This window comes from Streptomyces sp. NPDC002845 (assembly GCF_053591955.1).
This window is the reverse complement of record NZ_JBSFUU010000012.1, coordinates 96,995-154,665: the sequence shown is the minus strand read 5'-3', so window position 1 is coordinate 154,665 and position 57,671 is coordinate 96,995. Positions and strand designations below refer to the sequence as shown.

Genomic DNA, 57,671 nt, shown 5'->3' with positions numbered 1-57,671 from the left:
CATCGTCCACTTCCAATCCATCGTCCAGAACCGTCCAGGACTGTACAGAACTACAGGACTGGTGTCCGGGACTGGGTGGCCGGTGTCCGAGTGTTCGCAGCGACCAAGCAGCGCCGACTCGGAGCCCCAAGGTCGGGTGGAGGGTCGTCCCGAAGCACCCGCCGGGTGCCCAAGAGGGGAGGACCGCGTGTACGACCTGCTGGTTGTCGCTGCCCACGGACTTGTGACGGAGCTGCCCGCGAACCTTGTCGCGGCCGCCGTGATCGGGGCTTCCGAGGCCGCTGTACGGGCATGGCGCCGGCGCACGTCCAAGCCGAAGTGACCGTGATGTGCTGCCGGGCTCGGGCGTGAGTAGGTGCGTTACAGAAAGTGCCGCTGAGATTGATCATGCTCCGGTCGGAGCCGGGATGGCGTTGACGCGGTTCTCGTACTCGCGGCGTGCTTTGCGCTGGGCCGGGACCGCCGGGGCGCCCTGGCCGCCGTCGAGGGGGTGGCAGTGGGCGAGGAGCTGGCGGTGGATCGCCAGGGTGGTGCTGACGCGCAGGGTGTAGCCCTGGCCGCGCCGCACGGTGACGCCCTGGTCAAGCGCATCGCGCTCGGCAGGCTCCAACTCGGCGGTGCGGAGGAAGTCGGCGACCTTGCCGGGCATGTCGAGGGTGACCGGCAGCTCCAGGACCGGGACGCCCTCCTGCTCGATGCCGGTGCGGTCAGGCAGGAGGGTGGCGACGGCGCCGCGGCTGACGCCGTGGTCGCGGGCGAGGGCGGCGATGGATCGGCCCTCCAGGGTGAAGTCGGCGAACCGCAGGTCCGGTGTGGCGGACGTCACGGCCTAGCGCGGAGACCTGACAAACGAGTCGACTTCTGCGCCGGACCGGGAGGCGCGAACTGGGGTTGCATGCGTACTTTCTGCATCCCCGTGGCTGTCTATCCATGTCGCCGTGCAGTGGAGCTTCGTCGCAGGTAGAGCCCGCTTTTGACCCACGCTCAGCGACCAGTGACGACCCATAAGTTGTGGTCCTCCGGGTCTTCGCGTGCCACCCCCGCCTCTATGCTTGGGGACGTTCCTTTGTGGCGTCTGCCTCGTACTTCACCGCCTGGTGAAGGCCCGGCAGCCCAGCCGGGCTATCTCGGACGCCACGGAGGCACACATGGAAGGCAAGACGCCCGTCAACGACGGTGACGAGGAGGAAGCCGCCAAGCAGCGCCGGGAACGGCGCCGGCTTACCCGGCAGCTTCTGATCGACTGGTCACCGGTGCTCGCGGGCATCGCCAACCTCGTGGTGCAGCACTTCTCCTGACGGAGAACGTGTGAGCGGGTCGTACGGGCGCAGCAGTAAGCCCGGCCGATGAATGGACGACCGGGCTCACTGGCTGTGTCGCGGATGGAGGGCCCTGGACCTGGGGTGGAGCCCGGGAAAGGGGCCCTCTGCGTCAAGCTTTACGCGTCATTCCGCGTATCAATCGTACGGGAAATAGCGTCCCGGTCTACAACTTGGGCTCTCGACTCCGCTCTCCTGAAGTCGTCTTTCTTCATCGGCGGCCCCTGTCGGCCCCTGCCTGACAGAACACGACACCCAGCGAAACGACCCGAACCGGGAACCGTCACACCTGGTTCGTGACGTCCGGTCGTCGGCCTTGCTCACGGTTCAGGCTGGCAGACCTCGCACGGGGTGGCCCAACCATGCTTGAGGAAGAACGCCACCTGCTCGGGGAGCGCGGGGGTGAGGCGCCCCTGGGCTGCCCAGCAGCCCTCGCCCGTGTGCAGTACCGGAGCGTGCTTCTCGGGTCGGTCGTGCCGCAGGGCCTCAAGGGCCCACTGCTCGGCGACGATCCGTTCGGTGGGGACATCGGCGTAGTCCTGGCCCGCGACGGGCGCGACCGCCCCGGCGGGGACATCGAGGACGACCCGGTAGACCCGCCGGCCGTCCGCTTCCTGGCGACGGGCCTGGAGACGCCCCTCCACCGTGTGTCCGCCGGGCAGAGTCACCATCACAAGCGAGTCCGCCTTATCGTTCACATGCTCGAAAATATCGGTCGGACATCGACCTGTGGGGACCTGGTCGACGTCGACGATCAGGGGCAGGTCCTCATCGACCCGGCCCCGTTCGACGAGCAGCGGACGAGCCGCCCGGCTCAGGTCATCGGCCTCCGGACCGGCGAGAGAGCGCCGTCATCCGTCGTGATGGTCCGCAGTGAACTTCACGTCGCAGACGAGAGCCGTAGGGTGTCCGACGCCGAGGACCGCCAGGGGCTCGCCGCTTTGCGCGACGCTCGCCACACTTGCGGCCGCAGGCCCGCCTGACCGGGCTACGCCCCTGTTTGTTGTTTCGGCACAACAAAGCAGCTGTGGCGGCTGAACTGGTCAGCTCTCCTTGCCCGGACCGGCCGGTCGCCGTCCAGGTCGGCCTCAAGTGGCCCCCGACCACAGCCGCCGACACTAGCTGGGCGACTCAGAGGTGGTCACGCTGGCCGACGGCATGGGCTTGTCGATCTCGATCTTCTCGACGCCGCCCGAAAGGTAGCTGCCGATCGTGATGACCGCCACGGCCGCAGTGAGCGAAAAGACCAGCCGCTCACCCGTGGCCATACCCGCGGGATGAGCCGTCGGCGTAGGGGGAGCGGTCGGCTGGGACCAGTGGTAGACGCCGAACCCGGTGAGACCCCCCACGACCGTCCACACGACGGTGCCAAAGTCGAACGTGATGTGCACTGGCACTGACCCCTTAGTCGGGAGGCGCCCGATACCCGAGCGACCCCTCTACCTGGGCCCACCGCGAGCCCAGTTTCACCCCTTCCGTGGAGCGACCGGGCCCTGGACAGCAAAGAGGCCCACGTCTCCTTTGAAGGAGGCATGAGCCAAAACCGCCACCAAGAACATCCTCTTGATCAACTTGTTTGCCAAAAGGTCCTGCCCGATTTCGGGCAGAGCCATCGGAGGCGACATGGGACTTTCCATTCGCTGACATGACGCGCTTGGGCCCCTTGTCGGGGGTGAAGATCGTGAACTCCATCCAGTCCTTGCGCACCACCCCCTCCAGCGGGATCGTCTCGCCGAGCGGCAGCAGCCAGGCCGCTCAGGCTGCTGCGGACCGGCACCGAAAAAACTCTCGTCCAGGCGCTTTGTAGGAACCCGACAGCATCTCAGCCCGCTCCACATGCACCCCGGCCACCGCCACTGCACGCCCGCTGCACAAATGGCCACCGCTCGGCCACCGGAGGCCCCTGAATGCTGCCCCGCGAGGGGGCCAAGGACAGCCCAGAGGCCGCAGAAAAGGAAAAACCCCAGGTCACGGCGAGTGAGTCCTGGGGTTTCTCTGAGCCGCCTTCGGGATTCGAACCCGAGACCTACGCATTACGAGTGCGTTGCTCTGGCCATCTGAGCTAAGGCGGCGCGCTGTCCGCACTATGGTGCGATCAGCAACGTCGGTAAGTCTACACAGTTTCCGAAGTGCTCCGTACCAACCCCAGGGGCACCCCGGAGGCACGCGTGCCCTCCCCCGTGATCAAGGCTATGAGCAGCGCTTTCCGTCGGTCGGTGGGGTGCCTCGGAGGAGGTAGGTGTTGATCGTGGAGTCGATGCAGGCGCTGCCGCGGCCGTACGCGGTGTGGCCGTCGCCGTCGTAGGTGAGGAGGCGGGCGGAGGAGAGCTGGGTGGCCAGGGAGCGGGCCCAGCGGTAAGGGGTGGCGGGGTCTCGGGTGGTGCCGACGACGACGATGGGGGCGGCGCCCTTGGCCTCGATGCGGTGAGGTTCGCCGGTGGGGGCCACCGGCCAGTACGCGCAGTTGAGGGAGGCCCAGGCGAGGGCGCGGCCGAAGACGGGGGACGCCTCCTCGAAGGTGGGGACGGCCTTCTCGACCTGCTCGGGGGTGGAGAAGGCGGCGGGGAGGTCGAGGCAGTTCACGGCCGCGTTGGCGGACATCAGGCTCGAGTACGTGCCGTCGGGGTCGCGTTCGTAGTAGCTGTCGGAGAGGGCGAGGAGGCCCGCGCCGTCCTTGTCCTCGATCGCCTCGGTGAGGGCCAGGCGCAGCTGGGGCCAGGCGCCCTCGTCGTACATCGCCGCGATCACGCCGGTGGTGGCCAGGGTCTCGCCGAGCCGTCGGCCGTCGGGGTCGCCCGTGGGGATGGGGCGGGCGTCCAGGTCGGTGAAGAATGTCTTGAGGTTCTTGCCGATCCGGGTGGGGGTTGTGCCGGGGCCTCCGAGCGGGCAGTCGGACCGGGTCGCACAGTCCTTCGCGAAGGACTGGAACGCCGTCTCGAAGCCCGCCGTCTGTTCCTCGTTCAGCCTGCGGGCGGGCAGCGACGGGTCCATCGCGCCGTCCAGGACCAGCCGGCCGACGCGGTCGGGGAAGAGTCCGGCGTACGTCGCACCCAGGAATGTGCCGTAGGACGCTCCGACATACGTCAGCTTCCGGTCACCCAGCACCGCGCGCAGGATGTCCATGTCCCGGGCCGCCTCGACCGTGGAGACATGGCGCAGCACCTGCGCCGAGCGCTCGCCGCAGGCCTCGGCGAACTCCTTGTAGACGTCGACGAGTTCGGTGGTCTCGCGCGGCTCGTCGGGGGTGATGTCCGTCTGCGTGTACGCGTCCATGCGGGGGCCGGTGAGGCATTCCACCGGCTCGCTGCGGGCCACGCCGCGCGGGTCGACGGCGACCATGTCGTAGCGGGCGCGGACCGCCGCCGGGTAGCCGATGCCCGCGTACGCCTGGAGGTAGCCGATCGCCGAGCCGCCCGGGCCGCCCGGGTTGACCAGCAGCGAACCGAGGCGTTCGCCCGGGCCCGTGGCCTTCTTGCGTGCGACCGCCAGCCTGATGTCGCCCGACGCCGGCTTGGCGTAGTCGAGCGGCGCCGTCATCGTGGCGCACTGGAAGCCGGGGACGCCGCAGTCGCGCCAGCCCAGCTTCTGCTCGTAGTACGGCGACAAGGCGGAGGGTGTCGCCCGGGGCAGCGCGCCCAGCGCCTCCTGTGACGCCGTCGTGGCCGTGTCCGAGGCCGAATTGCCGGAGGAGCAGGCCGAGACGAGGAGCGCGGCGGCGGCGAGCAGCGCACCTCCGCGACGGAGGGACCTGTTCGGCCGCGTCGGCCCTGGAGTGCGCCTGGTGTCCATCTCGCGAGCGTAACCCTGCGCATTCAGTCGATCACCATAAGCGACACGTGCGACTCGTACGAGTGACATAGTCAACCTCCCGCCCGGCATGGTCAGCCCGCCCGCAGCGCCATGGTCATCGCCTCCACCGCGAGCAGCGGGGCCACGTTGCGGTCGAGCACCTCGCGGCACGCGGCGATCGCGTCGATGCGGCGCAGGGTCGACTCCGGCGTGGTGTCGCGCGCGAGGCGCTCCACGGTGTCCTGGACGTCGGTGTTGGCTAGGGGGATACGGGAGCCGAGCTGGAGGGCGAGGACGTCGCGGTAGAAGCCGGTGAGGTCGGTCAGGGCGAGGTCCAGACTGTCGCGCTGCGCGCGCGTTCTGCGGCGCTTCTGCTTATCCTCCAGGTCCTTCATCACGCCCGCGGTGCCGCGCGGCATCCGGCCGCCCTGGACCCCGCCGAGCGCCGCCCTCAGCTCCTCGGTCTCCTTGGTGTCGACCTCCTCGGCGAGCTGCTTGGACTCCTCCGTCGCCGCGTCGACCAGCTCCTGGGCCCCCTTGAGGCAGCCGCCGATGTCCTCCACCCGCAGCGGCAGCTTGAGCACGGCGGCCCGCCGCTCCCGCGCGCGCGGGTCGGTGGCCAGCCGGCGGGCGCGCTCGATGTGCCCCTGGGTGGCGCGGGCCGCGGCGGCCGCCATGTCCGGCTCGATGCCCTCGCGCCGGACGAGCATGTCGGCCACGGCGTCCACGGCCGGCGTGAGCAGACTCACGTGGCGGCAACGGGAACGGATGGTGGGCAGAACGTCCTCCAGCGAGGGGGCGCAGAGCAGCCAGACCGTGCGGGGGGCGGGCTCCTCGACGGCCTTCAGGACCGCGTTGGCCGACTTCTCGTTCAGCCGCTCGGCGTCCTCCACGAGGATCACCTGCCAGCGGCCGTTCGCGGGAGAGGTGAACGACTTGCGGACGGTGTCCCGCATGTCCTCGGCGAGGATCTGCGTGCCCACGGCGGCGACCGTGCTGACGTCGGCGTGGGTGCCCACCAGCGCCGTATGGCAGCCGTCGCAGAACCCGCAGCCGGGGCTGCCGCCGAGCGCGCGGTCCGGGCTGACGCACTGCAGGGCCGCCGCGAAGGCCCTGGCCGCCGTGGTCCGTCCGGAGCCGGGCGGGCCCGTGAACAGCCAGGCGTGCGTCATCTTCGACCCCTCGGGCGGCGGGGCGTCGGCGGCGGCCGCGGTGACGAGGGCGTCGGCGTCCCGGGCGGCCGCGTCGAGCTGCGCGCTCAGCTTCTCCTGGCCCACCAGGTCGTCCCACACGGGCATGGGTACCGCCCCCTTCGTCACACTCCGTCTTGCCGTGACCCATTGTGCGGGAGGGCACTGACAACGCCCCAACGCCGACCCGACGCCCGCCCCAGCGCCGTACGACGCAGGCGCCGCGCAGGGCGTCAGAGTTGCCGTCAGCGGCGCCGGCCGTCAGCGGCGCCGCCCGCCCCGGCCTCCGCCGCGGCCACCCCGGCCGCCCGGGTCGTGGTCGTCGTCCCGGTCGTCGTCCTCGCGCGGGCCGAGCAGCTCGTCCGCGAGGGTCGGAAGATCGTCGAGCGGGGTCTCCTCCGCCCAGTCGGAGCGGGCCCGACGCCGCGGGGTTCCCTCGGCGTCCACCTGGGGCAGCTCACGCGTACGGTCGTGTCCCGCGCCCTCGGACGCGCGCCGCTCGTCGCGGAAGAACCCGGGCGGCACCCGGTCCGCGGGATCACCGGAACCCGCGCCCGCGCCCCCTTCCTCCCGTACGGGAGGAAGTACGGCCGTCTCGTCGGCCGCCCCCGGAGGCACCGGCGGCAGCACCGCCGTCTCGTCAGAGGCACCCGGCGGCACGGGCGGCAACACCGCCGTCTCGTCGGCGGCACCCTCCGGCACCTGCGGCTTGGGCAGCTTGGCCGTCGTCTCGGAGTCCGACTCCGACTCCGCGCGACCGGGCCGCACCGGCGGCAGTACGGCGGTCTCGTCCACGGGCCCGCCCGACTCGTTGGTCGGCGTCACCAGAGGCGTGGGCACGGTCAGCTCGTTGTCCGGCGTCGACGACGGCGAGGACGGGGAGGACGGGGAGGCAGCCTCCGGGCGCCCCGCACCCTCGGCGGACCCTGCACCCTTGGCAGCCCCCGACCCGGCCGCTCCCCGAGACGCAGCCGCACCCCCAGCAAACACCGAACCCGAACCCGAACCGGCGGCCCCCTCGGCAGCCGCCCGCGCCGCCGCGTCCGCGGAGGCGGCCGCGGCCTCCGCCGCGAGCCTGCGTGCCTCCTCGGCCCGCAACAGCGCCTCCTCGGCCTTCCGCTGCTTCTCCAGTCGGCGCGCCTCCGCCTCGACACGCAGCCGCTCTTCCTCCTCGGCCTGCTTGCGCCGCCGGTCCTCCTCGGCCTTCCGGCGCGCTTCCTCCTCGGCCCGCGCCTTCTCCTCGGCGAGGAGCCGGACCCGCTCCTCCTCGGCGCGGCGCCGGGCTTCCTCGGCCCGCTGCCGGGCCTCCTCGGCCTGCCGCTCGGCCTCGCGCCGCTGCGCCTCCTCCAGCTCGCGCCGCTTGCGCTCCTCCTCCTCGGCGCGCAGCCGTTCGAGCTGCTCCAGCCGCTCGCGTTCGAGGCGCTCCTCCTCTGCCTTGCGCGCGGCCTCCTCCTCGGCCTTCCGCCGTGCCTCTTCCTCGGCCTTGCGCCGGGCCTCCTCCTGGGCCCGCACCTCGGCCTCGGAAAGCGGCAGCATCATGTCGAGCCGGTGCCGGACGACCGTGGTGACGGCCTCGGGGTCCTGTCCGGCGTCGACGACCAGGTAGCGACCCGGGTCGGCGGCGGCCAGCGTCAGGAAACCGGACCGCACGCGCGCGTGGAACTCGGCCGGCTCCGACTCCAGCCGGTCGGGCGCCTCGGTGAACCGCTCACGGGCCGCCTCCGGCGAGACGTCCAGCAGCACGGTCAGATGCGGTACGAGTCCGTTGGTCGCCCACCGCGAGGTCCGCGCGATCTCGGTCGGCGACAGGTCGCGGCCCGCCCCCTGGTAGGCCACGGACGAATCGATGTAGCGGTCGGTGATCACCACCGCGCCCCGCTCCAGCGCGGGCCGCACCACCGTGTCCACGTGCTCGGCGCGGTCGGCCGCGTACAGCAGCGCCTCGGCCCGATGCGACAGCCCGGCACTCGACACATCCAGCAGAATCGACCGCAGCCGCTTGCCCACAGGCGTGGCCCCGGGCTCGCGCGTCAGCACGACCTCGTGCCCCTTGGCCCGGATCCACTCGGCGAGGGCCTCGGCCTGGGTGGACTTCCCGGCGCCGTCGCCGCCCTCCAGGGCGATGAAGAAGCCGGAAGCCGTCGGCGCCTGCACCGGATCGTCGCCGCCGAGCAGCGCGTCCCGCAGGTCCTGCCGCAGCGGTACGCCGGAACGGTCGTCGACCTTGGCGAGCACCAGCGCGGCCACGGGCAGCAGCAGCGCGCCCACCAGCATCAACGTGAACGCGGCACCGCTGTGCGCGAACACGAACTTGCCGCCTTCCAGCCGGTACCGCCCGATCACCGCCGCGACCACGGGCGCGATCAGCACCCCCAGCGCCACGAACACCCGTACGACCGCGTGGAGGTGCTCCGTCGTCCGCGGTCGCCGGAAGTCCTCCGCCTCCTGGTCGAGCAGCGTGTGCCCGGTGTTCGCGGCGATGCCCGCCCCGAAGCCCGCGAGTCCGACGATCAGCACCACGCTGGTCACGTCCGGCACCAGCCCGGCGGCCAGCAGCGCGACCCCGGTGAAGGCGATGGCGAGCGCGAGCAGGCGGCGCCGCGACAGCGCGGGCAGCGCCCTGGGCGCCGTGCGGATGCCGACGACCACGCCGCCGGTCAGGGTCGCGACCAGCAGCCCGTACAGCACCGGGCCGCCGCCCAGGTCCTTGGCGTGCAGCACGGCGACGGCCACCGCGGCGGCCACGGCGCCCGCCACGGCAGCGCAGGCCGGCACCAGGAGCGGGATCGCGCCCGTGCGGCCCTTGTCGGTGCCGGTGCCCGTCTTGGGGCGGCGCAGGCCTTCGAGCGGGGACCGCGCGCGTGGGGTGCGGGTGTCGGGCACTTCGAGGACGGTCAGCACGGACAGCGAGGCGGCGAACAGCCCGGCCGCCACGTACGAGCCGAGCGCCACCTGGTGCTGGCCGAACCAGTCGATCCCGGCGCCCAGCAGGTTGTTGAACAGCGACGCGACGACGAGCACGACGCCCGCGAGGGGCACGGCCACGAATCCGGTACGCAGGGACAGGCGTCGCAGCGCGTCCATGTGGTCCGGCAGCGGGCGCACGGTCGCGCCTTCCAGCGGCGGCGCGGGCAGCAGCGCGGGCGCGGCGCTCTCCCGGCACACCGACCAGAACCGCTCGGCGACTCCGGTCACGAAGACGGTCACCAGGAGCGCGGCGAACGCGTTCTGTGGGGTCCAGTCGATCCACAGGGGGGCGATGATCAGCAGAATCGTCCGCAGTCCGTCCGCGCCGACCATGGTCCAGCGGCGGTCGAGCGGGCCCTCCTGGGACGTCAGCGACGTGAGCGGCCCCAGCAGAACGGCCCCGAAGAGCAACGTGGCCAGAATCCGCGTGGCGAACACGGCCGCCACGGCCAGGGCGACCCCTCGGTACCCACCCCCGAACGATCCCTCCGCGATCGCCGTCTGGAAGACCAGCACGACCAGGACCAGCAGCGCGAGAACGTCCGCCACGCCGCCCACGAGCTGCGCACCCCACAGCCGCTTCAACTGCGGCTGGCGCAACAGGGCACGGACGGCACGCTCCCGTGAATCCACGACCAGGGCGTCGTCGGGGGCCGGGTGGTGGGCCGTTGGCTGCTCGGCTCGCGTCATCTCTCTCTTCCGTCCGGAGAACCGTCGGATCCCTCTACTGGGTGATGGTACGCGGGCCTTCCACCACGCTAGCCTGGCCGAGTCCGGCAATCGGGCCTACCGCCGGGTCGGCGGGAAGTGACGCCTGTGGAGTCGGTGTAAGTCCGTTGGGCGGGTCCCCGTCCAGCGGCGGTCGACGGTGAAGCAGAAAACGCCCTTGCGGGCAGGGCCAAGCTTTCAGCCTATCGGGGAGCGAGAACCAAGCTTCACAAGGTTTCTACAGGTGGGCCCCGGCATCTGCCAGGGCCCACCTGCGGTGTCTACTCGGAGTCGGCCGCCTTGGCAGCCGTCTTCTTCGCCGGAGCCTTCTTCGCGGCAGCGGTCTTGGCCGTCGCCGTCTTCTTGACGGCAGCCTTCTTCGCCGGTGCCTTCTTGGTCGCCGTCTTGGCAACCGTCTTCTTCGCGGCGGTCTTCTTCGCGGGCGTCTTCTTCGCCGTCTTCTTCGCGGGCCCCTTCGCCCGCTTCTCCGCGAGGAGCTCGAAGCCCCGCTCCGGGGTGATCGTCTCCACACTGTCACCGGACCGCAGCGTCGCGTTGGTCTCGCCGTCGGTGACGTACGGACCGAAGCGGCCGTCCTTCACCACGACCGGCTTGCCGCTGACCGGGTCCTCGCCGAGCTCCTTCAGCGGCGGCTTGGCGGCGGCCCGCCCGCGCTGCTTGGGCTGGGCGTAGATCGCCAGCGCCTCTTCCAGTGTGATCGTGAAGAGCTGCTCCTCGGACTGCAGCGAACGCGAGTCCGTGCCCTTCTTCAGGTACGGCCCGTAGCGCCCGTTCTGCGCGGTGATCTCCACGCCCTCGGCGTCCGTGCCGACGACACGCGGCAGGGACATCAGCCGGAGCGCGTCCTCCAAGGTCACCGTGTCCAGGGACATCGACTTGAACAGCGAGGCCGTACGCGGCTTGACGGCGTTCTTGCCCGTCTTCGGCGTGCCCTCGGGGAGGACCTCGGTGACATACGGGCCGTACCGTCCGTCCTTGGCGACGATCCGGTGGCCCGTCTCCGGGTCGGTGCCCAGCTCGAAGTCGCCGCTCGGCTTGGCGAGCAGCTCCTCGGCGAAGTCGACGTTCAGCTCGTCCGGAGCCAGGTCCTCGGGGATGTCGGCGCGCTGGTGGTTCTCGGAGTCCTTCTCGCCGCGCTCGATGTACGGGCCGTAGCGCCCGACGCGCAGCATGATGCCGCTGCCCACCGGGAACGACGACACCTCACGGGCGTCGATCGCGCCCAGGTCGGTCACCAGCTCCTTCAGACCGCCCAGGTGGTCCCCGTCGCCGTTGCCCGCCTCGGCCGCGCTGCCGGCGCCGCCCGCACCCTCGCCGAAGTAGAACCGCTTCAGCCACGGCACCGCCTGCGCCTCACCGCGTGCGATGCGGTCGAGGTCGTCCTCCATCCTGGCGGTGAAGTCGTAGTCGACGAGCCGGCCGAAGTGCTTCTCCAGCAGGTTGACCACGGCGAAGCTCAGGAACGACGGGACGAGCGCCGTGCCCTTCTTGAAGACATAGCCCCGGTCGAGGATCGTGCCGATGATCGACGCGTACGTCGACGGCCGGCCGATCTCGCGCTCTTCGAGCTCCTTGACCAGCGACGCCTCGGTGTAGCGGGCCGGCGGCTTGGTCGCGTGCCCGTCGGCCGTGATCTCCTCGGCGGTGAGCGCGTCACCCTCGTTGACCTGCGGCAGCCGGCGCTCGCGGTCGTCGAGCTCGGCGTTCGGGTCGTCGGCGCCCTCGACGTACGCCTTGAGGAAGCCGTGGAAGGTGATCGTCTTGCCGGACGCGCTGAACTCGACGTCCCGGCCGTCGGCGGCGGTGCCCCCGATCTTCACGGTCACGCTGTTGCCGGTCGCGTCCTTCATCTGGGAGGCGACCGTCCGCTTCCAGATCAGCTCGTAGAGCCGGAACTGGTCGCCGGTCAGCCCGGTCTCGGCCGGGGTGCGGAAACGATCACCCGAGGGGCGGATCGCCTCGTGCGCCTCCTGCGCGTTCTTGACCTTCCCGGCGTACGTCCGCGGCTGCGCGGGCAGGTAGTCGGCGCCGTACAGCTGTGTGACCTGGGCGCGGGCGGCGGCGACGGCCGTGTCGCTCAGCGTCGTGGAGTCCGTACGCATGTACGTGATGAAGCCGTTCTCGTACAGCTTCTGCGCGATCTGCATGGTCGCCTTGGCGCCGAAACCGAGCTTGCGCGAGGCCTCCTGCTGGAGGGTCGTCGTGCGGAACGGGGCGTAGGGCGAGCGGCGGTACGGCTTGGACTCGACCGAGCGTACGGAGAACCGCGTGTTCTCCAGGGCGGCGACCAGCGCACGGGCGTTGGCCTCATCCAGGTGCAGGGTGTTCGCGCTCTTCAGCTGCCCCAGCGAGTCGAAGTCGCGGCCCTGGGCGACGCGCCTGCCGTCGACGGACTGGAGGCGGGCGGCCAGGGTCGCCGGGTCGGACCGGTCGCCGGCGCGGCCGGTGCCGAAGGTGCCCGTCAGGTCCCAGTACTCGGCGGAGCGGAACGCGATGCGCTCGCGCTCCCGCTCGACGACGAGCCGGGTCGCGACCGACTGGACACGGCCAGCCGACAGCCGCGGCATGACCTTCTTCCACAGGACCGGCGAGACCTCGTAGCCGTAGAGGCGGTCGAGGATGCGGCGGGTCTCCTGGGCGTCGACGAGCTTCTGGTTGAGCTCGCGGGGGTTGCGCACCGCCTGCTGGATCGCGTCCTTGGTGATCTCGTGGAAGACCATCCGCTTGACCGGGACCTTGGGCTTGAGCACCTCCTGGAGGTGCCACGCGATGGCCTCGCCCTCGCGGTCCTCATCGGTGGCGAGGAGGAGCTCGTCGGAGTCCCGCAGCAGGTCCTTGAGCTTCTTGACCTGGGCTTTCTTGTCGGCATTCACCACGTAGACGGGCTGGAAGTCGTGCTCGACGTCCACGCCGAGGCGGCGCACCTCGCCGGTGTACTTCTCGGGCACCTCCGCGGCGCCGTTGGGAAGGTCGCGGATGTGCCCGACGCTCGCCTCGACGATGTAGCCGGGGCCGAGATAGCCCTTGATCGTCTTCGCCTTGGCAGGCGACTCGACGATGACGAGTCGGCGGCCGCCCTTTGCGGTCTCGCTGGTCGGGGACAACTTCGCTCTTCTCTCCGGTCGACGCTGGGGTGTCTCCCCAGGCTTTCACTCCCGGGGTCGGGTCATGCTGACGCTGCGGAGTGTGACGGTACATCCCGCCCCCGTGTCAAACGGGAAAAGCCCGCAACGGCCACTCGAACGGTAACCCGACTCCCGCCATTCCTGCCGCCCGGCGTGGTCACCGACTCTTTCGGCCTTATCCGGAGGGTGACTTCTCAGTTACTCGGACGGACGGTCCGCGTCCCCACGACGGCGATCCGCACCCCGGCTCCCGGAGCTCTCCCCGGGCCCATTCCCGAACTCGTCTCCGAGCCCTCTCCGAGCCCTCTCCGAGTCCTCTCAGAGCCTGGTGAAGCACCACGCCCCTACCGTCAGGGCGGCCAGCGCGGCGAGTCCCGCGAGGGGCACCGAGACGGCGGGACGCACTCCGTGGGCGACGGGCTCGCCCCGGCGCAGCCGGATCGCGGTCCACAGCAGCAGCCCGCCCCCGAACAGGGCGAACACCGCTCCCGCGAAGATCGCCGGTCCGCTTTCCATGTCCCGTTCCTTCCGTCCCGGACTGTCCAGGGAGGGGAGGCTGACACGTACGGGAATCGGGTGGGCGAACCCTGGGTGAACGCCGGACGGCCGATAGCTCAGACCGTGCGCGGCCGGCGGCTCGTACCGGGCGTGGGCAGCGGCTCAGACGGAGCGCGGCCGACGGCTCAGACCGAGCCGGGCGCGGGTATCTTGCCGGTCGTCGTCTCGTTGTCGCTGCGGCCCACCGTGCACACCACGGTATGGAACCCGTCGTTCCAGTCGGACTTTCCGGCCGGCCAGCCGAAGACCGCGAAGTCCTCCCCGGAAACCCAAGTCGACTCGAATTTGTTCCTGCAGAGGTCGTTCGCGCTGTCGAGGCCCTTCCGGTAGTCCATGTTCTCCGGCGCCTCGGCGAAGCCGATCACCTGGTCGGTGTGCGGCTCGGAGCAGTCGGCCAGCGGCGCCCTGTAGGTGTCCTCCTCCTCGATGAACGTCCAGCAGTCGCCGATGCTCATCTGACCGACGTACAGGTCCGTGCCCTCGTCCCGGAACTGCCCCACCTCGCCCCCGATCTCGGCATGCCTGCCGAGTACGAGACATGCCGTACCGCCACCGGCCGCGGTGAAGCCGTCCTCCGTCGGGGTCACGGCGTAGAAGTCCGCGTCGGGCAGGGCGGTGGCCAACGGTCTGGCCTGCTGCTCGCAGCGCCTCGGGCCGTTGTCACGCGCGTCCGCGTAGCTGGTGGCCTTGTCGACGGCGACCACCTGGCCCTCGGGCCAGTCGTCCGCGCAGTCGACCGTGCCCAGGTTGGGCACCGATTCGAACGGCGTCCCGCGCCACACGGCCCGCACACAGTCGCCCGCTTCCAACGCCTTGGTGAGACCGACCTGTTCGCCGTACGGGAAGACCGGCCCGAGCGGCGTGTCCGACACCAGCGCGGACGGCGCCTTCGTGGGCTGCGCCCCCTGCTCGGAGTCTCCCCCGGCCAGCAGGACGGCGGCCCAAGTGCCGCCGCCGATCATCATGAGCACGCCGACCACGATGCCGACCACCCCGAGCACGGGCACCTTGCGCCGCGGCCCTCCGCCCGGTGGCGTTCCGCCGGCCCCGAGGGTCGGGCCGCCCCCTTGCGGAGGCGCGCCACCGCTCGCGTACGGCATGGCCGGATCGCTCGCATGGCCCGCGTGACTCCCGTAGGGCGTGGCCGCGTTGCTCGCGTACGGGTTCCACGAGGCGTACGGGCCCCCGGGCGCGGGCTGCCGCCACGGGTCGTACGGCGACGGGGAGCCGCTCCCGTGGGCGTCCGGCCCCGGGGTGCGCGGACCTCCCGCCGGGCCTCCCGCCGGGCCAGCGGGAGGGGTGTGCGGCGTGTTCGGCGTCGGCGGGGCACCCGGCGTGCCCGCCGCGTACGGCCCGGAGGGCGTGCCCGGCGTCGGCGGCGTACTCCCGGACGAAGCCGCCACGTACCCGGGCGGCGCACTCCCGGTGTACCCCGGCGACGGCCCCTCGGTCGCCCGGCTCGGCAGCGGCGGCCCGAAGCCCTCCGGGGCCGAGGCCGGAGCCGAGGCCGGAGCCGGAGCCGAGGCCGGAGCCGAGCCCGGGGGCGGGGCGGACCCGGCGGCGGCCCACCCCTGCGGTGGCGAAGCCGTCCCGCCCCCCGCGTCAGCCACCCGCTCCAGCCCCCGTGCCACCGCCTCCGGCGACAGCCGTCGTACCGGGTCCTTGATGAGCAACCCGTGCAGCACGGGCGCGAGTTCACCGGCGCGGACGGGCAGGGTGGGCTCCTCGCCGAGCAGGGCCGTGAGGGTCGCGTACTGACCATTGCGGTCGAAGGGGCCGCGGCCCTCGACCGCCGCGTACAGCGTGGCGCCGAGCGAGAACATGTCCGCGGCCGGTGTCGGCGGCTCGCCCCGGGCGCGCTCGGGGGCGAGATAGCCGGGCGTGCCGAGGATGCCCGCGGTGGCGGTGAGCCGGGGCTCGCGGGACTCCGGCTGGAGCGCGATGCCGTAGTCGGTGAGCAGCACGCGCGCGTACGGGTCGCCCGAAGCGTCCGCCGCCAGAAGGATGTTGGCCGGTTTCACATCCCGGTGCAGGATGCCGATCCGGTGTCCCGCGGTGAGCGCGGCAAGGACGGCGAGCCCGATCCGCGCCACCTGCTGGGGCGGCAGCGGCCCCGACCGCCGCAGCACCGCCTGGAGGTCGACCGCGTCCGGCACGTACTCCATGACGATCCAGGGCAGCCCCTCGTGCACCACCACGTCGTGCACGGTCGCCACATGCGGATGGCCGCGCAGCCGTGCCGCGTGCCGGGCCTCGCTACGGGCCCGCGCGATGCGGTGCGCGGGTTCGGTCACGTCCATCGGCACGTCGGGCAGCGCGATCTCCTTCATGGAGACCTCGCAGGCCAACTCCTCGTCGTACGCGAGCCAGACCCGGCCCATGCCGCCCGCGCCCAGTTGCCGCAGCAGCCGGTACCGCCCGTTGATGACCCTTCCCTGGCCCTCCCCCTGACCTTGCCCCTGGCTCTGTCCCCGACCCCGGTCCGGCGTCTCCCCCGACATACGTGCCCCCGATCCCCCGAGACAGCGCGCACTCCCCCGAGGACGCGTCGAATCCGTCTCTTGAAAATAGCTTCGCACGCACCACCGACAGGAGCCCTTTTGCGGATCAATCCAGTCAGACCGGACACATGTGAAGCAGGGGTACGGACACACCCCATCCGCTACGGACCGGGACCGCCCCGCGGCCTCGCGGAAGCCGTCACCGGGCCGGTTCGAGGAACCCCTGCTCCACCAGCAGCCGGATCTGCGCCGGCGTCCGGTCGCGCAGCAGCACCGGGTCCTCGCCGACCAGCTGGGCGATGGCGTCGAGAATCCGTCCCGCGCTGAGCGTGCCGTCGCACACCCCGGCGAAGCCCGCGCCGACCGTGTCGACCTTGGTGGCCCGGCGCATCCCTCGGTGCTGGCGCAGCACCACGTGCTCGGGGTCCTCGGCGCCGGGCAGCCCGACCTGCTCCTGGACGACCTCCGACACGAGCTTGAAGTGCCCGGCGAGCAGGGCCGCGTCGTCGTGCGCGCGCAGGTAGTCGACCCGCTCGAAGTGTGCCCGCACGGTGTCGCCGAGCGGCTGTTCGACGGGATGCGGCCACTCCTCCACGATGATCGAGGGCACGGCGGCCCCCGACTTGCGCAGCGTGATCCAGCCGAACCCGACGGCCTTCACCTTGCGCGCCTCGAACTCGTCGAGCCACGCGTCGTACCGCGCCTGGTACTCGGCCGGGTCGTCCCGGTGGTCACCGGCGTCCCTGAGCCACAGCTCGGCGTACTGCGTGACGTCCTGCACCTCTCGCTGCACGATCCAGGCGTCGCAGCCGCGCGGCACCCAGGAGCGCAGCCGGTCCTGCCAGTCCTCCCCCTCCACGTGCTGCCAGTTGGCGAGGAACTGCGCGAACCCGCCCTCGTTCAGCCGCTCCCCCGCCTGCGACACGAGCGTGCGGCACAGATCGTCCCCGCCCATCCCGCCGTCACGGTAGGTGAGCCGGGCGCCGGGAGAGATCACGAACGGGGGGTTCGACACGATCAGGTCGTACGTCTCGTCGTCCGCGAGCGGCTCGAAGAGCGAGCCTTCCCGCAGATCGGCCGCCGGGGCGCCGGAGAGCGCGAGCGTGAGCGCGGTGATGTGCAGCGCGCGCGGGTTGACGTCGGTCGCGGTCACGCGCGTGGCGTGCTGGGCGGCCTGCAGCGCCTGGATCCCGGAGCCGGTGCCGAGGTCGAGGGCGGAGGCGACCGGCGTACGGACGGTGATGCCGGCCAGGGTCGTGGACGCGCCGCCGACCCCGAGCACCACACCTTCTTCCCTGCTGCCGATGCCCCCGGCCCCGCCGACCGCGCAGCCCAGGTCGGAGACGATGAACCAGTCCTCGCCGGCGGGCCCGCTGTACGGCCGTACGTCCACGGTGGCGGCGACGCTGTCCTCGGCGTTCCCGCCGACCCGGACGAGCCACCCGCCCTCCAGGCAGGCGTCCACGGGCAGAACGTCCTCCACGCGCGCGTGGAGCACGGGCTGCTGCAACAGGAACAGCCTGACGAGGGTCTCCAGCGGCGTGTCTCCCCGAGTGGCCCGGAGTGCGGGCACGATCTCGCCGCGCGCGAGCGCCGCGTACGCGGGCGCGCCGAGCAGTTCGAGCAGCCCGTCGGCGGTGAAGTCGGCGCCCAGGAGCGCGTCGCGCAGCCGGGCGGCCGCGTCGGGGCGGTCGGTGGAGGGCAGCGGGGACAGGGGGGAGGGCTTGGCGTTACTCACGGCTCCATTGTGACGCGGGAACCGGCCCGCGCAGCTCCGCCAAGCGCTGGTCGCGCCCTGCGGTGGAGCCGCTGATGTCACCGCCCCGCGTCCCTTGAGTCGCTGCCGAACCGCACCGCACTTCGCGGGACCCGCTGAGAGGCCCCCCGGTGGAAGGCCCGGCTTTCCCCTCACCGGGGCCCCGGCCGAAGACTCAGCTCGCGGTCACCGAGGCGGACGGCGTGGCGGAGGCGCTCTGGCAGCTCGGCTGCTCGCTCATGGCCTTGCCCACGTCCCCCTCCTCCAGCTTCTTCAGCGCGTCGCTGCCGGTCCTGCTCAGCTTCTCCAGCTCCGTGGCGACATCCTTGAGCCCCTCCGCGAACTTCGCCTGGTCCTTCGTGTTGAGCTCGTCCGACTGCTTCTTCAGGCCGGCGTAGGCGGTGGACAGGCTGTTGAGCTCCTTGACCGCGTCCTGCTGCTTCTTCTCGCCGTCCTCGACGTCCGGCGGCCCGGCCTTCTGGATGGCGGTGGCCATCGCCTTGTAGGCGTCGGAGATGTCCTGGAAGCCCTGGGAGTCGGCCTTCTGCACGTCCTCCGGTGCGCTGTCGTCCGAGGTCTCCTTCTGGATCGCGGCGTTGGCGTTCGCGATCTTCTTGATCTGCGGCTGTACGGCGTCGCAGACCTGCTCGGCCCAGGAGTTCAGCTGTTCGTTGCTGTCGTCGCCGCCGCATCCCGACAGCGCCAGTACCAGTACCGCACCGACGGACAGTGCGGCCGCGAGCTTCTTGTTCACCGGATTGGTCCCTTCCATGGCTCTCGGCCCCGGAACATACACGCCGGATGGGCGACACCCGCATGGCGAGCGGCCGCTATGGCAGCTTTTGTAGCCATTTGCACCAAGAGAGAGAAGGCTCACGGGAAGGGGCGCGCACATGCACAGGGCGGGCGTACGGCGCGTCAGAACGCACCGTACGCCCGCCCGTTGGCCAGTACCTGACCAGGCGTGAGGCCCGGAGAGGTGCCAGGTGGCGTAAAACGGCCTACGAAACCACCGCGGGATCCGCCGGCTTGGCCGCCCGGTCGGCGTTGCCTTCGTCACCCACCGCGATCCCGCGCCGCTTGGACACGTACACCGCGCCGATGATGACGACGAGCGAGAGCACCGCGATGGTCACGCGGAGCCCGATGCTCTTGTCCTCGCCGTAACTGAACTTGACGACCGCGGGCGCGATGAGCAGCGCCACCAGGTTCATCACCTTCAGCAGCGGGTTGATGGCCGGGCCGGCGGTGTCCTTGAAGGGGTCGCCGACGGTGTCGCCGATCACGGTCGCGGCGTGGGCCTCGCTGCCCTTGCCGCCGTGGTGACCGTCCTCGACGAGCTTCTTGGCGTTGTCCCACGCGCCACCGGAGTTGGCGAGGAACACCGCCATCAGCGTGCCGGAGCCGATCGCTCCCGCCAGGAACGCGCCGAGCGCGCCGACACCGAGCGTGAACCCGATGGCGATGGGCGCCATGACGGCCAGCAGACCGGGCGTGGCGAGCTCCCTGAGGGCATCCTTTGTACAGATGTCAACAACACGTCCGTACTCGGGCTTCTCGGTGTAGTCCATGATCCCGGGCTTCTCGCGGAACTGCCGCCGCACCTCGTAGACCACCGCGCCCGCCGAACGCGACACCGCGTTGATGGCGAGCCCGGAGAAGAGGAAGACGACCGCCGCGCCCGCGACCAGTCCGACCAGGTTGTTGGGCTGCGAGATGTCCATCATCAGGTTCAGCGGCGCGCCCTCGCCGGAGACCGTCTCGCCCACTTCGTTCGCGGCCGTCACGATCGCGTCCCGGTACGAGCCGAAGAGCGCCGCGGCCGCGAGGACGGCCGTGGCGATGGCGATGCCCTTGGTGATGGCCTTGGTGGTGTTGCCCACGGCGTCCAGGTCGGTGAGCACCTGCGCGCCCGCGCCCTGGACGTCACCGGACATCTCGGCGATGCCCTGCGCGTTGTCGGAGACCGGGCCGAAGGTGTCCATGGCGACGATGACGCCGACCGTGGTGAGCAGGCCGGTTCCGGCAAGGGCCACCGCGAACAGGGCGAGCATGATCGATGTACCGCCGAGCAGGAACGCCCCGTACACGCCGAGGCCGATCAGCAGGGCGGTGTAGACGGCCGATTCGAGGCCGATGGAGATACCGGCGAGGACAACGGTGGCCGGGCCGGTGAGCGAACTCTTGCCGATGTCCCGCACGGGGCGCCGGGTGGTCTCGGTGAAGTAGCCGGTCAGCTGCTGGATCAGGGCGGCCAGCACGATGCCGATCGCCACCGCGACGAGCGCGAAGATCCGCGGGTCGCCGCCCTTGCCCGCGATCGCCGCGTCCGTGATGCCGTCCAGGCCGGCGTACGACGACGGCAGGTACGCGTAGACGGCGACGGCCACGAGCGCCAGCGAGATCGCCGCGGAGATGAAGAAGCCGCGGTTGATGGCGCTCATGCCGCTGCGGTCGGCGCGTCGCGGGGCGACCACGAAGATGCCGATCATCGCGGTGATCACGCCGATCGCGGGCACGATCAGCGGGAACGCGAGCCCGGAGTCGCCGAAGGCCGCACTGCCGAGGATCAACGCGGCGACGAGCGTCACGGCGTACGACTCGAAGAGGTCGGCCGCCATGCCCGCGCAGTCGCCGACGTTGTCGCCCACGTTGTCGGCGATGGTCGCGGCGTTGCGCGGGTCGTCCTCCGGGATGCCCTGCTCGACCTTGCCGACGAGGTCGGCGCCGACGTCGGCGGCCTTGGTGAAGATACCGCCGCCGACACGCATGAACATCGCGATGAGCGCCGCGCCGAGACCGAAGCCCTCCAGGACCTTCGGCGCGTCGGCCGCGTACACCAGCACCACGCAGGAGGCGCCCAGCAGACCGAGCCCCACCGTGAACATGCCGACGACGCCGCCCGTGCGGAAAGCGATCTTCATGGCTTTGTGCGAGACGGCGGTGAGATCCTTTTCCGGTTCACCTTCCGCCGGGGTCGCTTCCCGTGCCGCGGCGGCCACGCGCACATTACTGCGTACGGCGAGCCACATGCCGATATAACCGGTGGCCGCCGAGAACGCGGCGCCGATCAAGAAGAACACCGATCGGCCTGCGCGCTGATTCCAGTCGTCCGCGGGCAGCAGCATGAGCAGGAAGAACACGATCACGGCGAATACGCCGAGGGTGCGCAACTGCCGGGTCAGATAGGCGTTCGCGCCTTCCTGGATCGCCGCCGCGATCTTCTTCATGCTGTCGGTACCCTCGCCCGCCGCGAGCACCTGGCGTACCAGGACACCGGCGACCACGAGCGCGGCCAGCGCGACGACTCCGATGACCATCACGATGATCCGGTTGTCGTCCGTCAGTACCGCGGCTGCGAAGGTTGTGGGGTGATCAAACTGATGAGGGGTAGAAAGCCCCGCCATTCGTCCTCCTTGACGCTGGGGCTGAGCTCAAGATGTGGACGGATTCTAGGGAGCGGAACCTGATCAAAACAGTACGCGGTTAACAGAATTAGCCTTCACACGCCCTGCGGCAAATGATCGCCGGGCAGACACGGAACCCGAAAGCGGTAATGCCTCAAAGGCGTTGACGCTTGATCAAATTATCGCTCGAAATGATCGTGAATTGATTCACGAAAAGGCTGCCGCACGGCCGGTGATCTCCGTGCACCACCACTGCAGGAGCGGGCACCGACAGCCGGACATGCCGAAGGGCCCTACCGAGTAGGGCCCTTCGGGTCAGGAAGAGGGTGAGGCGAGGCCTCAGGGGAGCGTGGCCATGGGCGGCGGCGTGGTCGGCCAGCTCATCCGGATCAGTCCGCCGTGCTCCCCGGCGGTGACCTCCACGTCGTCGACGAGTCCGCTGATGACCGCGAGGCCCATCTCGTCCTCCTCGACCTCCTCGGTGGAGTCGCCGGCGCCCGCGGCCGAGTCGCCGGGCACCGCAAGCGGCGCCTCGTCGCCGACCTCGATGGAGAACTGCTTCTCCTCCTCGATCAGCAGCACCCGCACCGGCGCCGAGATGCCGCTGCTCTGGTGCAGTCCGACGGCCCGGGTGCACGCCTCGCCGACGGCGAGCCTGACCTCGTCGAGGACAGCCTCGTCCACTCCGGCCTTGCGTGCGACGGAAGCGGCCACCAGACGGGCGGTCCTGACATGTCCTGGGACCGCGCTGAAGCGGAGTTCAACGGTGGCCATGCATCCCCCTCTGAACTTCGGGCGTGCTGTCGGGGGGCCGGGCCTGGCCGACCCGGTCCCCCCTCTTTTGTTGTTCTGCCGTCCCGGGCGCGCGGCCCGGAGCCGGGTCAGTCGGTTGCCGCCACCGCTTCGTCGACCGAGGTGTGGATCGGGAACACCTTGGTCAGACCGGTGATACGGAAGATCTTCAAAATGCGCTCCTGGTTGCACACCAGGCGCAGTGAGCCCTCATGGGCCCGTACTCGCTTCAGGCCGCCCACCAGTACGCCGAGCCCGGTGGAGTCGAGGAAGTCGACGCCCTCCATGTCAACGACGAGGTGAAAACTCCCGTCGTTGACCAGCTCGACCAGCTGCTCGCGCAGCTTGGGCGCGGTATATACGTCGATTTCGCCACCGACCTCGACGACCGTACGATCGCCGACGGTACGGGTCGACAGGGACAGGTCCACGGATCCTCCAGCACCTTGCTATCGAGCGGTCGTCCCTCGGGACACCTCGGCTCACGCCCCCGGGACGCTTCGCCAGCCGCGATGGCATTCAATCATTTACCGGCAGGCGTGCACGACGCCTTGGGACCATTGTCCGTCACGCCAGTGACAGACTCGGTGCCGATGGCCAAGAATCACCGATCCGATCGACCCCCGACGGACGCCCCTTCCCGCCCCGCGCCGGGCACGGTCCTGGACCGGCTCGCCTCGGGTCCGAACAGGGCTTCGCGCATCACTCATACGGAGCATGTGCCCCCGCGCGCGGGCCGCCATGCCGTCTGGCCTGACCGGATCCGATCGGAGGTCATCGCCGCCGTACAGGCCGCCGGAATCGAACATCCCTGGGCCCACCAGGCACGCGCCGCCGAGCACGCGCTGGACGGCGAATCGGTGGTCGTCGCCACGGGCACCGCCTCCGGCAAGTCGCTGGCCTATCTCGTACCGGTCCTCTCGCGCCTCCTGGACGGCTCGGAAGCCCCCACCCAATGGACACAGCAGCGCGAAGCGCTTCCACGGGGTGGCGGCGGGCGACGGGTGGGCGGGCGCGGCGCGACCGCCCTGTACCTGGCTCCGACGAAGGCGCTCGCGGCGGACCAGTGCAGATCGGTGAAGGAAATTTCACACCCGCTGGGCAATGCCGTACGCCCGGCCGTGTACGACGGCGACACTCCGTTCGAGGAACGCGAGTGGGTACGCCAGTACGCCAACTACGTCCTCACCAACCCCGACATGCTGCACCGCGGGATATTGCCCTCCCACCCCCGCTGGTCCTCCTTCCTGCGTGCCCTGCGGTACGTCGTCGTCGACGAGTGCCACACCTACCGTGGCGTCTTCGGCTCCCATGTCGCCCAGGTGCTGCGCCGACTGCGCCGCCTGTGCGCCCGCTACGGCGCCGAGCCCGTCTTCCTGCTGGCCTCCGCGACCGCCGCCGAGCCGTCGGTGGCCGCCCGCCGACTGACCGGCGTGCCGGTGGTGGAGGTCGCCGACGACGCCTCCCCACGCGGGGAACTGGTGTTCGCACTCTGGGAGCCCCCGCTCACCGAACTCCACGGCGAGAAGGGCGCCCCCGTCCGCCGTACCGCCACCGCCGAGACGGCCGACCTTCTCACCGACCTGACCGTCCAGGGCATGCGCTCGATCGCCTTCGTACGGTCCCGGCGCGGCGCCGAGCTGATCTCGGTGATCGCCCAGGAACGCCTGGCCGAGGTCGACCGCTCCCTGGCCCGCCGTGTGGCCGCCTATCGCGGCGGCTACCTCCCCGAGGAGCGCCGCGCCCTCGAACGCGCCCTCCACTCCGGCGAACTCCTCGGCCTCGCCGCCACCAACGCCCTCGAACTCGGCGTCGACATCTCGGGCCTCGACGCGGTCGTCATCGCCGGCTATCCGGGCACGAGGGCGTCCCTGTGGCAGCAGGCGGGCCGGGCCGGCCGCTCCGGGCAGGGCGCCCTGGCCGTCCTGGTCGCCCGCGACGACCCGCTGGACACCTTTCTCGTCCACCACCCCGAGGCCCTCTTCGACCAGCCGGTGGAGTCGACGGTTCTCGACCCCGACAACCCGTACGTCCTGGCCCCGCACCTGTGCGCCGCCGCGGCCGAGCTTCCCCTGACCGACGAGGACCTGCCCCTGTTCGGCCCGTCCACGGAGGAACTGCTTCCGCAGCTGGAGGCCGCGAAGCTGCTCCGCCGCCGCACCAAGGCCTGGCACTGGACACGCCGGGAACGGGCCGCCGACCTGACGGACATCCGCGGCCAGGGCGGACGCCCGGTGCAGGTCGTCGAGGCCGGCACGGGCCGCCTGCTCGGCACGGTCGACGCGGCCGCCGCCCACACGACCGTCCACGAGGGCGCGGTCCACCTGCACCAGGGCCGTACGTACCTGGTGCGCGAACTGGACCTGGAGGACTCCGTCGCCCTGGTCCAGGAGGCCAACCCGCCGTATTCGACGGTCGCCCGCGACACGACCGCCATCTCCGTTCTGGAGACGGACACCGAAGTCCCGTGGGGCGACGGCCGACTGTGCTACGGCTCGGTCGAGGTGACGAACCAAGTGGTCTCCTTCCTGCGTCGTCGTGTCCTCACCGGCGAGGTCCTCGGCGAGACGAAACTCGACCTCCCTCCGCGTACGCTGCGCACCCGCGCCGTGTGGTGGACGGTCACCGAGGACCAGCTGGACGCGGCCCGGATCAATCCGGAGATCCTCGGCGGCGCCCTGCACGCCGCCGAGCACGCGTCGATCGGCATGCTCCCGCTCTTCGCGACCTGCGACCGCTGGGACATCGGCGGCGTCTCCATCCCGCTCCACCCGGACACGCTGCTCCCGACGGTCTTCGTCTACGACGGCCACCCGGGCGGCGCCGGCTTCGCGGAGCGGGCCTTCCGCACCGCCCGCTCCTGGCTCACCGCCACCCGCGAGGCCATCGCCTCCTGCGAGTGCGACGCCGGCTGCCCGTCCTGCATCCAGTCCCCCAAGTGCGGCAACGGCAACGATCCGCTGCACAAGCGGGGGGCTGTGCGGTTGCTCACGGAACTGCTGTGCGGGGCGCCGGAGGGGTGAGGCCGGCGTCCACGGGATCGGGCGCGACCGGGCCCGGAGGGCTGAGCGTGCCGCCCTGCGGGCTCGGAGGACCGAGGAAGCCGCCCGACAGCCCGGCCCCGACCGGCCCCGCAGAGCCGAGGGAGCCGTCCGGTGGGCCCGGTGGGCCCGCTCTCGCCCTGACCTCGGAGGTCAGCGGCCCCGCGCCCGACGCCGCCGTGACGTCCGAGATCTCGCCCTCGACCGCGCACCGCACCAGTCGGCCGCCCTGGGCCCGCGCCACCCGGTCCGCCGTGGCACAGGCCGCGTCACCGCCCCGCGCCCAGTGGTCGGCGGCCGCGAGCGCCGCGAGGTCGGCCGCGCCCGCCGCACGGTGCCGGATCGCGATGGCCTGGCCCACGGCCAGCACGGAGCCGAAGACGACACACAGCACGGCGATCGCACCGACGGCCCAGACCGTCGCGGAGCCCCTGTCCGACGCCACGGCGGCCGCGAGCCGACGCGGCCACCGGCGAGGCCACCGGCGAGGCCACCGAGGGGTTCTCATCCGCTCACCCCCACCGTCTCCTCCGCCAGTGCCACGGCCTCATGTCCCAGTTCGAGACTCAGCGCGTCCGGCCCCGGCGGATACGCGATGACCCGTACGCGCACGAGGTCGCCCTCCCGGCTCACGGTCACCTCCGCGTCGTCCGGCGCCGCCCGCTCGGCCACCTTCACCACCGCGTCCGGCGGGTCCTGGCGAGCCGCCGCCCGGGCGCCCGCCCCGGCCGCGTCCACGCACTGGATCTGCGCGCAGGCGGCGAGCAGCGCCCACACCAACGCCAGGGCGAACAGCACCAGCACCGGCAGGGCCACGGCGGCCTCGGCCGTCACGAACCCGCGGTCCCGGGCCGACGGCGCAACCGTCCGCCCGGTGGCCGCCCGCCGCTCACGCCCCGCCATTGAGCGCCCGCCCCACGATGCCCTGCAGTTCCTCCTGGACCTGCCCGCTGGTCACCACCTTGTAGAGCACCGCGGCGAAGGCCACCGCCGCGATGATCCCGACCGCGTACTCGGAGGTGACCATCCCCGCGTCCCTCCGCGCCGCCCGTGCCCTGTGCACCAGGGCGCGCATCCGCCCTCGCACCGCTGCCCATGCCGCTGCCTGTGCCGTCACCTGTACTGCCTTGTACATCTCAACCCCCGTAAGGATCCGTTCGGTTCACCCCATGAGCCGTCATCAGCTGTCATGGGTCGTCATAAGTCGTCGTGCACATCACCCCCTCATCCGCCACCTCCTCCCAGCAGACCGCCCGCCAGCCCGATGACCACCGGCAGCACCCCGACCGCGATGAACGCGGGCAGGAAGCACAGCCCCACCGGCACGGTGACCATGACGGCGGCTCTACGGGCCCGTTCCGTCGCGGTGCGCCCCCACTCCGCGCGGGCCTCGGAGGCGAGCCGGGCGACCGGGGCCGCGGCCGGCACCCCGGACTCGTCGGCCCGCTCCAGGAGCCGGGCCAGTGGGGCGGCACCGGGCAGCGCAGCCAAGGCCCGCCACGCCTCCGCCGGTTCACCGCCGAGCCGTGCCTGTGCCGCGCCCCTGGCCAGCCGTTCCCCGACCGGCCCGCCCAGCGCCTCACCCACGGCCTGCGCGGCCGCCACGGGACTCGCCCCGGCCGTGACGCAGGCCGCCAGCAGATCGGCGGCGAGCGGAAGCTGCCGCGCCGCCTCGGCCGGGTCGTACTCCTCCACCGGCCCGCCCCGGCGCCGCAGCCGCCACCGCCAGGCCCCGAACCCGGCCGCCAGCCCCAGCAACAGCCCCGCGAGGCCCCCGACCAGCACCCACCCGGCGCACACCGCACCGGCGAGCGGCAGCCACCGCCGTACGGCACCCTGTACCGCGAGACGCCGCTCCGCGGGCGCGGCCTCCACGACCAGCACCGCGTCCAGCCGTCTGCGCAGCCGCCGTTCGCGCCGCGCGGTGCCGAACGACCGCGCCAGCCACCAGAGCCCCACGGCCACGCACACCACGGCCCCCAGCCTGTGGACAACTTCCGTGCTCATGCCGCCTCCGCTCTCCGTACGATCCGCAGCGCCCACCACAGCCCGACGCCCTCCAGCACTCCGCCGACCAGCAGGCAGCCGAACCCGGCGGCGCTGTGCAGCACCACGTGCAGCGGGTCGGCCCCGAGGGCGGTGCCCAGGAGCAGGCCCAGCACGGGCAGCCCGGCGAGCATCACCGCCGTCGACCGGGCACCCGCCAACTGGGCGCGCAGGTCGGCCCGCTGGTCCCGCTCAGCACGCAGCGCGCCCTCCAGGCGGTCGAGCCCCGCCGCCAGGCCCGCACCCCGGTCAACAGCCACCCGCCAGCACGCGGCGAGCCCCAGCAGCCCGTCGGCGCCCGGTTGCCGTGCCGCGTCCGCGAGGGCACCCGGCACGTCCCCGCCGAACCGCGCCGCCGCCAGCACCACCGCCTGTGCCGCACCGAGCCCGTCGCAGCCGTCGGTGGCCCGTGCCGCCCGCAGCAGCGCCTCCCCCGGCTGCCGCCCGGCCCGCACTTCCCCGGCCAGCGCCCCGCACAGCGCGATCACGGCGTCGCCCCGCCGCTCCGCGGCCCGCCGAGCCTCACCGGCCCGCCGCACCCGCCTCAGCAACGGCACCCCGGCCGCGCCCGCGAGCACGGGCAGCACGGAAGCCCCCAGCACCGCGACCGCCAGCCCGGCCACCAGCGCCCACCATTCGGCCCGCAACCGCCGGACCCGGACGACCGCCCGTTCCCAGGGCGGAGGCCCCGTCGCCGCACCAGCACCGGCGAACAGCAACTGCGCCCGCCGAGCCCCGGAGGCCGACCCGCCCAGCAGCCAGGCCGCCACCGCGGCACACGCCACGGCTGCCGCCCAGGCCGGCATCTCACCGATCCCCGTCACAGCCACTCACCCCCATCACGAAGCCCGTCCCGAGGCCCGTCACGGGGCCCGCCACGAAGCCCGTCGTGACACCCGCCCTCGGTCTCCTCGCCCGGCCCTTCCCGAAGCAGCCCCCGCAGCCGCTCCCACCCCCGCTCGTACGCGAACGCCTCAGCGCCCCACCGCAGCGCGGGCACCGTCACCACCAGCCCCGAAGGGGCCCGCTCCAGCACATGCACCTCGGCGATCCGCCGCCGCCCGTCCCGGTCCCGTACGAGATGGAGGACCACCGACAGTGCCGCCGACAACTGGCTGTGCAGGGCAGCCCGGTCGAGCCCGGCCGCCGTACCCAACGCCTCCAGACGGGCCGGAACCTGCGCCGCCGCATTGGCGTGGACCGTCCCGCAGCCGCCTTCGTGGCCCGTGTTCAGGGCGGCCAGAAGAGACACGACTTCATGCCCCCTCACCTCGCCGACGACCAGCCGGTCGGGCCGCATCCGCAGGGCCTGCCGGACCAGGTCCTGGAGTTCGACGAGGCCCACGCCCTCCTGGTTGGCGGGCCGTCCCTCCAGCCGCACCACATGCGGATGGTCGGGCCGCAGCTCCGCCGAGTCCTCGGCGAGCACGATCCGCTCACCGGGGTCGACCAGGCCGAGCAGCGCGCTCAGGAGCGTGGTCTTGCCCGTGCCGGTGCCGCCGCTGATGACGTACGACAGGCGGGAGCGGATCAGCGCCCGCAGCACCCGGTCCCCGCCCGGCGGCACCGTCCCCGCCGCCACCAGCTCGTCGAGGGTGAACGCCCGCGGCCGTACGACCCGCAGGGACAGGCATGTCGAGCCCACGGCCACCGGCGGCAGCACCGCGTGCAGCCTCGTCCCGTCCGGGAGCCTGGCGTCGACCCACGGCCGGGCGTCGTCGAGTCTGCGTCCGGCCACGGCTGCCAGCCGCTGCGCGAGCCGCCGTACGGCCGCCGCGTCCGGGAAGGACACCGCCGTCAGTTCCAGGCCGCCGCCCCGGTCCACCCACACCCGGTCCGGCGCCGACACCAGCACGTCGGTGACCGACGGATCGGCGAGCAACGGCTCCAGTGGCCCGCTGCCGACGAGTTCGGACCGCAGTCGCTCGGCCGCGCCCAGGACTTCGGCGTCCCCGAGCACCCGTCCTCGCTCCCGCAGGGCCTGTGCCACGCGCGCGGGTGTCGGTTCGGACCCGCTCTCGGCCAGCCACTGCCGTACGCCGTCCAGCAGCCCTTCGCCACAGCCGGTGCCCGCCTGCGCGTCCCGGCCCTCGTCCACGAGCTCGGCACCGGCCCTGTCGCCCCAGCCCCCGCTCATACGTCCTCACCCCCGTCCACAGGCCCGGTACCGGGCGCCGTATCCCCGCGGAACCCGCTCACAGGCCCTCACCCCCGACCAGCGCTCGCTCCCAGAACCCGGCGCAGAACCGCGCCAGCGGCCCCCGCACCGCGCTCCCGGGCGGGCCGCCGCTTTCGGACAGCCCGGCCTCGGCCGGCACCTCACCCACCAGCGGCAGCCCGAGGAGCCGTGCCACCTCCTGGTCGTCGAGACCGGGCGCGTACGGACCGCGTACCGCCACCCGCAGATCGCGCAGGACCATCCCGAAAGCGGAGGCCACCCGGCCGGCCGCCGCGATCGCGCGCAGCTCGGCGGGGACGACCAGCAGCCCGAGGTCGACCTGGGCGAGGGCCTCGGCGACGCCCTCGTCGATACGGCGGGGCAGGTCGACGACCACTGCGCCGCCGCGCCGCCGTCCGGCGGCGAGGACCGCCCGTACGGCCGGGGGCGGGATGGCGACCGCGTCGCCGCGATCCCAGCTGAGGACCCTCAGGGCGTGCAGTTCGGGCAGGGACTCCTCCAGTGCGCCGCCGCCGACCCGGCCGCGCGAGGCGGCGAACGCCGGCCAGCGCAGCCCCTCGGTGGTCTCGCCGCCCAGCAGCACATCCAGTCCGCCGCCCAGCGGATCCGCGTCCACGAGCAGGGTGCGCCGGCCCTGCCGCGCGGAGGTGACGGCGAGCGCGCAGGCCAGCGTGGACGCGCCGGCGCCGCCCCGGCCGCCGATCACGCCGACGGTGAGCGCGGGTCTGCCGACCCCCTCGGCCACGTCGGCGATGCGGTCGACGAGCCACTGCTCGCCGTCCGGCAGCACCAGGACGTGATCGGCGCCGATCTCCACGGCCCGCCGCCAGACCCCGGAGTCGTCCTGGTCCCGGCCGACCAGCACCACTCCCCTCCTGCGTACGGCCCCGCGCACGCGTCGCACGGAGTCGTCGCCGACAAGGACGAGCGGCGCGGCCTCCCAGCCGCCCCTGCCCTCCGGCACCCCGTGGTGGACCTCGGGTCTGGCGCCCGCGGCCGCGCACAGGCGCAGCAGGTCGTCCAGCAGTTCCGCGTCCTCGGTGACGATCAACGGCCTGCCCTGCCGCCCCTCGGCGGCGGACGGCCGGTCGTTCGCGATGGCTCCCGCCACGATCTCCATCCCCCTTCACTGCTTCCGCTGTCGTTTCCGCCAGCGCTCAAGGACCCGCGTTCAAGTCCTGTGTGAAGAACCGGCAACCGGCCTTCATATGAGCGGCCGACGGAAACCGGCCAAACGCGCCCGAGAAACGGAACCGGCCATGAACTTGCCGCGAGCCGGGCGCGCTGGAATCACGGTGCAGCGATCCAGGAAATCGTGTGGATCTTGGTCAATAACTGTGGACAACCCAGTGGTTGTGAATATCGCCTTCACCCGTACAGGCGACCCGTGTACGACTTCCGCAGCGCAGCCCGATGGCTACACACGGTGACGGATCGTGTGCCACGGCGGCGAGGCCCCGAAGCGGGCACAGAGCGGCCCCGAGGGGAGGAGAGGGAGGGAGAAAACCCATCCGGACATGCGACGACCCCCGCCGGGGGGGAGAGCGGGGGTCGTCCCCACGGCCGACTCGGGGGGGGGGAGGAGTCGGACCGGGTTAGCACGGTCGCGAACGATCCGTGACTTCCATGGTGTACCCGAGAGCCTTCTCAGGCAAACCCACGCGCCCCACACTAGCCCGAATGGCGGGCGCCTATGCTCGGGCTTGTGGAAAACCGCCCCTTGCCTCGCACAGCGGCCTTCTTTGACCTGGACAAGACGGTCATTGCGAAGTCGAGCACGCTCACGTTCAGCAAGTCGTTCTACCAAGGCGGTCTGATCAACCGCCGGACCGCCTTGCGTACCGCGTATACCCAGTTCGTGTTCCTCGTCGGCGGCGCCGACCACGATCAGATGGAGCGGATGCGCAAGTACCTGTCCGCGCTGTGCCGCGGCTGGAACGTCCAACAAGTGAAGGACATCGTCGCCGAGACCCTTCACGACCTGATCGACCCGATCATCTACGACGAGGCCGCCTCCCTCATCGAGGAACACCACATCGCCGCCCGCGACGTCGTCATCGTCTCCACCTCCGGCGCCGAGGTGGTCGAGCCGATCGGCGAACTGCTCGGCGCGGACCGGGTGGTGGCCACCCGGATGGTCGTGGGCGACGACGGCTGTTTCACGGGCGAGGTGGAGTACTACGCGTACGGCCCGACGAAGGCCGAGGCGATCCGGGAGCTCGCCGAGTCCGAGGGGTACGACCTCGCCCGCTGCTACGCCTACAGCGACTCGGCGACGGACCTGCCGATGCTGGAGGCCGTCGGGTATCCGCACGCGGTGAACCCGGACCGGACGCTGCGTCGGGAGGCGCTCGCGCGCGGGTGGCCGATTCTGGACTTCCACCGTCCGGTCCGCCTCAAGCAGCGGCTGTCCGCACGCCCCCGGCCGGCGCTGGTCGCGGTCGCCGCCATAGGGGCCGCGGCGGCCACCGCGGGGCTCGTCTGGTACGCGAGCAGGCGCCGCCCGGCGACCGCATGACTTCCGCGACCCGCCCTCGGCACATCGGAGCCCTTTTCGCACCTCTTTGAACCTAAAAGTAAAGATGTGCAGCCAGGACTTCCGCATCCTCCGGTCCTGGAGTAGAAAGGACTCAACGGCCCGCGAGACCAAGGACATCCGAAAGGATCACCTTTAAAACGCAATTGGCCCCACGGACCGAGCACGAACACCTGGCACCCACGCGACGTCGACCCGTCGATTACGGGCCAGCCGCACCAGGCGACGGGCGAAGTTCCCGACCTGATGGGCATATATCGAGGACGCTTGGTAACCCGGTGAACGTGCCAGCGGCGGTACGAGAACTCGTACCGCCGCAACCCTGTGCAGGCCCTCCCCGGGAGGGCCTTTCTTCATGCCTCAACAACCACCGGCCAGAGGGCCGCGCCAACCCGCCGGAGAGCTATGCCGCCCCGCGCTGCAGCGCCTCGCACACCGCCGTCGACTCGCGCGCCCCGAGCCCGACCGCCTTGCCGCAGTGGGTGATCCAGGCGGCCATGCCCTCCGGGGTGCCGGAGGCATAGCCGTCGAGGGCGGCGAGGTAGGCCGCGCGGCCGAGTTCGGCGTGGCCCACCTCGGCCGGGCAGACGGACTTGGGGTCGAGCCCGCTGCCGACCAGGACGATGCGTTCGGCCGCGCGCGCGACGAGGCCGTTGTGGGAGGTGAAGGGGCGCAGGGCGAGCAGCTCACCGTGGACGACGGCCGCGGGCACCAGAGCGGGGGCGGAGCCGCCCGTGATGATGATCTGCGACAGGCCCTCCAGGCGACCGGAGACCTCGGCCGCGTCCGGCAGCGGCAGCTCGACGAGCGGCTCGTCGACGGGCTCGCCCTCCTGCCGGGGACGCCCCACGCGCGCGTCGTCACTCGCGGCGGCCACCAGGTGCAGCCGGGCCAGCACCCGAAGGGGCGACTGCCTCCAGATGGACAGGAGTTGGCCGGCCTCGGCGGTCAACCGCAGGGCCGCGCCCATCACGCGGGCCTCGTGGTCGCCGCTGAAGTCGGTGCGGCGGCGCACCTCTTCGAGGGCCCAGTCCGCGCCGGAAAGCGCCCCCGAGCCGCGGGCGCCGCGCAGGGCCGCCTCGGAGGTGATCTCGTTGCTGCGGCGCCGCATGATCCGGTGCCCGTAGACCCGGTCCACGGCCTTGCGCACGGACTCCACGGACTCGGCCACGCCGGGGAGCGTTCCCAGAGCCGCGAGCGGATCGGCGGTCGCACCTGTCGTACTCATGAGTACGACCCTACGTGGACTCCGGGACCCCCTCCACGAAGGAGTGGTCTTCCTCCGCCGCCTGGACACCCTCGGAGATCACCCCGCTACCCTTGGTGAACATGAAAATTGCTTTCGTCGGGAAGGGTGGGAGTGGCAAGACCACGCTGTCCTCCCTGTTCATCCGCCATCTCGCCGCCACCGGCGCACCGGTCGTCGCCGTGGACGCCGACATCAACCAGCACTTGGGCGCCGCACTCGGCCTCGACGAGACGGAGGCCGCCGAACTGCCCGCGATGGGCGAGCGGCTGCCGCTGATCAAGAACTACCTGCGCGGCTCCAATCCGCGCATCGCGTCCGCCGAGACCATGATCAAGACGACCCCGCCCGGCGACGGCTCCCGGCTGGTGCGGGTGTGCGAGGACAACCCGGTCTACGACGCCTGCGCGCGGCCGGTGGAACTCGACGGCGGAGCCGTCCGTTTGATGGTCACCGGCCCCTTCACCGACTCCGACCTGGGGGTCGCCTGCTACCACTCCAAGACGGGCGCGGTGGAGCTGTTCCTGAACCATCTGGTCGACGGCCGCGACGAGTACGTGGTGGTCGACATGACGGCGGGTTCGGACTCCTTCGCGTCCGGCATGTTCACCCGCTTCGACATGACGTTCCTCGTCGCCGAGCCGACCCGGCGGGGGGTCTCCGTCTACCGGCAGTACAAGGAGTACGCCCGTGACTACGGCGTGGCCCTGAAGGTCGTCGGCAACAAGGTGCATGGTCAGGACGATCTCGACTTCCTCCGCGCCGAGGCCGGGGACGACCTGATCGTCACGGTCGGGCACTCGGACTGGGTGCGTGCCATGGAAAAGGGCCGCCCGCCCCGCTTCGAGTTCCTGGAGGACACCAACCGCGGCGCCCTGCGCACCCTTCAGGAGGCTGCCGACGCCATGTACGACCTGCGCGACCGGGAGCACTACACGCGCCAGATGGTCCACTTCCATCTGAAGAACGCGGGGAGTTGGGGCAACGAGCGCACCGGAGCCGACCTGGCGGCACAGGTCGACCCCGGGTTCGTGCTGGGCGAGGGCGTGATGGCCACGGCCTGAGGGCCGGCGCCCCAGCGGCCGCTACGGCTTGACGGCCGGGGTGCCGGGGACGCCCTTCGGGGCCGGGGCGGGCTTGTTCGACCGGTCCCCGAGGAAGGCGGTCCAGCCCTGCTCCGGGGCCTGGCCGACCTTGAGAGTGCGCAGCTTGTCCAGGGTCTTCGGATCCTGGACGTCCAGCCAGTCGGCGAGCTGCCGGAAGGAGACGCAGCGCACCTCGGCCTTCGTGCAGACCGTCTCGATGGTCTCCTCGACGGCCCGCATGTAGGCGCCGCCGTTCCAGGACTCGAAGTGGTTGCCGATGATCAGGGGCGCGCGGTTGCCGTGATAGGCGCGCTCGAAGCCCTTGAGCAGGCCGTCGCGGAACTGGTCGCCCCAGTACTCGTGCTTGTCCGGGTCGCCGGTGCGCGCCCCGGACTGGTTCATGTAGAAGTTGTAGTCCATGGTCAGTGTCTCGAAGCCGCGGCCCGGGACCGGGACGAGTTGCATCGACAGGTCCCACAGGCCGTCGCGCTTCTCGGGCCAGACCTGGTCGTTGACGCCGCTGGTGTCATAGCGGAAGCCCAGCTCGCGGGCGGCGCGCATGAAGTTCTTCTGGCCCTCCAGGCAGGGCGTGCGGGCGCCGATGAGCTCCTTCTCGTAGTCGAAGGGCAGCGGCGCCGCCTCCTTGGTGCCCGTGTTGGTCTTCCACGACTTCACGAACGCCTTCGCCTGGGCGATCTCGCTCTTCCACTCCTCGACCGACCACTCGCCGACCCCGCCGCCGGTACCGCAGAAGTGGCCGTTGAAGTGGGTCCCGATCTCGTTGCCCTCCAGCCACGCGCCGCGCAGCTGGTCCACGGTGTCCTTGATTCCCTGCGTGTCGTTGAAGCCGATGTCCGAGCGGCCCGGTGAGTGCTGCGGCGGCCGGTAGCGGCTGCGCTTCTCCTCCGGCAGCATGTACACGCCGCTCAGGAAGTACGTCATCGTCGCCTTGTTGGCCCGCGCCACCTTGCGGAAGTGGGAGAAGAGCCGCTGGCCGTCCTCGCCCGCGCCGTCCCACGAGAACACCACGAACTGCGGCGGTTTCTGACCGGGCTTCAGCCGCTCGGGTCTGGGCAAGTGCGGCTGCACGCCGGTGTACGCGGTGGAACCGTCGCCGATCAGGCGTACGGCGCTCTTGGGCGCGGGTGCGGCCGGGGCCGGAGGGGCCTTCTTCGCACCGTGCGCGCCCCGCTCGGCACCGGGCGCACCTTGCGCACCGGTGTCGCTGGTCCCGCCGGTGTCGCCGGTACCGCAACCGGCGAGCGCCACGGCGCAGGCCGCGGCGAGTGCGGCGCCCGCGGCAATCCTCTGGGTGACGGCCATCTTCGGCCCACCTTCTTCCTCCAGTCGGGGGCAGAGCGGCCAAAGTCGCACGGAGCCCAGGAGGGATTGGTATGACAAGCCGATAAAAATTTCCGATCACTCACCTGAGTGATTGACTCACCTATTTGCCGCAAATATCCGTGCATTGTCTTTACTCTGCATTACGATTCGTTTACCGAGAGTTGAGAAATCCCGCCGCTGTACGCCGTGACCCACGGCCGCATCCCGCGACCGCGCAGCCCCGGAGGAGACGGGAGAACATGTCCGCCTGCGTCCCCGCCCGCGCCACCGACCCGACTCGGTCGAAGCGCGCGCACCAGTCCCACAGCCCCCCACCCGGCCCGCGCCGCCGGTTCCGTATCACCGGCGCCGACCTGTCCGCCTCGATCGCGGTCTTCCTGATCGCCCTGCCTCTGTCCCTGGGCATCGCTCTGGCCACCGACGCCCCGCTCCAGGCCGGCCTCGTCGCCGCCGCCGTCGGCGGCATCGTCGCCGGACGCCTCGGCGGCTCCCCGCTCCAGGTCAGCGGCCCCGCCGCGGGCCTCACCGTCGTCACGGCCGACCTCATCCACCAGTACGGCTGGCGGACGACCTGCGCCATCACGGTCGTCGCCGGGCTCGCCCAGCTGGGCCTGGGCTGTCTGCGCGTGGCCCGCTCGGCGCTCGCCGTCAGCCCCGCGATCGTGCACGGCATGCTCGCCGGCATCGGCGTCACCATCGCAGTCGCCCAGTTGCACATCGTCCTCGGCGGCACCCCGCAGAGCTCCGTCGTCGCCAACCTGGGCGCTCTGCCCGCCCAGTTGGCGGACCTGCACCCCGCCGCGCTGTCGATGAGCGCGCTGACACTGGCCGTGCTGCTGGTCTGGCCCCGCATCCCGGGCCGCCTCGGCCGGTCCGTGCGAAAGCTCCCGGCGGCCCTCGTCGCCGTCGCGGCCGCCACGGCGGTGGCCTCCCTCGCCGGGCTGCACCTGGCCCGGGTGGACCTGCCGTCCTGGTCCAGCCACGCCCTGCCGCAGTTGCCCGAAGGGCCGGTGCTGGGCCTCGCGGCCGCCGTCCTCACCATCACCCTGGTCGGCAGCGTCGAGTCGCTGCTCTCCGCCGTGGCCGTCGACAAACTGGTCACCGCCCGCGGGGAGCCACGCGTCCCGCGCTCGAACCTGGACCGGGAGCTGCGCGGCCAGGGCGCGGCCAACGTGGTGTCCGGGGCGCTCGGCGGCCTGCCCATCACCGGCGTCGCCGTCCGCAGCGCGGCCAATGTGCAGTCCGGTGCCGTCAGCCGGAACTCCACGATGCTGCACGGCGTTTGGGTAGTAGCGGCCGCGCTCCTGCTGGTCCCCGTCCTGGAGCTGATCCCCCTCGCCTCCCTCGCCGCCCTGGTGATGGCGGTCGGCATCCAGATGGTGTCCCTGCACCACATCCGCACGGTCACCCGCCACCGTGAGGTGCTGGTGTACGCGGTCACCACCGTCGCCGTCGTCTTCCTCGGCGTCCTGGAAGGCGTGGCCCTCGGCATCGCCGTGGCCGTCGGCGTCGCCCTGCACCGCCTCACCCGCACCCGCATCACGCACGAAGAGAAGGAAGGAGTCCATTACGTCCACGTGCGAGGCCAGTTGACCTTTCTCGCCGTGCCGCGGCTCAGCCGGGCCCTGCATCTGGTGCCCCAAGGAGCCGACACCGTCGTGGAGTTGGACGGGTCGTTCATGGACCACGCGGCCTACGAATCGCTGCAGGACTGGCAGAGCGCCCACCTCACGCTCGGCGGCTCCGTCGAGATCACCGGGCGCGCGGGCACCCGTATCGCCGAGCCCGCCGCCACGTCCGCACCGGGCTGCCGGTGCCGCCCGTGGACGCCCTGGCGCAACCACCAGTGCGAGAGCCCGGAACCCACGCCGTCCGGCAGCCGGCCGGAAGAGGCGGCCGACGGACCGGGCGGGCACGGGCCGAGCGAGCAGCAGACGAGCGGGCACCGCACCGGCGGGCACCGACTGGCGCGTGGCATCAGCGCGTTCCAGCGGAACACCGCCCCGCTGGTGCGCGGTGAGCTGGCCCGGCTCGCGCGTGAGGGACAGCAACCCTCCCAGCTGTTCCTGACCTGCGCGGACTCGCGGCTCGTCACGTCGATGATCACCTCCAGCGGCCCCGGCGACCTCTTCGTCGTACGCAATGTGGGCAACCTCGTGCCGCTGCCCGGCGAGGAGAGCGGGGACGACTCGGTGGCGGCGGCGATCGAGTACGCGGTGGACGTGCTGCGGGTGCGGTCCATCACGGTGTGCGGGCACTCCGGGTGCGGGGCCATGCAGGCGCTGCTCAGTACCGAACCCGGGGGCGCGCAGACCCCGCTCAAGCGGTGGCTGCGGCACGGGCTGCCGAGCCTGGAGCGCCTGGCGGACGCGGACCGGCCCTGGGCGCGGCTCGCCGGGCGGGCGCCGGCCGACGCGGTCGAGCAGCTCTGCCTGACCAACGTGGTCCAGCAGTTGGAGCACCTGCGCGAGCACGAGTCCGTGGCACGGGCGCTGCGCGAAGGGGCGCTGGAGCTGCACGGGATGTACTTCCACGTGGGCGAGGCACAGGCCTATCTGCTCACGGAGAGCACCGAAGGAGCATCGGAGAAAGGGGTCTTCGACCAGGTCGCCGCGACGGCGTTGCACGACACACGCGCGTGAACCATTTCCCCTCCCGGTCCGTGGGTACGGGTGGCCCCGCCTGTGCGGGGCCACCCCGGCACACAGCCGCGGCGCACAGCCACCGACCTCCGCCAACAGGTCTAAACCAATCGGCAGGCGACCCTTGTCATCGAGGGTCCACGTCTGATGAGCTGTGGCCCGGGACACAACGGACACCCTGGGAAAGGGAGATGTCGTGAGCAACGAATCCTTGGCCAACCTGCTCAAGGAAGAGCGCAGGTTCGCGCCGCCCGCCGACCTGGCCGCGAACGCCAACGTCACCGCGGAGGCGTACGAACAGGCCAAGGCAGACCGGCTCGGCTTCTGGGCCGCGCAGGCCCGCCGGCTGACCTGGGCCACCGAGCCGACCGAGACGCTGGACTGGTCGAACCCGCCGTTCGCCAAGTGGTTCAAGGACGGAAAGCTCAACGTCGCGTACAACTGCGTCGACCGGCATGTCGAGGCAGGACGCGGTGACCGGGTCGCCATTCACTTCGAGGGGGAGCCCGGCGACAGCCGCGCCATCACCTACGCCGAGCTCAAGGACGAGGTCAGCAAGGCCGCGAACGCCTTGCTGGAGCTGGGAGTTCAGGCGGGCGACCGGGTCGCCGTCTACATGCCGATGATCCCCGAGACGGCCGTCGCGATGCTCGCCTGCGCCCGTATCGGCGCCGCGCACTCCGTCGTCTTCGGCGGCTTCTCCGCGGACGCGCTCGCGACCCGTATCCAGGACGCCGACGCCAAGGTCGTCATCACCACCGACGGCGGCTGGCGCCGGGGCAAGCCCTCCGCGCTCAAGCCCGCGGTCGACGACGCCGTCGAGCGCGTGGACAACGTGGAGCACGTCCTCGTCGTACGCCGTACGGGCCAGGAGGTCGCCTGGACCGAGGGCCGCGACGTGTGGTGGCACGAGATCGTCGAGCGGCAGAGCGCCGAGCACACCCCGGAGGCCTTCGAGGCCGAGCACCCGCTGTTCATCCTCTACACCTCCGGCACGACCGGGAAGCCGAAGGGCATCCTGCACACCTCGGGCGGTTACCTCACACAGGCGGCCTACACCCACCACGCCGTCTTCGACCTCAAGCCCGAGACCGACGTGTACTGGTGCACGGCCGACGTCGGCTGGGTGACCGGGCACTCGTACATCGTGTACGGGCCGCTGGCGAACGGCGCGACGCAGGTCATGTACGAGGGCACGCCCGACACCCCGCACCAGGGCCGCTTCTGGGAGATCGTGCAGAAGTACGGCGTGACGATCCTCTACACGGCGCCCACGGCGATCCGTACGTTCATGAAGTGGGGCGACGACATCCCCGCGAAGTTCGACCTGTCCTCCCTCCGGGTCCTGGGATCCGTCGGCGAGCCGATCAACCCCGAGGCGTGGATCTGGTATCGCAAGCACATCGGCACGGATGTGACCCCGATCGTGGACACCTGGTGGCAGACCGAGACCGGCGCGATGATGATCTCGCCGCTGCCGGGCGTCACCGAGACCAAGCCCGGCTCCGCCCAGCGGCCGCTGCCCGGCATCTCCGCGACCGTCGTCGACGACGAGGCCCGGGAGGTCCCCAACGGGGGCGGCGGCTATCTCGTCCTCACCGAGCCGTGGCCGTCGATGCTGCGCACCATCTGGGGTGACGACCAGCGGTTCCTCGACACGTACTGGTCGCGCTTCGAGGGCAAGTACTTCGCCGGGGACGGTGCCAAGAAGGACGAGGACGGGGACATCTGGCTCCTCGGCCGCGTGGACGACGTGATGCTCGTGTCCGGGCACAACATCTCCACGACCGAGGTGGAATCGGCGCTGGTCTCGCACCCGTCGGTCGCGGAGGCGGCGGTCGTGGGCGCGACCGACGAGACCACCGGGCAGGCGATCGTGGCGTTCGTGATCCTGCGCGGTACGGCCGCGGAGACCAAGACCCTCGTCGGCGACCTGCGCGATCACGTCGGCGCCACCCTCGGCCCCATCGCCAAGCCCAAGCGCATCATGCCGGTCGCCGAGCTGCCCAAGACCCGCTCCGGCAAGATCATGCGGCGCCTGCTGCGCGACGTGGCCGAGAACCGTCAGCTCGGTGACGTCACCACCCTGACCGACTCCACGGTGATGGACCTCATCCAGGCGAAGCTTCCCGCGGCGCCCAGCGAGGACTGAAACGGACCAGAGAACGTCCCCGAAGGGGGCACCCGGCACCATGCCGGGTGCCCCCTTCGCGCTTAATGTGAGGTTCATCGCACGGGCCCCCGCCACACCTTAGGTAAACTAAACAAAACGTCCGCAGCACACCCGCCAACAACGCAGCCCCCACAACAGCCCACACCACAACAGAACACTCAAGGTGCGCCGGGAAGTCTGGTCGGCAATGTGGTCCGTCCTGCCTGCCTACCGACCGGAGGTCCCTCCATGCCCGCGCCCGGTACCACCACCCGCGGCAACACCGGCAACCAGAAGTTCCTTGAGCACCCCTCCCTGCCCGAGCGGAACTTCGTCGTCGACGCGCTGCGCACCGAGACCGTCGGCGGTGTCCTGCTCCTGCTCGCCGCGATCACGGCGCTGATCTGGGCGAACGTGCCCGCCCTGCACGACAGCTACGAGAGCGTGCGGGAGTTCCACATAGGCCCCGCCTCGCTCGGACTGGATCTCTCCCTCCAGCACTGGGCCGCCGACGGACTGCTCGCGCTCTTCTTCTTCGTCGCGGGCATCGAACTCAAACGCGAGCTGGTCGCCGGTGACCTGAAGGACCCCAAGGCCGCCCTCCTCCCCGTCGTCGCCGCCGTGTGCGGGATGGCCGTACCGGCGCTCGTCTACACGCTCACCAACGTCGTCGGCGGCGGATCGTACGACGGCTGGGCCGTGCCGACCGCGACCGACATCGCCTTCGCGCTCGCCGTCCTCGCCGTCATCGGAACCTCGCTCCCCTCGGCCCTGCGCGCTTTTCTGCTCACCCTCGCCGTCGTCGACGACCTCTTCGCGATCCTGATCATCGCGGTCTTCTTCTCCCACGAACTGAACTTCGCGGCCCTCGGCGGCGCCGTCATCGGTCTCGGCGTCTTCTGGCTGCTGCTGCGGAAGGGCGTACGCGGCTGGTACGTGTACGTGCCGCTCGCGCTGGTCATCTGGGGCCTGATGTACAACAGCGGCATCCACGCCACCATCGCCGGTGTCGCGATGGGCCTGATGCTGCGCTGCTCGCCGCACTCTGGTGAGGCGCACTCCCCCGGCGAGCACATCGAGCATCTCGTACGGCCGGTGTCGGCCGGCTTCGCCGTACCGCTGTTCGCCCTGTTCAGCGCGGGTGTGGCGATCTCCAGGGACGCGCTGCACTTCGTGTTCACCCAGCCGGAAACCCTCGGTGTCGTCCTCGGACTGGTCGTCGGCAAGGCGCTCGGCATCTTCGGCGGGACCTGGCTGACCGCCCGCTTCACCCGGGCCTCGCTCTCCGGCGACCTCGCCTGGCCGGACGTCCTCGCCGTCTCCTCCCTCGCCGGGATCGGCTTCACCGTCTCGCTGCTCATCGGCGAACTGGCCTTCGAGTCCAACCCGGCGCTCGTCGAGGAGATCAAGGCCTCCGTGCTCGTCGGCTCGCTGATCGCGGCCGTACTCGCGTCCATCCTGCTGAAGGTACGGAACTCCAAGTACCGCAGCCTGTGCGAGGCCGAGGAGCGCGACGAGGACCACGACGGCATCCCGGACATCTACGAGGAGGACAACCCGGCGTACCACCTGCGCATGGCCGAGATCTACGAGCGCAAGGCCGCCGAGCACCGGAGGCTTGCCGAAGTGATGGCCGGGGCAGGCGACGGGGACCGCGGTCCGGCATGATCTGACAGGACTGAGGACGTAAGAGACAGACAGGGAGACCCCGATGAGCGCACCCGACGGCAGCCCGGTCGGCGCCGAACGCAGCATCGGCCAGCTGTTCGCCTCGGCGACGAGCGAGATGTCCGCGCTGGTCCACGACGAGATCGCACTGGCCAAGGCGCAGTTGAAGCAGGACGTCAAGCGTGGTGCGGTCGGCGGCGGGGCGTTCGCGGCGGCCGGCGCGGTGCTGATCTTCTCCCTGCCGATGCTGAGCTTCGCACTGGCGTACGGCATCCGGACCTGGAGCGACTGGAACCTGGCGGTCTGCTTCCTGCTGTCCTTCGTCGCGAACGTGCTGGTCGCCGGCCTCCTCGCGCTCGTCGGTGTCGTCTTCGCGAAGAAGGCCAAGAAGAGCCAGGGCCCGCAGAAGGTCGCCGCGTCCGTGAAGGAGACGGCGGGCGTCCTGCAGAACGCCAAGCCGCACCCCCGTCAGCCCAACCAGGCCGACGTCGCCATCGAGGCTGTGGCACGCTCATCCTCATGACGGACCCCGCCACGCCTGCCTCGGCCGTACTCCTGGATGTGCCCGGTGGGAAAGAGGTGCGTCATCGCGATGTCGCGGCCAACGGCGCCCGCTTCCACATCGCCGAACTCGGCGACGGGCCGCTGGTGCTGCTGCTGCACGGCTTCCCGCAGTTCTGGTGGACCTGGCGGCACCAGCTGGTCGCGCTCGCCGACGCGGGCTTCAGGGCCGTGGCCATGGATCTGCGCGGGGTCGGCGGCAGCGACCGCACCCCGCGCGGTTACGACCCCGCCAACCTCGCGCTCGACATCACGGGAGTCGTACGGTCCCTCGGCGAGCCCGACGCCGCGCTGGTCGGCCACGACCTGGGCGGATATCTGGCGTGGACGGCGGCCGTGATGCGCCCCAAGCTCGTACGGCGGCTCGCGATCGCCTCGATGCCGCACCCGAGACGCTGGCGCTCGGCCATGCTGTCGGACGTCAAGCAGACGGCCGCGGGGTCCTACATCTGGGGGTTCCAGCGGCCCTGGGTCCCCGAACGGCAGCTCACCGCCGACGACGGCGCCCTGGTGGGCCGACTGGTCCGGGACTGGTCGGGGCCCCGGCTGCCCGACGACGAGGCCGTGGAGGCGTACCGGCGCGCGATGTGCATCCCCTCGACGGCGCACTGCTCGATCGAGCCGTACCGCTGGATGGTCCGCTCGATGGCCCGCCCGGACGGCATCCAGTTCAACCGCCGGATGAAGCGCCCGGTGCGGGTGCCGACACTGCATCTGCACGGCTCGCTCGATCCGGTGATGCGGACGCGGAGCGCGGCCGGGTCCGTGGAGTACGTCGAAGCGCCGTACCGCTGGCGGCTGTTCGACGGTCTCGGGCACTTCCCGCACGAGGAGGACCCGGTCGCGTTCTCCACCGAACTGATCAACTGGCTGAAGGACCCCGAACCCGACCGGTGAGTTCGGCCAGGTCGCCCGCTATGCGGACGGGAACGGCTGCCCTACGAACGGCCATTGCCCGGCGCATAGGCCGATTGGGGGACCCGGGTGCGGTTATCGACCTTGGGGCGGGGGCACACGTCGGGGTATGGGCTGGACGCACGACTACAGTGACGCAGCACGCAACCGCCGCCCGGCAGCGGGCCCGGGCTCCCATCAGAGGGGCGCCCCGCAGCTGCCGGTCACGGATCCGCAGCTGGGCATTCCGCGCATCCTGCGCCGCCGGGCCCGCTGGGTCTCGGCCCGCCTCCGCCATCCTCGCCCCTGACGGCTCCTGAGGCCCTCTGAGGCCTCAGAGCGCGCAGCTGTCGCTGTCCACCTGCTGGTTGGCCGTACGACCCTGCGTGATGTCCTCCTGGACCTCGTCCGCGGTGAGCGCGTACCCGGTGTCCGGGTCGTCGAGGGACTTCGCGAAGACCACGCCGTACACCTTGCCCTCGGGAGTGAGCAGCGGGCCGCCGGAGTTGCCCTGGCGGACGGTCGCGTAGAGCGAGTACACATCGCGGCGGACGGTGCCGCGGTGGTAGATGTCCGGGCCATTGGCCGTGATGCGACCGCGCACGCGCGCGGCGCGCACGTCGTACGCCCCGTTCTCCGGGAACCCGGCGACGATCGCGCCGTCGCCGCTGCTCGCGTCCTCGGTGGTGAACTCCAGCACGGGCGCGTTCAGGTCCGGTACGTCCAGTACGGCGATGTCGCGCTCCCAGTCGTAGAGGACGACCGTGGCGTCGTACTTCCTGCCCTCGCCGCCTATCTGGACGGTGGGCTCGTCGACGCCGCCGACCACGTGCGCGTTGGTCATCACGCGGCGCTCGTCGAAGACGAAGCCGGTGCCTTCGAGGACCTTGCCGCAGCCCTGGGCGGTGCCCACGACCTTCACGATGGACTGCTTGGCACGGGTGGCGACCTCGCTGCCCGCGAGCGCGGGGTCGGGGGGCCGGACCTTGGTGATGGTCTCGTTCGCGAACGGGCTGAAGACCTGCGGGAAGCCGTTCTGCGCGAGGACCGAGGAGAAGTCCGCGAACCAGGTGTCGGCCTGTTCGGGCAAGGCGCGTGAAACGCCCTTCAGCACATTGGAGTTGCGGACCTCCTTGCCGACCGTCGGCAGCGTCGTACCGGCCAGGGCCGAGCCGATCAGCCAGGCGACCAGGAGCATCGCGACGACGTTGACGAGGGCGCCGCCGGTGGCGTCGAGGGCGCGGGCCGGGGACCAGGTGATGTACCGCCGCAGCTTGTTGCCGAGATGGGTGGTCAGGGCCTGGCCGACGGAGGCGCAGACGATGACGACGATGACCGCGACGACGGCGGCGGTCGTACTGACCTCCGCGTCGTCGGTCAGGGCGTCCCAGATGACGGGCAGGAGATAGACCGCGACGAGGCCGCCGCCCAGGAAACCGATCACCGACAGGATGCCGACGACGAAGCCCTGGCGATAGCCCACGATCGCGAACCACACGGCGGCGACCAGCAACAGGATGTCCAGCACGTTCACTGCTTCGAGCCTCGCCTCATCACTTTCCGGTCACCGCGCACGTCCGGCCGGGGGTCCGGGAGGTCGTCCCCCGCGGATCACGGCACGGGTGCCACCCTGTCATGAGCGCCAGTCCAGCGGGACCTGCTTCTCTCGGTCCCACGGTCGCTCCCAGCCCGCGTAGTGCAGGAGGCGGTCGATGATTCCGGCCGTGAAACCCCACACAAGGGCCGATTCGACCAGGAATGCCGGGCCTCGGTGGCCGCTGGGGTGGACGGTCGTGGCTCTGTTGGCCGGATCCGTGAGATCCGCCACGGGGACCGTGAAGACCCGTGCCGTCTCGTTCGGGTCGACGACCCCGACCGGCGTCGGCTCGCGCCACCAGGCCAGCACGGGGGTCACGACGAAGCCGCTCACGGGGATGTAGAGCTTGGGCAGCACACCGAAGAGCTGGACCCCGACCGGGTCGAGCCCCGTCTCCTCCTCGGCCTCGCGGAGAGCGGCCCGCAGCGGGCCGTCGCCCTGCGGGTCACCGTCCTCGGGGTCGAGGGCGCCACCGGGGAAGGAGGGCTGTCCGGCGTGCGACCGCAGCGAACTCGCGCGCTCCATCAGCAGCAGCTCGGGCCCGCCCTCGCCCTCCCCGAACAGGATGAGCACGGCCGACTGGCGCCCCGCCCCGTCCGTCGGCGGCAGGAAACGGCTCAGCTGGAGCGGCTCGACCGTCTCGACGGCATGCACCACCGGGTCCAGCCAGCCGGGCAGGCCGTCCTTGGTCAGCGCCGGCCGCGCATGCCGGTGCGTGTGGTTCGCGTGCGTCATCGCCACCCCCGTTCTGCCGGTCCCAACGCGCGGGAGTCCGCCGATCGTTCCACGGGGCGCCCGCGCGCGTGTCCGGCCCGCGGCATGCCGACGCCGACCTTGGAGCCGTCCTCGGGTCGCTCGCGCGCGTGTCCGGCCCGGCTCCTCATCCGGCCCCCAGCGGAGGGGCCGGGATGCCGCCCGCGTCCAGGTAGGACTGCGGGGGCTTGAGGCGCTGGCCCGGGAGGCCGCCCTTCTCGTACTTCAGCAGCTTCTTCGCCTTCTCGGGGTCGGTCTCGCCCTCGCCGTACGCCGGGCAGAGCGGGGCGATGGGGCAGGCGCCGCAGGCGGGCTTGCGGGCGTGGCAGATGCGGCGGCCGTGGAAGATCACATGGTGCGAGAGCATCGTCCACTCGCTCTTCGGGAAGAGCGCGCCGACGGCCGCCTCGATCTTGTCCGGATCGGTCTCGTCGGTCCACTGCCAGCGCCGCACCAGCCGCTGGAAGTGCGTGTCTACGGTGATGCCGGGCCGCCCGAAGGCATTGCCGAGCACGACGAACGCGGTCTTGCGGCCGACACCGGGCAGCTTGACCAGGTCCTCAAGACGCCCCGGGACCTCCCCGCCGAAGTCCTCCACCAGGGCCTTGGAGAGCCCTATGACCGACTTGGTCTTGGCCCGGAAGAACCCGGTCGGGCGAAGGATCTCCTCGACTGCCTCGGGGTTGGCGGCGGCCAGGTCCTCGGGGGTGGGGTACTTGGCGAAGAGCCCCGGAGTGGTCTGGTTGACGCGCAGGTCGGTGGTCTGGGCCGACAGGACCGTGGCGACGATCAGCTGGAAGGGGTTCTCGAAGTCCAGCTCCGGGTGCGCGTACGGGTACACCTCGGCCAGCTCGCGGTTGATCCGCCGGGCGCGGCGGACCAGGGCGGTGCGGGACTCGGCCTTGGGGGGCTTCGTGGCGACGGTCTTCGCGGGGGCGGCCTTGACGGGGGTGGTGGCCTTCTTGGGGGCCACGGTGACCTTCTTCGGGGGCTTCGCCTTGGTCACGGGGGGTGGGGGCTTCCTGGCCGTGGTCTTGGCCGTGGTCTTAGCCGTGGCCTTGGCCGCCTTGGCCGCTTTCTTGGCTTCTGTCACCTCTGCCACCTCTTTGCCGGTTTCTTCGCTCCTCCGGGGCCCTGTTCGCCCACAGCGGAATCGCGACGTGCAACCACCCGTACAGCCCCCTCGGCCCGTGCTCTCACCGGCGTTTTGGACACCCGGCCAGCCTAAAGCCCGGCACCGACATCCGCCCCGGCCCCAGGAGATCGGCCCCCAATTGGACCCCTGCCGCTCACCTCAGGACATGTGTGCGGCATCCTTGTGACAGATCACACTGTTTGGACCGTCCGGCAAGATGGGGAGCACGGTCCCCTGGTACACCGGGGAGCAAGATCCCCTGAGCAGGTCGACAAGGAGAGAACTCGTGGACGACGTTCTGCGGCGCGCCCCGCTCTTCGCGGCGCTCGATGACGAGCAGGCCGCGGAGCTCCGCGCCTCCATGAGTGAGGTGACCCTCGCGCGCGGCGACTCGCTGTTCCACGAGGGCGACCCGGGTGACCGCCTGTACGTGGTCATGGAAGGCAAGGTCAAGCTTCACCGCACGTCCCCCGACGGCCGCGAGAACATGCTCGCGGTGCTCGGCCCCGGCGAGCTGATCGGCGAGCTGTCGCTGTTCGACCCGGGCCCGCGCACGGCGACCGCCACCGCGCTGACCGAGGTCAAGCTGCTGGGCCTGGGCCACGGCGACCTCCAGCCGTGGCTGAACGCACGCCCCGAGGTGGCCGCCGCCCTGCTGCGCGCCGTCGCCCGGCGCCTGCGCAAGACCAACGACCAGATGTCCGACCTGGTCTTCTCGGACGTCCCCGGCCGCGTCGCCCGCGCGCTGCTGGACCTCTCCCGCCGCTTCGGCGTGCAGTCCGAGGAGGGCATCCACGTCGTCCACGACCTCACCCAGGAGGAGCTGGCCCAGCTCGTCGGCGCCTCCCGCGAGACGGTCAACAAGGCCCTCGCCGACTTCGCCGGCCGCGGGTGGCTCCGCCTGGAGGCCCGCGCGGTGATCCTGCTCGACGTGGAGAGGCTCGCCAAGCGGTCGCGCTGAGCGCCGAGCACTCCGCGGGAAGCACGGTGATGAACCCGCGGGCCGGTGAGGGCTGGTCGTGCCCACGCGGCGGAGCCGCATATCGATACAGCCCCGCGCCCCTTACGGGGGCGGTATGGCACCGGACTTCACCAAGGACACTGAGCCGCTTGGCCGCGTGGTTTCGTACGCGCGCGTGGGGCCCCGCCGTTCGGCGGGGCCCCACGCGTATGCCAGGTGGGATCCCGGCCCGCCGCCCGTGTTCCGCTGGACTTGCCCCCAGCCATGGCCAAAGCGCTGCACAGTGGTCCCATACAGAGAGGTCCCATGCGGAGCAGAGGGCTCGGGAACGGGCTCGCCAAGGGGCTCGACGGGCAGGGCTTCATCGAGCGTGAGGTTGCGCTCGGGCGGATCGCGCGCGAGTTCCGGCCGGTTGTGGCGGCGGCCCGCGACCGGGTGCTGGACGTATTCGGGGCGCGGCTGCACAGCGCGTACCTCTACGGGTCGGTGCCGCGCGGCACCGCGCGCGTGGGCCCAGCGACGTCGACCTGCTGCTCGCGCTGCGCGGGGAGCCCACCGAGGCGGACCGGACGGACGCGCGCACGCTCGACGAGGCGCTCGACGAGGCGCTCGACAAGGAGTTCCCGCAGATCGACGGCTCCGGGACGCTGCTCCACAGCCGTGCGCGGCTGCTGAGCGACCTGGAGACGTACGACCTGGGCTGGTTCGTCGCCTGTCTGTGCACCCCCCTCCACGGCGAGGATCTGGCCGAGGAACTCCCCCGTTACCGCCCCGACTCCCCCCTCGCCCGCGAGACCAACGGCGACCTGGCACTCCACCTGGCGCGCCGGCGCGCACGGCTGGACGAGACGGCCCCCGGGGAGTCCCGCCGCGCGCTCGTCCGCGGTGCTTCCCGCCACCTCGTCCGCACGGGCTTCACCCTCGTCATGCCCCGCTGGAACGGCTGGACGAGCGACCTCGGGGAGATGGCCGAGGCGTTCGGCGCGTACTACCCGGAACGGGCCGGCCAGATGCTGTCGGTGGTGGCCATGGCACAGGCGCCGACCGCCGAGCTGACCGCGCTGCGGTCGTACGTCGACGACCTAAGCCCCTGGCTGGCCGAGGAGTACGCGCGCGTGCACGGCGTCAAGGCGCCCCGCCCGGAGCGGGCCGCCCGCGCTAGATCAGCCCGTGTTCCTTGAGGTAGTCCATCTGCGCCCGTACCGACAGCTCGGCCGCGGGCCACAGAGAACGGTCCACGTCCGCGTACACGTGCGCCACGACCTCACCGGGTGTCAGATACCCGTCCTCGACCGCCGTCTCGACCTGGGCGAGCCGGTGGGCGCGATGGGCGAGGTAGAACTCGACGGCGCCCTGGGCATCGTCGAGGACGGGCCCGTGACCCGGCAGGACCGTGTGGACGCCGTCGTCGACGGTCAGGGACCTGAGACGCCGGAGGGAGTCGAGATAGTCCCCGAGACGGCCGTCGGGGTGGGCCACGACGGTCGTTCCGCGGCCCAGGATGGTGTCACCCGTCAGGACCGCCTGATCGGCCGGGAGATGGAAGCACAGCGAGTCGGCGGTGTGCCCGGGCGTGGGCACGACCCGCAGCTCAAGACCGCCGACCATGACGATGTCCCCGTGGCCGAGCCCCTCCTCCCCGAGCCGCAGGGCCGGGTCCAGCGCCCGCACCTTGGTCCCGGTCAGCTCGGCGAACCGGGCGGCGCCCTCGGCGTGGTCCGGGTGCCCGTGGGTGAGCAACGTCAGCGCGACCCGCTTGCCGGCCCTCTGCGCCGTGGCGACGACGTTCCGCAGATGCAAGTCGTCCAGCGGCCCCGGGTCCACCACGACGGCAAGCTCCGCGTCCGGCTCGGACAGGATCCAGGTGTTCGTCCCGTCCAGCGTCATCGCGGACGGGTTGGGCGCGAGCACGTTGACGGCCCGTGGGGTGGCGGGGCCCGTGAGGACACCTCCTCGTGGCTGGCCGGGGAGGGCGGCGGCGTCGGTCATGCGAAAGGGCCTTCGGGGGTGCCATTGGACGTGACATTGGATGTGCCTTCGGGCGTGCCATTGGGCGTGCCTTTGGGGGCGTACGTCATCCGGGAGCTCCGCCCGTCGGGATGTGCTTGGTGAACTCGTCGTGCCCCGGCCAGGTGAGGACCAGCTCCCCGTCCTCCAGGCGGGCCTTGGCCAGAACAGGGGTCAGGTCGCGGCCCGGCGCGGCGGCCAGGGCCTCGGCGGCCGTGGCGTACGCCGTGAGCTGGCGCAGGGTCGCGATGGTGGGCGGCATCATCAGCAGCTCGCCCTTGTCGTACGCGTCGGCCGCGTCCCCGGGGCGGATCCACACCGTACGGTCGGCCTCCGTGGAGGCGTTGCGGGTGCGCTGCCCCTGGGGAAGGGCGGCCACGAAGAACCAGGTGTCGTAGCGGCGGGCCTCGAACTCCGGGGTGATCCAGCGGGCCCAGGCGCCCAGCAGGTCGGAGCGCAGGACGAGCCCCCTGTTCTCCAGGAACTCCGCGAAGGACAGCTCGCGGGAGGCCACCGCCGCGCGGTCCGCCTCCCACTCCTCCCCCGTGGTGTCGCCGACGACGGTGTCGGGGGTGGGCCCGGCGAGCAGGACCCCGGCTTCCTCGTACGTCTCCCGTACGGCCGCGCAGACGATCGCCTGGGCGGAGGTCTCGTCGACGCCGAGCCTGGACGCCCACCACGCGCGCGTGGGGCCCGCCCAGCGGATCTGGTGGTCGTCGTCGCGGGGGTCCACGCCGCCGCCCGGGTACGCGTACGCGCCTCCGGCGAAGGCCATGGAGGCGCGTCTGCGCAACATGTGCACCACAGGAGTGCCGGCGGTGTCCTTGAGCAGCATGACGGTGGCCGCCGTCCTGGGCGCCACCGGTGTCAGCGTGCCGTCCGTGAGCGCGCGGATGCGGTCCGGCCACTCCGCTGGGTACCACTGCCCATTCGCCATGGGCGGAGGCTATCCCGTAGTCAGTGGATGTTCGAGGGGCAACGATCGGCCGCTCCAGGGGGCCGTCCGGCGCGGATCGCTGCCCCTGGGGACCTCCGTCACGCCTCGGTCAGCTCCACCTGGACCTCGACCTCCACCGGCGCGTCCAGCGGCAGCACGGCCACGCCGACGGCACTGCGCGCGTGGACGCCCTTGTCTCCGAAGACCGCGCCCAGGAGCTCGCTCGCGCCGTTGATGACCGCGGGCTGGCCCGTGAAGTCGGAGGCCGAGGCGACGAAACCCACGACCTTCACAACACGTGCCACGCGGTCCAGGTCACCCGCGACCGACTTCACCGCGGCCAGCGCGTTCAGCGCGCAGGTGCGGGCCAGGTCCTTGGCCTCCTCCGGCGTGACCTCCGCGCCCACCTTGCCGGTGACCGGAAGCGTGCCGTCCACCATCGGGAGCTGCCCGGACGTGTACACGTACACCCCGGTCCGTACGGCGGGCTGGTACGCGGCCAGTGGCGGAACCACCTCGGGCAGGCTCAGCCCGAGCTCGGCGAGCTTCGCCTCGATGGCGCTCATGCCTGCTTCTCGCGCTTCAGGTAGGCCACCAGCTGCTCGGGGTTGTTCGGTCCGGGCACGACCTGGACGAGCTCCCAGCCGTCCTCGCCCCAGGTGTCCAGAATCTGCTTCGTGGCATGGACGAGCAGCGGCACGGTTGCGTATTCCCACTTGGTCATGCGGCCGACTTTATCCGCTGCGTCCGCTGCTTCGTCCGCTGCCCCGCACGGGTCACGCGGCCGATCGCGGCGCCGTTGTCAGCGCCGTTGTCGGGGCCGTTGTCAGGGCGGTTATCCACAGCCTCCCGCGTAGGCCGTGGGCGGACTGGTTAGGCTCGAAGACGTGAGCAGGCTCCAGGTCGTCAGTGGCAAGGGCGGTACCGGCAAGACCACGGTCGCCGCAGCACTCGCGCTCGCGCTCGCGACCGAGGGGAAACGCACCCTTCTGGTCGAGGTCGAGGGCAGGCAGGGCATCGCACAACTCTTCGAGACGGAGGCGTTGCCGTACGGGGAGCGGAAGATCGCGGTGGCTCCCGGGGGCGGGGAGGTGTACGCGCTGGCCATCGACCCCGAGCTGGCCCTGCTGGACTACCTCCAGATGTTCTACAAGCTCGGCGGCGCCGGACGGGCCCTGAAGAAGCTCGGCGCCATCGACTTCGCCACCACCGTCGCGCCCGGACTGCGGGACGTGCTCCTGACGGGGAAGGCCTGTGAGGCCGTACGCCGGAAGGACAAGAGCGGGCGGTTCGCGTACGACTACGTGATCATGGACGCGCCGCCCACCGGGCGCATCACGCGCTTCCTGAACGTCAACGACGAGGTGGCGGGGCTGGCGAAGATCGGCCCGATACACAATCAGGCGCAGGCCGTGATGCGGGTCCTCAAGTCCCCCGAGACCGCGGTGCACTTGGTGACGCTGCTGGAGGAGATGCCCGTCCAGGAGACCGTGGACGGTATCGCGGAGCTGCACGCGGCCCGGCTGCCGGTGGGCCGGATCATCGTGAACATGGTGCGGCCCGCCGTGCTCGACGGCACCGATCTGGAGCTGCTGAAGGCCGTCTCCCGGCCCGCGCTCGCCAAGTCGCTCTCGACGGCCGGGCTCGGCGGCGCGCGCCGCGGCGGCCATGCCGAGAAGCTGGTGGACCCGCTTCTGGAGCAGGCCGGGGAGTACACCGAGCGCAACACCCTGGAGCACGAGCAGCGCGCCGCCCTCTCCGAGCTGGGCCTGCCGCTGCACGAACTCCCGCTGCTCGCCGAGGGCATGGACCTGGCGGGCCTGTACGAACTGGCCACGGAACTGCGTCAGCAAGGGATCTCATGAGTCAGGACCCGGCCCACACGCACGACTCGGCCCACACCGACCACGACCACGCCGACCACGAGCACCACGCGCGCGCGATCGACTCGGCGCCCCTCCTGGCCGTCGATCCGCTGATCGACGACCCGAAGACCCGGATCATCGTCTGCTGCGGTTCCGGTGGTGTCGGCAAGACGACCACGGCGGCGGCCCTGGGGCTGCGGGCCGCCGAGCGCGGCCGCAAGGTGGTGGTCCTCACCATCGACCCGGCCCGGCGGCTGGCGCAGTCCATGGGCATCGACTCCCTGGACAACACGCCGCGCCGCGTGAAGGGCATGGAGGGCGAAGGCGAACTGCACGCCATGATGCTCGACATGAAGCGCACGTTCGACGAGATCGTCGAGGCGCACGCGGACCCCCAGCGGGCGGCCGCGATCCTGGGCAACCCCTTCTACCAGTCGCTCTCGGCGGGCTTCGCGGGCACGCAGGAGTACATGGCGATGGAGAAGCTGGGGCAGCTGCGCGCGCGGGACGAGTGGGACCTGATCGTGGTCGACACCCCGCCCTCGCGCTCGGCGCTGGACTTCCTGGACGCCCCCAAGCGCCTCGGGTCCTTCCTGGACGGCAAGTTGATCCGGGTGCTGCTGGCCCCGGCGAAGGTCGGCGGGCGCGCGGGGATGAAGTTCCTGAACGTCGGGATGTCGATGATGACCGGCGCCCTGGGCAAGCTCCTCGGGGGCCAGCTCCTGAGCGACGTCCAGACGTTCGTGGCCGCCATGGACTCCCTGTTCGGCGGCTTCCGTACGCGCGCGGACGCCACGTACAAGCTGTTGCAGGCGCCCGGCACGGCGTTCCTGGTGGTGGCGGCCCCGGAGCGGGACGCGCTGCGCGAGGCCGCGTACTTCGTGGAGCGGCTGGCCGCCGAGGACATGCCGCTCGCCGGACTGGTGCTCAACCGCGTCCACGGCAGTGGCGCCGCCCAGTTGTCCGCCGAGCGGGCGCTCGCCGCCGCGGAAAATCTTGACGACGCCCGCATTGTGGATCAGGAGGACGGGAAAGACCTCCGTAACTCTCCCGACACGTACGGCAGTTCTGAATCCTCCGCACCCGAGGCCCCCGAACCCGAATCCGAGGCTCCCGCACCCGATGCCGGCTCCCCCGCCGCAGACCGGGCCGCACAGGACCCAGACCGGGCCACACCGGATGCCGAACCGGCCCAGGGCGCCACGAACCGAACTGTGGAACAACTCACCGCGGGCCTGCTGCGGTTGCACGCCGAACGTATGCAGTTGCTCTCCCGCGAGCAGCGCACGCGTGACCGCTTCACCGCGCTCCACCCCGAGGTGGCGGTGGCCGAAGTGGCCGCGCTGCCCGGCGATGTCCACGACCTCGCGGGCCTGCGGGACATCGGCGACCGGCTCGCGACCGTACAGCAGGAGCTGCCCGCGCCCGGCACCTGAGCGTCCGCCCTGGCGCACGCGCACCCGCACCCGCTCGGGCGCCCGGGGCACCCGAGCCCCGGCACACCTGCCCGATGTGCCGACGCCTCAAGGGCGCCCTCAGTGAAATAGCCCGCAGCACGTGCGGAGTCGACCAGTACGTGCGCGAAGTCGAGCCCGCGTGTACAGAGTTGACCCCTGGCGTGGAGGAACCCGTCAGGTGGGCGACCCCGGTGAGGGAACACCCGGCCGAGACACCCCAGTTGGGACACCCGCGAGGGGACGCCTCAGCTCACCGCCGCATAGTTCTCGTACACCTCATCCTCGTCGAGCGGCAGCAGGCCCGCGCCGCGCTCGTACTCCGTACGCGCGGTCTCCAGCAGCCTGCGCCACGACGTGACGGTCGGCCGCCTGCGCAGCAGTGCGCGGCGCTCGCGCTCCGTCATGCCTCCCCACACGCCGAACTCGACGCGGTTGTCGAGCGCATCGGCCAGGCATTCCGTGCGTACCGGACATCCGGTGCACACCGCCTTGGCCCTGTTCTGCGCTGCTCCTTGAACAAACAGTTCATCCGGATCGGTAGTGCGGCAGGCCGCCTGCGCACTCCAGTCGGTTACCCAGCCCATACCGGCGCCGTCCTCTCCCGAATCGAGGCTCCCCCACGGCGGCAGCGGCATATTCACCGCCGCCAGTTGAGGACGTTACGGAAGGTGGGCACAGCGCAACACCCCCGTGGGGCCCAATCTTGAATGGCCCGAACGGACTATGGGTAAGCGGCAGATCACCCGCGGGAGTGACCCGAGGGCATACGTGACTATCCCGACAAAGCAGGACAGTTGACATGCGTCACAACGGACACCGGATGACACACGAGGCGGATTCGGACACGCCCCCGGAAAAAAGTGGGGAGAACACCGGAACGATTCGGGGTCGCCGGACGTACTTGATACATGGGCTACTGCTGTGACTGCTGAGAGCAGCTTAGGCCAAGGCCTGTACGTGTGTCCGGCGAATGAGAACGTAGGCTGCCTTCATGCCAAACAAGCGCTCGGGTGGCGGACTGTCGTCAACGCAACAGGCCGCCAAGTTCCTCGGTGTCAGCGTGCTCGCGGGAGCCGTCATGGCAGGCATCGCGCTGCCCGCCGTCGGCGCGCTCGGCCTGGCGGCCAAGGGGTCGGTCGAGGGGTTCGACGAGATTCCGGCCAACCTCAAGCGGCCGCCCCTGAGTCAGCGCACCACCATCCTGGACAGCGCGGGGGACCGGATCGCCACGGTCTACTCGCGCGACCGCACGGTGGTCGACCTCAAGGACATCTCGCCGTACATGCAGAAGGCGATCGTCGCCATCGAGGACGCCCGCTTCTACGAGCACGGCGCGATCGACCTCAAGGGCGTCCTGCGCGCCCTGAACCGCAACGCGCAGAGCGGCGGGGTCGAGGAGGGTGCCTCCACGCTCACGCAGCAGTACGTGAAGAACGTCTTCGTGGAGGAGGCCGGCGACGACCCGACGCTGGTCGCCCAGGCCACCCAGCAGACCCTCGGCCGCAAGGTCAAGGAGCTGAAGTACGCGATCCAGGTGGAGGAGGAGCTCGGCAAGAAGAAGATCCTCGAGAACTACCTGAACATCACGTTCTTCGGCCAGCAGGCCTACGGCGTCGAGGCCGCCTCCCAGCGGTACTTCTCCAAGCCCGCCAAGAACCTCAAGCTCCGGGAAGCCGCGCTCCTCGCCGGCATCGTCCAGTCGCCCAGCCGGTACGACCCGGTCAACGACGAGGCGGAGGCCACCAGAAGGCGCAACGTGGTACTCCAGCGCATGGCCGACGTCGGCGACGTCTCCCAGGCGGAGGCCGACGAGGCCAAGGAGACACCGCTCGGCCTGAAGATCAGCAAGCCGGCGAACGGCTGCATCACGGCGGTCAAGGGCGCGGGCTTCTTCTGCGACTACGTGCGCGAGGTCTTCCTGAACGACCCGGTCTTCGGCAAGACCAAGGAGGACCGGGCCAAGATCTGGAACCAGGGCGGCCTGACGATCCGCACGACGCTGGACCCGCAGTCGCAGGAATCGGTGCAGGACTCCGTCAAGGAACACGTCAACCAGAGCGACGACGTGGCGACCGCCGCCGCCATCGTCGAGCCCGGCACCGGCAAGATCCTGGCGATGGGCCAGTCCCGGCCGTACGGCATCGACGTCAAGAAGAACGAGACGTCGATCAACCTCTCCGTCGACCAGGCCATGGGCGGCGGCGCGGGCTACCAGCCCGGTTCGACGTTCAAGCCGATCGTGGCCGCGGCCGCGCTCGAAGGCGGTATGCCGGCGACCAAGTCGTACCGCTCGCCGTACGAGATGGACTACCCGAGCCCGATCTCGGCCTGCGACGGCAAGACCTGGGTGAACACCGACGGCGCCGAACTCACCAACGAGAACGAGACCGAGGTCGGCCCGTACACCATGAAGAAGGCGACCGCGCTGTCGGTCAACACGTACTTCGTGGAGATGATCGCCGACGTCGGTATCTGCCCGGTGACGGAGATGGCCGGGAAGATGGGCGTGGAGCGCGCCGACGGCAGGGACATGGACCAGGCCCCGTCGATCGCCCTCGGCACCCAGGAGATGTCCCCGCTGACGATGGCGAACGCGTACGCGACCTTCGCCACGCGCGGCATGTACTGCACTCCGGTCGCCATCGAGTCCATCACCCAGCGCGTCGGCGGGAAGAAGAAGTCCCTGGAGGTCCCGAAGTCGACCTGCTCGCGCGCGATGTCCGAGACCACCGCCGACACCATCAACACGCTCCTGCGAGGCGTGGTCGAGGACGGCACGGGTACACAGGCGGGCCTCGGCAGCCGCCCCAGCGCCGGTAAGACCGGTACGACGGACTTCCGCTACGCGGCCTGGTTCGTGGGCTACACCCCGAACATGGCCGGCGCCGTCTGGGTCGGCGACCCCGCGCACGAGCGGAAGATGGAGAACATCACCATCGGTGGCATCTGGCACGACAAGGTGTTCGGTGGTGCGGTCCCCGGCCCGATCTGGCGCGACATGATGACCGGCGCCCTGGACGGCAAGGACGCCCCCGACTTCACCCTCGTCAACATCCCCGACCCGCAGCCCGAGCGGGGCCGCGACGACGATGACAACAGGGACGACAACGGCAATGGGAACGGCAACGGCAACAACGGCGGCGTGATCACCGGCGGCACGGATGGCGGCGTGTTCCCCGACCCGACCTTCTCGATCCCGGAGAACTTCTTCCAGGGACAGGGGAACGGGGGCGGAAACGGCAACGGAGGGTTCGACTGATCCCTGAGCGGTTTCGGTACGGCGCCTGAGCGGTTTCGGTACGGCGCCTGAGCGGTTTCGGTACGGCGCCTGAGCGGTTTCGGTACGGCGGTGGGGGGGGGGCCGGGGGGGGGGGGGGCACCGCACCGCGGTAAGGGGTAGAGGGTAGGCGGGGTGGTAGATCGGCCGCCGGG

The 57,671-nt window shown here is 71.2% G+C and carries 47 protein-coding genes, 1 tRNA gene and 1 pseudogene; 17 read left to right on the top strand and 32 right to left on the bottom strand.

Features of this window, described 5'->3' with window-relative positions:
• The first annotated feature begins 187 nt into the window (after nt 1-187).
• A complete protein-coding gene (locus ACWD3C_RS11685; protein ID WP_451142626.1) occupies nt 188-322 on the top strand; it encodes a hypothetical protein in 135 nt (44 codons plus the stop codon).
• A 63-nt stretch (nt 323-385) separates the two neighbouring features.
• Here the strand turns inward: ACWD3C_RS11685 and ACWD3C_RS11680 are convergent, their stop codons facing one another.
• Entirely contained in the window at nt 386-826 is a 441-nt protein-coding gene (locus ACWD3C_RS11680; protein WP_451142624.1) for a resolvase, read from the bottom strand.
• Between the two features lie 322 nt (nt 827-1,148).
• Here ACWD3C_RS11680 and ACWD3C_RS11675 point away from each other — a divergent pair, with 322 nt between their 5' ends.
• Nucleotides 1,149-1,298, top strand: coding sequence for a hypothetical protein (locus ACWD3C_RS11675; RefSeq protein ID WP_451142622.1), 150 nt, complete (start codon nt 1,149-1,151; stop codon nt 1,296-1,298).
• Between the two features lie 341 nt (nt 1,299-1,639).
• Here the strand turns inward: ACWD3C_RS11675 and ACWD3C_RS11670 are convergent, their stop codons facing one another.
• Nucleotides 1,640-1,990: a DUF6233 domain-containing protein gene (locus ACWD3C_RS11670; RefSeq protein ID WP_451142620.1), complete on the bottom strand. Its 351-nt coding sequence runs from the start codon at nt 1,988-1,990 to the stop codon at nt 1,640-1,642.
• A 27-nt stretch (nt 1,991-2,017) separates the two neighbouring features.
• On the opposite strand from ACWD3C_RS11670, the gene ACWD3C_RS11665 reads away from it, so the two are divergent.
• On the top strand, nt 2,018-2,302 hold the full coding sequence (locus ACWD3C_RS11665; protein WP_451142618.1) for a hypothetical protein: 285 nt from the start codon (nt 2,018-2,020) through the stop codon (nt 2,300-2,302).
• A gap of 135 nt (nt 2,303-2,437) precedes the next feature.
• Here ACWD3C_RS11665 and ACWD3C_RS11660 read toward each other — a convergent pair whose 3' ends face one another.
• The 13 genes from ACWD3C_RS11660 to bldG all read right to left on the bottom strand — a co-directional run bounded on the left by ACWD3C_RS11660 (nt 2,438) and on the right by bldG (nt 22,564).
• Nucleotides 2,438-2,710: a hypothetical protein gene (locus ACWD3C_RS11660; RefSeq protein ID WP_451142616.1), complete on the bottom strand. Its 273-nt coding sequence runs from the start codon at nt 2,708-2,710 to the stop codon at nt 2,438-2,440.
• A gap of 607 nt (nt 2,711-3,317) precedes the next feature.
• Nucleotides 3,318-3,391 (bottom strand) — tRNA-Thr (locus tag ACWD3C_RS11655).
• A 118-nt stretch (nt 3,392-3,509) separates the two neighbouring features.
• Nucleotides 3,510-5,108 carry an alpha/beta hydrolase gene (locus tag ACWD3C_RS11650; RefSeq protein ID WP_451142614.1) on the bottom strand — a complete coding sequence of 533 codons (1,599 nt, stop codon included), beginning with the start codon at nt 5,106-5,108 and terminating at the stop codon, nt 3,510-3,512.
• Between the two features lie 92 nt (nt 5,109-5,200).
• Nucleotides 5,201-6,406 (bottom strand): DNA polymerase III subunit delta', encoded by a 1,206-nt coding sequence (locus ACWD3C_RS11645; RefSeq protein ID WP_451142612.1) that lies wholly within the window; start codon nt 6,404-6,406, stop codon nt 5,201-5,203.
• Nucleotides 6,407-6,559: 153 nt separating this feature from the next.
• A complete protein-coding gene (tmk, locus tag ACWD3C_RS11640; protein ID WP_451142610.1) occupies nt 6,560-9,955 on the bottom strand; it encodes a dTMP kinase in 3,396 nt (1,131 codons plus the stop codon).
• A 299-nt stretch (nt 9,956-10,254) separates the two neighbouring features.
• A complete protein-coding gene (gene topA / locus ACWD3C_RS11635) occupies nt 10,255-13,098 on the bottom strand; it encodes a type I DNA topoisomerase (protein WP_451142608.1) in 2,844 nt (947 codons plus the stop codon).
• A gap of 339 nt (nt 13,099-13,437) precedes the next feature.
• Nucleotides 13,438-13,635: a hypothetical protein gene (locus ACWD3C_RS11630; RefSeq protein ID WP_451142606.1), complete on the bottom strand. Its 198-nt coding sequence runs from the start codon at nt 13,633-13,635 to the stop codon at nt 13,438-13,440.
• 167 nt (nt 13,636-13,802) lie between these two features.
• Nucleotides 13,803-16,178 (bottom strand): serine/threonine-protein kinase, encoded by a 2,376-nt coding sequence (locus tag ACWD3C_RS11625; protein WP_451142604.1) that lies wholly within the window; start codon nt 16,176-16,178, stop codon nt 13,803-13,805.
• Nucleotides 16,179-16,377: 199 nt separating this feature from the next.
• On the bottom strand, nt 16,378-17,916 hold the full coding sequence (locus ACWD3C_RS11620; protein WP_451142602.1) for a DUF7059 domain-containing protein: 1,539 nt from the start codon (nt 17,914-17,916) through the stop codon (nt 16,378-16,380).
• 193 nt (nt 17,917-18,109) lie between these two features.
• Entirely contained in the window at nt 18,110-18,706 is a 597-nt protein-coding gene (locus ACWD3C_RS11615; protein WP_451142600.1) for a small secreted protein, read from the bottom strand.
• Between the two features lie 229 nt (nt 18,707-18,935).
• Nucleotides 18,936-21,341 (bottom strand): sodium-translocating pyrophosphatase, encoded by a 2,406-nt coding sequence (locus tag ACWD3C_RS11610; protein ID WP_451142598.1) that lies wholly within the window; start codon nt 21,339-21,341, stop codon nt 18,936-18,938.
• Between the two features lie 339 nt (nt 21,342-21,680).
• Entirely contained in the window at nt 21,681-22,115 is a 435-nt protein-coding gene (locus ACWD3C_RS11605) for an ATP-binding protein (RefSeq protein WP_451142596.1), read from the bottom strand.
• A 107-nt stretch (nt 22,116-22,222) separates the two neighbouring features.
• Nucleotides 22,223-22,564 carry an anti-sigma factor antagonist BldG gene (bldG, locus tag ACWD3C_RS11600; RefSeq protein WP_005475923.1) on the bottom strand — a complete coding sequence of 114 codons (342 nt, stop codon included), beginning with the start codon at nt 22,562-22,564 and terminating at the stop codon, nt 22,223-22,225.
• A gap of 81 nt (nt 22,565-22,645) precedes the next feature.
• Between bldG and ACWD3C_RS11595 the strand changes: the two genes are divergently transcribed.
• Entirely contained in the window at nt 22,646-25,156 is a 2,511-nt protein-coding gene (locus ACWD3C_RS11595; protein ID WP_451142594.1) for a DEAD/DEAH box helicase, read from the top strand.
• On the opposite strand, the gene ACWD3C_RS11590 is transcribed toward ACWD3C_RS11595, so the two are convergent.
• From ACWD3C_RS11590 to ssd, 7 genes are all read right to left on the bottom strand, one after another.
• Complete coding sequence (locus tag ACWD3C_RS11590) at nt 25,122-25,619, bottom strand: Rv3654c family TadE-like protein (RefSeq protein ID WP_451142592.1); 498 nt, start codon at nt 25,617-25,619, stop codon at nt 25,122-25,124. The genes ACWD3C_RS11595 and ACWD3C_RS11590 overlap by 35 nt on opposite strands.
• Before the next feature lie 59 nt (nt 25,620-25,678).
• A complete protein-coding gene (locus ACWD3C_RS11585) occupies nt 25,679-26,077 on the bottom strand; it encodes a TadE family type IV pilus minor pilin (RefSeq protein ID WP_451142590.1) in 399 nt (132 codons plus the stop codon).
• Complete coding sequence (locus tag ACWD3C_RS11580) at nt 26,064-26,309, bottom strand: DUF4244 domain-containing protein (RefSeq protein WP_451142588.1); 246 nt, start codon at nt 26,307-26,309, stop codon at nt 26,064-26,066. Before ACWD3C_RS11580 ends, ACWD3C_RS11585 begins: the two co-directional genes overlap by 14 nt.
• 89 nt (nt 26,310-26,398) lie before the next feature.
• Nucleotides 26,399-27,181: a type II secretion system F family protein gene (locus tag ACWD3C_RS11575; RefSeq protein WP_451142586.1), complete on the bottom strand. Its 783-nt coding sequence runs from the start codon at nt 27,179-27,181 to the stop codon at nt 26,399-26,401.
• Nucleotides 27,178-28,026, bottom strand: a complete 849-nt coding sequence (locus ACWD3C_RS11570; RefSeq protein ID WP_451142641.1) for a type II secretion system F family protein — start codon at nt 28,024-28,026, stop codon at nt 27,178-27,180. Before ACWD3C_RS11570 ends, ACWD3C_RS11575 begins: the two co-directional genes overlap by 4 nt.
• Nucleotides 28,027-28,040: 14 nt before the next feature.
• Nucleotides 28,041-29,357: a TadA family conjugal transfer-associated ATPase gene (locus ACWD3C_RS11565; protein ID WP_451142584.1), complete on the bottom strand. Its 1,317-nt coding sequence runs from the start codon at nt 29,355-29,357 to the stop codon at nt 28,041-28,043.
• Nucleotides 29,358-29,415: 58 nt separating this feature from the next.
• Complete coding sequence (ssd, locus tag ACWD3C_RS11560; RefSeq protein ID WP_451142582.1) at nt 29,416-30,519, bottom strand: septum site-determining protein Ssd; 1,104 nt, start codon at nt 30,517-30,519, stop codon at nt 29,416-29,418.
• A gap of 573 nt (nt 30,520-31,092) precedes the next feature.
• Here ssd and ACWD3C_RS11555 point away from each other — a divergent pair.
• Entirely contained in the window at nt 31,093-31,917 is an 825-nt protein-coding gene (locus ACWD3C_RS11555; protein WP_451142580.1) for an HAD family hydrolase, read from the top strand.
• A gap of 421 nt (nt 31,918-32,338) precedes the next feature.
• Here ACWD3C_RS11555 and ACWD3C_RS11550 read toward each other — a convergent pair whose 3' ends face one another.
• Nucleotides 32,339-33,163, bottom strand: a complete 825-nt coding sequence (locus tag ACWD3C_RS11550; protein WP_451142578.1) for an oxidoreductase — start codon at nt 33,161-33,163, stop codon at nt 32,339-32,341.
• A gap of 101 nt (nt 33,164-33,264) precedes the next feature.
• Here ACWD3C_RS11550 and ACWD3C_RS11545 point away from each other — a divergent pair, with 101 nt between their 5' ends.
• Complete coding sequence (locus ACWD3C_RS11545; RefSeq protein ID WP_451142576.1) at nt 33,265-34,245, top strand: ATP-binding protein; 981 nt, start codon at nt 33,265-33,267, stop codon at nt 34,243-34,245.
• A gap of 21 nt (nt 34,246-34,266) precedes the next feature.
• Here ACWD3C_RS11545 and ACWD3C_RS11540 read toward each other — a convergent pair whose 3' ends face one another.
• Nucleotides 34,267-35,589 (bottom strand): hypothetical protein, encoded by a 1,323-nt coding sequence (locus tag ACWD3C_RS11540; protein ID WP_451142574.1) that lies wholly within the window; start codon nt 35,587-35,589, stop codon nt 34,267-34,269.
• A gap of 260 nt (nt 35,590-35,849) precedes the next feature.
• On the opposite strand from ACWD3C_RS11540, the gene ACWD3C_RS11535 reads away from it, so the two are divergent.
• The 6 genes from ACWD3C_RS11535 (at nt 35,850) to ACWD3C_RS11510 (ending at nt 43,837) form a co-directional block, all read left to right on the top strand.
• Nucleotides 35,850-38,252 carry a SulP family inorganic anion transporter gene (locus tag ACWD3C_RS11535; RefSeq protein WP_451142572.1) on the top strand — a complete coding sequence of 801 codons (2,403 nt, stop codon included), beginning with the start codon at nt 35,850-35,852 and terminating at the stop codon, nt 38,250-38,252.
• A gap of 154 nt (nt 38,253-38,406) precedes the next feature.
• Nucleotides 38,407-40,404, top strand: a complete 1,998-nt coding sequence (gene acs / locus ACWD3C_RS11530; protein ID WP_451142570.1) for an acetate--CoA ligase — start codon at nt 38,407-38,409, stop codon at nt 40,402-40,404.
• A 249-nt stretch (nt 40,405-40,653) separates the two neighbouring features.
• Nucleotides 40,654-42,072, top strand: a complete 1,419-nt coding sequence (nhaA, locus tag ACWD3C_RS11525) for a Na+/H+ antiporter NhaA (protein ID WP_451142568.1) — start codon at nt 40,654-40,656, stop codon at nt 42,070-42,072.
• 43 nt (nt 42,073-42,115) lie between these two features.
• Nucleotides 42,116-42,595, top strand: a complete 480-nt coding sequence (locus ACWD3C_RS11520; protein WP_451142566.1) for a phage holin family protein — start codon at nt 42,116-42,118, stop codon at nt 42,593-42,595.
• The gene (locus ACWD3C_RS11515; RefSeq protein WP_451142564.1) at nt 42,592-43,530 is read left to right on the top strand and encodes an alpha/beta fold hydrolase; all 939 of its coding nucleotides are present in this window, start codon (nt 42,592-42,594) and stop codon (nt 43,528-43,530) included. The genes ACWD3C_RS11520 and ACWD3C_RS11515 overlap by 4 nt, the downstream gene beginning before the upstream one ends.
• Before the next feature lie 127 nt (nt 43,531-43,657).
• On the top strand, nt 43,658-43,837 hold the full coding sequence (locus ACWD3C_RS11510; protein WP_451142562.1) for a hypothetical protein: 180 nt from the start codon (nt 43,658-43,660) through the stop codon (nt 43,835-43,837).
• Between the two features lie 24 nt (nt 43,838-43,861).
• Here the strand turns inward: ACWD3C_RS11510 and ACWD3C_RS11505 are convergent, their stop codons facing one another.
• The 3 genes from ACWD3C_RS11505 to nth form a co-directional block, all read right to left on the bottom strand.
• Nucleotides 43,862-45,061, bottom strand: coding sequence for a MarP family serine protease (locus ACWD3C_RS11505; protein ID WP_451142560.1), 1,200 nt, complete (start codon nt 45,059-45,061; stop codon nt 43,862-43,864).
• A gap of 99 nt (nt 45,062-45,160) precedes the next feature.
• Nucleotides 45,161-45,859 (bottom strand): NUDIX hydrolase, encoded by a 699-nt coding sequence (locus ACWD3C_RS11500; protein WP_451142558.1) that lies wholly within the window; start codon nt 45,857-45,859, stop codon nt 45,161-45,163.
• Nucleotides 45,860-46,004: 145 nt separating this feature from the next.
• Nucleotides 46,005-46,979 carry an endonuclease III gene (gene nth / locus ACWD3C_RS11495; protein WP_451142556.1) on the bottom strand — a complete coding sequence of 325 codons (975 nt, stop codon included), beginning with the start codon at nt 46,977-46,979 and terminating at the stop codon, nt 46,005-46,007.
• Nucleotides 46,980-47,298: 319 nt separating this feature from the next.
• Between nth and ACWD3C_RS11490 the strand changes: the two genes are divergently transcribed.
• On the top strand, nt 47,299-47,973 hold the full coding sequence (locus ACWD3C_RS11490; protein ID WP_030573597.1) for a Crp/Fnr family transcriptional regulator: 675 nt from the start codon (nt 47,299-47,301) through the stop codon (nt 47,971-47,973).
• Nucleotides 47,974-48,279: 306 nt separating this feature from the next.
• Nucleotides 48,280-49,154: pseudogene (locus ACWD3C_RS11485) on the top strand (nucleotidyltransferase domain-containing protein).
• Here ACWD3C_RS11485 and ACWD3C_RS11480 read toward each other — a convergent pair.
• From ACWD3C_RS11480 to ACWD3C_RS11465, 4 genes are all read right to left on the bottom strand, one after another.
• Nucleotides 49,132-49,962: an MBL fold metallo-hydrolase gene (locus ACWD3C_RS11480; protein ID WP_451142554.1), complete on the bottom strand. Its 831-nt coding sequence runs from the start codon at nt 49,960-49,962 to the stop codon at nt 49,132-49,134. The pseudogene ACWD3C_RS11485 and the gene ACWD3C_RS11480 overlap by 23 nt on opposite strands.
• An 85-nt stretch (nt 49,963-50,047) precedes the next feature.
• The gene (locus ACWD3C_RS11475; RefSeq protein WP_451142552.1) at nt 50,048-50,917 is read right to left on the bottom strand and encodes an NUDIX hydrolase; all 870 of its coding nucleotides are present in this window, start codon (nt 50,915-50,917) and stop codon (nt 50,048-50,050) included.
• A gap of 98 nt (nt 50,918-51,015) precedes the next feature.
• Nucleotides 51,016-51,483 carry a RidA family protein gene (locus ACWD3C_RS11470; RefSeq protein WP_451142550.1) on the bottom strand — a complete coding sequence of 156 codons (468 nt, stop codon included), beginning with the start codon at nt 51,481-51,483 and terminating at the stop codon, nt 51,016-51,018.
• Nucleotides 51,480-51,641, bottom strand: a complete 162-nt coding sequence (locus ACWD3C_RS11465; protein WP_003975360.1) for a DUF4177 domain-containing protein — start codon at nt 51,639-51,641, stop codon at nt 51,480-51,482. Before ACWD3C_RS11465 ends, ACWD3C_RS11470 begins: the two co-directional genes overlap by 4 nt.
• Nucleotides 51,642-51,804: 163 nt before the next feature.
• On the opposite strand from ACWD3C_RS11465, the gene ACWD3C_RS11460 reads away from it, so the two are divergent.
• Together ACWD3C_RS11460 and ACWD3C_RS11455 are read left to right on the top strand one after the other, a co-directional pair.
• Nucleotides 51,805-52,782 (top strand): ArsA-related P-loop ATPase, encoded by a 978-nt coding sequence (locus tag ACWD3C_RS11460; protein ID WP_451142548.1) that lies wholly within the window; start codon nt 51,805-51,807, stop codon nt 52,780-52,782.
• Nucleotides 52,779-54,218: an ArsA family ATPase gene (locus tag ACWD3C_RS11455; RefSeq protein WP_451142546.1), complete on the top strand. Its 1,440-nt coding sequence runs from the start codon at nt 52,779-52,781 to the stop codon at nt 54,216-54,218. Before ACWD3C_RS11460 ends, ACWD3C_RS11455 begins: the two co-directional genes overlap by 4 nt.
• Before the next feature lie 266 nt (nt 54,219-54,484).
• On the opposite strand, the gene wblA is transcribed toward ACWD3C_RS11455, so the two are convergent.
• On the bottom strand, nt 54,485-54,823 hold the full coding sequence (wblA, locus tag ACWD3C_RS11450; protein ID WP_451142639.1) for a transcriptional regulator WblA: 339 nt from the start codon (nt 54,821-54,823) through the stop codon (nt 54,485-54,487).
• Between the two features lie 407 nt (nt 54,824-55,230).
• Between wblA and ACWD3C_RS11445 the strand changes: the two genes are divergently transcribed.
• On the top strand, nt 55,231-57,498 hold the full coding sequence (locus ACWD3C_RS11445; RefSeq protein ID WP_451142544.1) for a transglycosylase domain-containing protein: 2,268 nt from the start codon (nt 55,231-55,233) through the stop codon (nt 57,496-57,498).
• The last annotated feature ends 173 nt before the right edge of the window (nt 57,499-57,671 follow it).

Bases quoted from the DNA above. Each gene is read 5' to 3' on its own strand.
- ACWD3C_RS11625 (WP_451142604.1), bottom strand. From the start codon at position 16,178: ATGTCGGGGGAGACGCCGGACCGGGGTCGGGGACAGAGCCAGGGGCAA.
- ACWD3C_RS11630 (WP_451142606.1), bottom strand. From the start codon at position 13,635: ATGGAAAGCGGACCGGCGATCTTCGCGGGAGCGGTGTTCGCCCTGTTC.
- ACWD3C_RS11540 (WP_451142574.1), bottom strand. From the start codon at position 35,589: ATGGCCGTCACCCAGAGGATTGCCGCGGGCGCCGCACTCGCCGCGGCC.
- ACWD3C_RS11580 (WP_451142588.1), bottom strand. From the start codon at position 26,309: ATGTACAAGGCAGTACAGGTGACGGCACAGGCAGCGGCATGGGCAGCG.
- ACWD3C_RS11465 (WP_003975360.1), bottom strand. From the start codon at position 51,641: ATGACCAAGTGGGAATACGCAACCGTGCCGCTGCTCGTCCATGCCACG.
- ACWD3C_RS11565 (WP_451142584.1), bottom strand. From the start codon at position 29,357: ATGAGCGGGGGCTGGGGCGACAGGGCCGGTGCCGAGCTCGTGGACGAG.
- ACWD3C_RS11470 (WP_451142550.1), bottom strand. From the start codon at position 51,483: ATGAGCGCCATCGAGGCGAAGCTCGCCGAGCTCGGGCTGAGCCTGCCC.
- wblA (WP_451142639.1), bottom strand. From the start codon at position 54,823: ATGGGCTGGGTAACCGACTGGAGTGCGCAGGCGGCCTGCCGCACTACC.
- nhaA (WP_451142568.1), top strand. From the start codon at position 40,654: ATGCCCGCGCCCGGTACCACCACCCGCGGCAACACCGGCAACCAGAAG.
- ACWD3C_RS11475 (WP_451142552.1), bottom strand. From the start codon at position 50,917: ATGGCGAATGGGCAGTGGTACCCAGCGGAGTGGCCGGACCGCATCCGC.
- ACWD3C_RS11515 (WP_451142564.1), top strand. From the start codon at position 42,592: ATGACGGACCCCGCCACGCCTGCCTCGGCCGTACTCCTGGATGTGCCC.
- ACWD3C_RS11535 (WP_451142572.1), top strand. From the start codon at position 35,850: ATGTCCGCCTGCGTCCCCGCCCGCGCCACCGACCCGACTCGGTCGAAG.
- ACWD3C_RS11445 (WP_451142544.1), top strand. From the start codon at position 55,231: ATGCCAAACAAGCGCTCGGGTGGCGGACTGTCGTCAACGCAACAGGCC.
- ACWD3C_RS11500 (WP_451142558.1), bottom strand. From the start codon at position 45,859: ATGACGCACGCGAACCACACGCACCGGCATGCGCGGCCGGCGCTGACC.
- ACWD3C_RS11650 (WP_451142614.1), bottom strand. From the start codon at position 5,108: ATGGACACCAGGCGCACTCCAGGGCCGACGCGGCCGAACAGGTCCCTC.
- ACWD3C_RS11480 (WP_451142554.1), bottom strand. From the start codon at position 49,962: ATGACCGACGCCGCCGCCCTCCCCGGCCAGCCACGAGGAGGTGTCCTC.
- ACWD3C_RS11645 (WP_451142612.1), bottom strand. From the start codon at position 6,406: ATGCCCGTGTGGGACGACCTGGTGGGCCAGGAGAAGCTGAGCGCGCAG.
- tmk (WP_451142610.1), bottom strand. From the start codon at position 9,955: ATGACGCGAGCCGAGCAGCCAACGGCCCACCACCCGGCCCCCGACGAC.
- ACWD3C_RS11455 (WP_451142546.1), top strand. From the start codon at position 52,779: ATGAGTCAGGACCCGGCCCACACGCACGACTCGGCCCACACCGACCAC.
- ssd (WP_451142582.1), bottom strand. From the start codon at position 30,519: ATGGAGATCGTGGCGGGAGCCATCGCGAACGACCGGCCGTCCGCCGCC.
- ACWD3C_RS11605 (WP_451142596.1), bottom strand. From the start codon at position 22,115: ATGGCCACCGTTGAACTCCGCTTCAGCGCGGTCCCAGGACATGTCAGG.
- ACWD3C_RS11575 (WP_451142586.1), bottom strand. From the start codon at position 27,181: ATGAGCACGGAAGTTGTCCACAGGCTGGGGGCCGTGGTGTGCGTGGCC.
- ACWD3C_RS11675 (WP_451142622.1), top strand. From the start codon at position 1,149: ATGGAAGGCAAGACGCCCGTCAACGACGGTGACGAGGAGGAAGCCGCC.
- ACWD3C_RS11610 (WP_451142598.1), bottom strand. From the start codon at position 21,341: ATGGCGGGGCTTTCTACCCCTCATCAGTTTGATCACCCCACAACCTTC.
- ACWD3C_RS11615 (WP_451142600.1), bottom strand. From the start codon at position 18,706: ATGGAAGGGACCAATCCGGTGAACAAGAAGCTCGCGGCCGCACTGTCC.
- ACWD3C_RS11570 (WP_451142641.1), bottom strand. From the start codon at position 28,026: ATGCCGGCCTGGGCGGCAGCCGTGGCGTGTGCCGCGGTGGCGGCCTGG.
- ACWD3C_RS11670 (WP_451142620.1), bottom strand. From the start codon at position 1,990: ATGGTGACTCTGCCCGGCGGACACACGGTGGAGGGGCGTCTCCAGGCC.
- ACWD3C_RS11520 (WP_451142566.1), top strand. From the start codon at position 42,116: ATGAGCGCACCCGACGGCAGCCCGGTCGGCGCCGAACGCAGCATCGGC.
- ACWD3C_RS11595 (WP_451142594.1), top strand. From the start codon at position 22,646: ATGGCATTCAATCATTTACCGGCAGGCGTGCACGACGCCTTGGGACCA.
- ACWD3C_RS11585 (WP_451142590.1), bottom strand. From the start codon at position 26,077: ATGGCGGGGCGTGAGCGGCGGGCGGCCACCGGGCGGACGGTTGCGCCG.
- ACWD3C_RS11665 (WP_451142618.1), top strand. From the start codon at position 2,018: ATGCTCGAAAATATCGGTCGGACATCGACCTGTGGGGACCTGGTCGAC.
- ACWD3C_RS11545 (WP_451142576.1), top strand. From the start codon at position 33,265: ATGAAAATTGCTTTCGTCGGGAAGGGTGGGAGTGGCAAGACCACGCTG.
- ACWD3C_RS11550 (WP_451142578.1), bottom strand. From the start codon at position 33,163: ATGAGTACGACAGGTGCGACCGCCGATCCGCTCGCGGCTCTGGGAACG.
- ACWD3C_RS11555 (WP_451142580.1), top strand. From the start codon at position 31,093: ATGCTCGGGCTTGTGGAAAACCGCCCCTTGCCTCGCACAGCGGCCTTC.
- ACWD3C_RS11510 (WP_451142562.1), top strand. From the start codon at position 43,658: ATGGGCTGGACGCACGACTACAGTGACGCAGCACGCAACCGCCGCCCG.